Here is a 57,671-nt window from a genome sequence, read left to right as displayed (position 1 = left end):
TCAACTTCATCAACGCGGAGTTCGAGCGTCTGGGCCGTCCGCCGGTCGCGACCGACCTCGTGGTTGATACTCTGGCACTGGCAAGACGCAAGCATCCGATGGGTCCAAACTCGTTGGATGCGCTCTGCCGTCGATACGGCATCGACAATTCCCATCGAACCAAGCACGGCGCTTTGCTCGACTCCGAACTCCTTGCCGAGGTCTACATCGAAATGCTTGGTGGCCGCCAGGCGGCTTTCGGCTTGATGCCGGCAGAAGGTGGGCGTGCCGGTGCAACGCGCAGCAATGAGGAAGTCGAGATCATCGAGATCAGTTACGACCGTCCGCGGGTATTGCTGCCGCGGGTAAGCCAGGCGGAGATTGACGGGCACGCGGCATTGGTGGCGCGGCTCGGCCAGAAGGCGATCTGGGGCAAGTACAACTGATCCGATACGAAAAAGGCCCGGTCAACCCGGGCCTTTCCATGTGGTCTTATGTGCGCGCCGATCAGTTCGGTGCAGATACCTTCGCCCGGGACTGCTCTTCGGCAACGCGCTGGGCGAACATCTGGGCAAAATCGATCGGGTCGATCATCAGCGGCGGGAAACCGCCGTTGCGCGTTGCATCGGCGACGATCTGGCGGGCAAATGGGAAGAGAAGGCGCGGGCACTCGATGAAGAGGACCGGCAGCATGTGTTCCTGCGGAAAACCGGTGACGCGGAAGACGCCGCCATAGACAAGCTCGCAGGCGAACAGGACCTTGTCGCCATCCTTCGCTTCAGCGTTGAGCGCGAGCACGACATCGAAATCGGATTCCGAGAGCGGGTTGGCGTTGACGTTCACGTTGATGTTGATCGCCGGAGCCTTGTCGCGCGACTGCAGCGACCGCGGAGCGCCCGGATTCTCGAACGAGAGATCCTTGATGTACTGGGCAAGAATGTTGAGGGAAGGGGACTGCGATCCCTGATTTTCGTCTGCCATAGGGCGTTCCTCGCGGCTTGAATTGGTGAGGCCATCTAACATTTCGGCAAAGGCCTTACAACCCTTGCGCCGGACGGCCTCAAGCCCCGCTCAATCTTCGCGTCCGTCGCGCACGGAAGACCAGGGCGACTGGCGGTTCGGTTCGCGTTGATAGTCCTCCGTATCGAGATCGATGACGGTCGAACGGCCGGCATCTTTCTCAGTCGAAGACGTGTTCGAGCGGTAGGAGAAATGGCTTGCCCCTGCAAAGGTCACATGGTGTCGAACAAGTGACCACACGAATTCGCGAACGAAGGGAATGAACAGCAGGATTCCCAGAATGTCGGTGAGAAAGCCGGGAATGAGCAACAGGAAGGCGCCTACCACGATCATCGCGCCGTGGGTGATCTCGCGCGCGGGGCCCTTCTCATTGCGGCTCTCGGTCTGCAGGCGCCGGAGCACGCCCGCGCCCTGAATGCGCAGGAGCAGGAGGCCCGCCGCGCCGGAGAGGATGATGAGGGCAAGCGTCGCGAGGACGCCGATATATTTCCCGACGAAGACGAATGTGGCGATCTCCGCGAGGGGTAGAAGCAGCAGGACCGCCAAAGGTATGCGCATTGTTCTATTCTCCATTCGATCCGCTGTTCACGGACCCGTGCGTGCCACCGTTCAAAGAAAGCCGATTGGCTATTTGAATGATGATCATAGGCAGACTATATGGGTGTCACGAGCGGGAAATTAAACAAGGCCGGCAGATAGCTATGGGATCAAACGATTTTGTCACTCTCTTCTTTCTTGTCGCAGCAGTTCTGATCTTCCTGCAGCTGCGCAGCGTGCTCGGTCGTCGCACCGGCAACGAGAAGCCGCCGTTCGAACCCTATAGCCCGCGCGACCTCGCCAAGGGCCCCGGAAGCGAAGATGGCAAGGTCGTGACCCTGCCGCGCCGCGAGGATGCAGTGGCTGATGAACGCTTCGCCTCGATCGACGGTTTCGCCAAGCCCGGCACACCGCTCAACGACGCGCTGCGCGAAGTCGTCAAGCATGACCCGAACTTCAACCCGAAGGAATTCCTGAACGGCGCCCGGATGGCCTACGAGATGATCGTCATGGCTTTTGCCGATGGCGATCGCAAGACGCTCAAGAGCCTACTTTCGCGTGAGGTGCTGGAAGGCTTCGAAGCCGTCATCGCCGATCGCGAGTCTCGTGGCGAGGTGGTGAAGTCGACCTTTGTCGGCATCGAGAGGGCCGAGATCACCCAGGCTGCTGTGAAGGAGAACGAAGAACTGATCACGGTTCGCATCATCTGCCAGCTCATCACGGCGACCTATGATAAGGCTGGCGCCCTGATCGACGGCGACGCCGAACAGGTCTCCGAGGTGAACGATCTCTGGACCTTTGCTCGCGATGTCCGGTCGCGCGATCCGAACTGGAAGCTCGTCGCTACCGAATCCGAGGCGTAAGGGTCGAGAACATGGACTTTCGCTTCAAGCCGGTGGGCTTTGATGCGTTGCCGGGCTGGCGTGAAGACGATCCGTCGGCGCTCCTCGCGGCTCTCGCGAACTGTCGACGGCAGATCAGGGGCGTCAAACCCTATCGAACCGGATCGAGCGGCCTTTCCTCGGCAGATCTCCTGCCGCTTCTTGATGCCGCGGCCGTCGCCCATCCGGCAAGTGCTGCCGAAACGCGGGCCTTTTTTGAAGCCGAATGCCGGCCTTTCCTGATCGAGCAGTCGAACGGCAATCGTGGTTTCGTCACGGCGTTTTATGAACCCGAAGTCCTGGTGTCGGACCGGCCCGATGCCGAATTCTGCTTTCCCTTCTATCGTCGGCCTGACGATCTGGTCGATCTCGATGAGAGCAATCGCCCGGCCTGTCTGGATGTCAGCTACGCTTTCGGCCTGAGGACAGACCAGGGTATATCGGCCTATCCGGACCGTCGCGCGATCGATGAAGGCTATCTCGAGGGCAGGGGCCTGGAGATAGCCTGGGCCAGATCCAAGGTTGACGTCTTCTATGCACATGTCCAGGGCGCCGCCCGATTGCGCTATCCGGACGGAGGATTGAAGCGGATTACCTATGCCGCCAAGGCGGGTCATCCTTTTTCAGCGATCGGCAGGCTTCTGATTGACCGAGGAGAGATTACGCTAGACGAAGTATCGATGCAGACGATCCGGGCCTGGCTCGCCGCCCACCCGGAAAAGGTCGACGAGGTTCTCTGGCACAATCGCTCCTACATCTTCTTCCGCGAGGCGGAGGTCGAAGATATCTCGCTCGGGCCGATTGCCGCGGCGAAGGTGCCGCTGGTCGCTGGGAGGTCACTGGCGGTTGATCGGCTGATCCACAGCTTCGGCTACCCCTTCTTCATTCATTCCGAAAGCCTCACGCGGCTCGATCAGGGTCGGCCGTTTGCCCGGCTGATGCTCGCCCTCGATACGGGAACGGCAATCGTCGGACCGGCAAGGGGGGATATCTTCACCGGCTCCGGGGATGCCGCGGGTGAACGCGCCGGTGCTGTTCGCAATGCCGCTGATTTCTATATACTCGTGCCGAAGCAGGCGGCATTGAGGTTCGGCTAGTGGCGGGCAGCAGAAAACTCAGCACGGAAGATCGCATCCTCTGGGGCAAGGTCGCGCGTTCCACCCGGCCGATGCCCGGGCGACTTGAGGACCTTCTCGAATTCGAAGAGGATTTCGCCGAGCAGGCCACCGAACAGCCGATTGCAAAGGCTGATCTTGTTGCATCGCAGACCTCGGATGAAACGAATGGCCGCCAGAAGAAACCCGGTGGCGTACATCATCCGCTCGAAAAGCCGGTTAAGCGCAAACTCTCGCGGGGGCATCTGGCGCTGGAAGCGCGCATCGACCTGCACGGCCTGATCCAGAGCGAAGCCCATTCCATCCTTCTCGACTTCCTAATTCGGGCCCACGAAAGAGGCCTCCGCCATGTGCTGGTGATCACCGGCAAGGGAAGCTCCCTCGGAAGCGAAGGCGCCCTGAAGCGCGCGGTGCCGTTGTGGTTTTCCAAGGCGGAGTTCCGATATCTGATATCGAGCTACGAAGCGGCGGCGCGTCAGCATGGTGGCGATGGAGCGCTCTATGTTCGCCTGTCGCGCAGCGGGGGGGAGCGGCGATGACACCCTTCGGAGAGGCCTTGCGGCGCCTTCGTGAGCGGAAGGGTGTATCGCAGAAGGAGATGGCCGCGGCCATCGGCGTGTCACCTGCTTACCTCTCGGCACTTGAGCACGGACGCCGCGGAACGCCGAATTTCGATTTCCTCCAGCGTGTCGCGGGCTACTTCAACATCATCTGGGACGAGGCCGAAGAGCTCTTCATGGTGGCGGGCGCTTCGGACCCGAGGGTCGTTGTCGACACCTCCGGAATGCCGGCGGACTACACGGCCCTGGCAAATGAATTGGCCCGGAAGATTCGCCACCTTTCGCCGGACATGGTAAGGGATCTCCGGAACCTGCTCGAAGCGGCGGGAAAAACGGCCTGACGTGCCGAGAATGGCCGCATATCCACGGGATATCCGCATCCCGGCTTTGGAACTTGCCTCAAACCTCCTATAGTCCAAGCGCTTGAAGCCGCTGATTCGAAGATGCGGGTTTTTGAGATGATGACTGGAAAGATTGCTGAATGACCGACACGCCGATCAACGAAAATGGTGGCCCGGCCGAATATGGCGCCGATTCGATCAAGGTGCTCAAGGGCCTCGATGCGGTGCGCAAGCGTCCCGGCATGTATATCGGTGATACAGACGACGGTTCGGGTCTGCACCACATGGTCTACGAAGTCGTCGACAATGCGATCGACGAAGCGCTGGCAGGACACGCCGACATTGTAACCGTGACGCTGAATGCGGACGGTTCGGTAACCGTCACCGACAATGGACGCGGCATCCCGACGGACATCCATTCGGGCGAGGGTGTGTCGGCGGCCGAAGTCATCATGACCCAGTTGCATGCCGGTGGTAAGTTCGACCAGAACTCCTACAAGGTGTCTGGTGGTCTGCATGGCGTCGGCGTTTCTGTGGTCAACGCCCTTTCCACGAAGCTGAAGCTGAAGATCCGGCGTGCCGGCAAGATCCACGAAATGAGTTTTACCCACGGCGTCGCAGACGCGCCGTTGGTTGCCACCGGTGACTACGAAGGCCGCTCGGGTACGGAAGTCACGTTCCTGCCGAGCACGGAGACCTTTTCGCAGATCGAATTTGACTACGGAACGCTGGAGCATCGCCTTCGCGAACTCGCCTTCCTGAACTCAGGCGTTCGCATCCTCCTGACCGACAAACGCAAGTCGGACATTCGACAGGAAGAGTTGCTCTACGACGGTGGTCTCGAAGCCTTCGTCGCTTACCTCGATCGCGTGAAGAAGCCGCTTGTTGAGAAGCCGGTGGCGATCCGTGGGGAGAAGGACGGAATTACAGTCGAGGTCGCCATGTGGTGGAACGATAGCTACCACGAGAATGTGCTCTGCTTCACCAACAACATTCCCCAGCGCGATGGCGGTACCCACATGGCCGGTTTCCGCGCCGCGTTGACCCGCCAGATCACTTCCTATGCCGACACGTCCGGTATCACGAAGAAGGAAAAGGTGAGCCTCACCGGTGACGACTGCCGCGAAGGACTGACCGCGGTCCTGTCTGTAAAGGTGCCGGATCCCAAGTTCTCGTCGCAGACCAAGGACAAGCTTGTGTCCTCGGAAGTGCGGCCGGTTGTCGAAAGCCTGGTCAACGAAGCGCTCTCGACCTGGCTCGAAGAGCACCCGTCGGATGCCAAGGTCCTCGTCGGCAAGGTTGTAGAGGCCGCCGCCGCGCGTGAAGCCGCCCGCAAGGCGCGCGAGCTCACCCGCCGCAAGGGTGCGCTTGACATTGCGTCGCTGCCCGGCAAGCTCGCCGATTGTTCGGAACGTGATCCGGCGAAATCGGAACTATTCCTGGTCGAGGGTGACTCCGCAGGCGGATCCGCCAAGCAGGGACGCTCGCGTGAGAGCCAGGCGATCCTTCCGCTCCGAGGAAAGATCCTGAACGTGGAACGCGCACGCTTCGACAAGATGCTGTCGAGTCAGGAAATCGGCACCCTGATCACCGCGCTCGGTACCTCGATCGGCAAGGACGAATTCAACGCTGAGAAGCTGCGCTACCACAAGATCATCATCATGACCGATGCTGACGTCGACGGCGCACACATCCGGACCCTGCTCCTGACCTTCTTCTTCCGGCAGATGCCGGAGCTGATCGAACGGGGCCATATCTATATCGCCCAGCCGCCGCTCTATAAGGTCGCGCGCGGCAAGTCCGTTCAGTATCTGAAGAATGAGCAGGCGCTTGAGGATTACCTGATCAGCATGGGTCTGGAAGACACCACGCTGACCCTCGGCAATGGTGAAGTTCGTGCCGGCCAGGACCTGCGCGAAGTGATCCAGGATGCGTTGCGGCTACGCGCGCTGATCGACGGCCTCCATTCCCGATACAATCGCAATGTGATCGAGCAGGCTGCAATCTCCGGCGCTCTCAATCCGGAACTCACCGACAACCGTGAACGCGCAGAGGCGACGGCTGCCGACGTGGCCAAGCGTCTTGATCTCATTGCCGAGGAGACCGAGCGCGGCTGGACCGGACATGTGACCGACGAAGGGGGCCTGCGCTTTGAGCGAATGGTTCGTGGCGTCAAGGAAGTCGCAAGCCTCGACGTGGCGCTGATCGGCTCTGCCGATGCTCGCCACATCGACCAGCTCTCGGCCCGGCTGCACGACATCTATGGCGCGCCGCCAGTCTTGAAGCGCAAGGAGGAAAAGAGCGAGATCTCCGGCCCGCGCGCGCTTCTGAACTCGATCTTTGCAGCCGGTCGCAAGGGCCTGACCATGCAGCGTTACAAAGGCCTCGGAGAGATGAATGCCGAGCAGTTGTGGGAAACGACGCTCGATCCGAATGTCAGGTCTCTGCTGCAGGTGCGCGTCAACGATGCGACCGACGCCGATGGTCTGTTTACCCGCCTGATGGGCGACGAGGTCGAGCCTCGCCGCGAGTTCATTCAGGACAACGCGCTGAGCGTTGCGAACCTCGATATATGAGGTGAGCAGGTTGCGTGAATCCGGCTAAGGAGTGATTCACGTGAAACATTTGGTTAACTGCCGATAAATCAGCTTCGCGGGAAAGTTCCCGCGAAGGCGACATCCTGAAGTGCCTTGCGATTGCTCGGCACCTCACGGGCCTGCAGGTGCTCGGGCAACAGAGCCTTTTCCGCACGGCGGCCGATCGCAACCGCTGCCTCGGCCCTGAAACCCGCCGGGGCGCCAAGTTCCACGATTGCACGATCGAAGTCGACGCCACCCATCCCATGCGCGAGATAGCCCGAACGAACGGCTTGCAGCGCCAGCATCGCCCATGCGGCACCGGTATCGAAGCTGTGGCTACGGAAGGGTTTCGGTTCACTGCCATCGTCGCGACGGCTCAGCGTATCGGAGAAAAAGAAGACCAGGGCCGAAGCGGACTTCGCCCAGACCTGGTTGGACTCGGCGAGCAGTCCGAGGAACCGTCCCCAGTCCGGCGATGTGTTGAGAGCGTAGACAAACCGCCATGGCTGGTAATTGCTGGCCGAGGGCGCCCAGTGCGCGGCCTCAAGAAGGGTGAGTAATGCCTTCTCCTCCATTGCTTCTCCGGTGAAGGAACGTGGAGACCACCGATCAAGGAAGATCGAGTCGATATCATACTCGGATACGCGGTCGTTGCTTTTGGTCATGGAAGGATCTGCTCCGAAGGGGGGCTGCAAACGCCGGCTGGGAAATCACCGGCTTCGGTGACGTGGCGCAGAAGTACATATAGGGCTGGGCAGACCTTGCAAGGATACCGGCGCGGGAAAGTGGCGGCATCGCGGTCCGGCAATGCGTGGAACATTAACCAGCTTCGGACGCGGAACTTTTAACGCCTCGGTGCGATTGTGCGTATAGTTCGTATCGGACGTGGAGGATACGGGTGTTGCGCGCCTGTGACCCTACGACGAACATAGCAGTTTCTAATTAACCAAACTCTGCTAGTTTTGAGATTCGTCAGACGGCTCGGACTGCGGAAACGAAAAGGCAGCGGATTTCATGTTCTACCAGCTCTATGAAATGAACCATGCGGCAATGGCGCCTTTTCGGGCGACCGCTGACGCAATGCGGCTTGCCTATCGCAATCCGTTCAATCCGCTATCCCACACGGTTGTTGGCCGAACGCTCGCCGCGGGCTTTGAAGTCTTCGAACGCGTGACGCGCCGCTACGGCAAGCCGGAATTCGGTCTGCCCACCACGGTGGTCAACGGCCAGGCCGTAGCAGTCACCGAAGAGATCGTCTGGAAACGGCCGTTCTGCAACCTCATCCATTTTCACCGTGATCTGCCGGCGGGGCAGGGGACCGGTCCGCGCATCCTGATCGTCGCGCCGATGTCGGGTCACTATGCTACGCTGTTGCGGGGCACTGTCGAGGCGCTGCTGCCGAGTGCCGACGTCTACATCACCGACTGGATCGATGCCCGGATGGTGCCCGTCACGGACGGCAACTTTGATCTCGACGACTATATCGACTATGTCATCGAGATGGTTCACCACCTTGGCGCCGATACCAATCTGGTCGCGGTCTGCCAGCCCTCGGTGCCCGTACTCGCGGCCGTCGCCGTCATGGAAGCCAACAATGATCCGCTCGCGCCCGCATCGATGACCCTTATGGGCGGCCCGATCGACACCCGCATCAACCCGACGGCCGTCAACGAGCTAGCCCAGAACAAGCCGCTCGATTGGTTCAAAGACAACGTGATCATGAACGTGCCGTGGCCGCAGCCCGGTTTCATGCGCGCGGTGTATCCGGGCTTTCTTCAGTTATCCGGTTTTATGTCGATGAACCTCGACCGTCACATGATCGCGCACAAGGACTTCTACATGCACCTCGTCAAGAACGACGGGGACTCGGCCGAGAAGCATCGCGACTTCTACGATGAATATCTGGCGGTCATGGACCTGACCGCGGAGTTCTATCTCCAGACCGTCGACACCGTCTTCATCAAACATGCCTTGCCCAAGGGCGAGATGATGCACCGTGGCAAGCTGGTGAACACCAAGGCCATCCGAAACGTGGCGCTGCTCACCGTCGAAGGCGAGAATGACGACATCTCCGGTGTCGGCCAAACGCGTGCGGCACAGACGATCTGCTCGAACATTCCCGACGACAAGCGCATGCACTACCTGCAGCCGGACGTCGGGCACTACGGTGTGTTCAACGGCTCCCGATTCCGCAAGGAAATTGCCCCACGTATCGTCGCCTTTGCCACCCAGCATTCGGGGAGTGTGAAGACGGGTCCGGTCAAGCGCGTCATCAAGGGTGGAAAATCGACGTGACGGTCTCACGTTTTCCGTGAGGGTTTCAGTACATTAGCCGATTGCCGAAAGGCTCTCCTTGAAGGCGAGGGGAGCCTTTCCCACATCGATCCCCATCGGCCGGCATCCCGCCGCCGAAGAAAGCGAGGGCAATCGATGATGAACCAGTCAGCACTGCTTCGGCCGGATTGGACGCCGGCGACCGTTGCCTTGATGGTACTCGGCTTCATGGTGTTCTGGCCTCTGGGCTTGGCCATGCTGGCCTATATTCTGTTCGGTGATCGCTTCCGTGAGTTCAAGCGGAGCGCCAATCAGACTGCCGACGGCATGTTCGGCAAATGCCGCGCGAGCGGTTTTCGCAACGCCCATTTCTCCACCGGCAATGTGGCGTTCGACGACTGGCGCAAGGCCGAGATCGAACGCATCGAGGAAGAGCGCCGCAAGCTTGATGAGATGCGCGCCGACTTCGACCGTTATGTGCGGGAACTGCGTCGCGCCAAGGACCAGGAGGAGTTCGACCGCTTCATGCGCGATCGTTCCGCCGTCCGTCGCGAAGGTGATGATGCGGCATCGGGCGCCGCAGGCGTCTGAACGCCGAGCCTTGCGGCAAATGGGCCGGCACCCTGGCGTGCCGGCTTTTTCATGCGTTCCCCGGGCGAATCGGCTAAGACGAGACCATGTTTTCTTTCCTGCAGAAACCGGCGCGGACCAAGACCCCGACGACATCGAGCCGCGTGCTCGATGTGAGCGGTCGCGAAATGCCGCTGGTGGTCCGCAGCAACCCACGTGCGACCCGGATCACGCTCCGCATCGAACCGGGCGGCCGGGGCCTGAAGATGACGGTCCCGCCCGGCCTGAAGGACCGCGAGATCGCCGACTTCCTCGATCGTCATCGGGGCTGGCTGGAAAGCCGGCTTGCCAAGTTTTCGGCCGACAAGCATTTGGCCGACGGTGGCGAGATCCTGCTGCGCGGTGTCTCTTATCGGATCATCCACTCCGGTCAGTTGCGCGGCTTGACCGAAGCGATCGATTCTGAGGTCGGGCCGGTGTTGAGCGTCAGCGGCATGGAAGAACATTTGGGTCGGCGCATAGCGACATTCCTGAAAAAGGAGGCGCGGCGCGATTTAGAGGGTCTCGTTGCCGTTCATGCCAGAGCCGTCGGCAAGCCCGTGAAGTCGTTGACCCTGAAAGACACCCGTAGCCGCTGGGGTTCCTGTTCCTGGGATGGTGCATTGAGTTTCTCGTGGCGCATCGTCATGGCGCCGCCGCCGGTGATCGATTATCTCGCGGCCCACGAGGTAGCCCATCTACGCGAGATGAACCACGGCCCGGCTTTCTGGTCACTATGCCATGAACTGTGCCCGCACATGGAAACCGCCAAGGCCTGGCTCAAGCGTCACGGCACCCAGCTGCACGCCATCGATTTCGATTGAGACTTTGAGCCTCTCGAACCGGTGTTGTCGCAAATTGGCTCGACTCTTTTGCGTTTTCGTGCAACTTCCGCTGCCATGAGACCCGATATCAAGATCTGCGGATTGAAGACGCCGGAGGCGGTCGATCGTGCCGTCGAACGCGGCGCGACCCATGTCGGCTTCATTTTCTTCGGCAAGAGCCCGCGCAACATCGAGCCGGACCTGGCCGGCGTGCTGGCCGACCGGGCGAGGGGACGCGCGAAGATCGTCGCTGTCACCGTCGATGCCGACAATGACGATCTCGACGAGATCATCGCGCTTGTCAGGCCCGACATTCTGCAATTCCACGGCAAGGAAAGCCCTGAGCGCGTGCTGACCATCAAGGCCGTCACCGGCCTACCGGTCATGAAGGCATTTTCCATCCGCGAGCCCGATGACCTGAAGCGCATCGAGCCCTATATCGGTATAGCCGATCGGTTTCTGTTCGACGCCAAGCCGCCGGCAGGGTCGGATCTGCCGGGTGGTAACGGGGTGTCGTTCGACTGGCGCGTCCTGCGTACGCTTGACGCCGGTGTCGATTACATGCTTTCCGGTGGCCTCAACAAGGACAACATCGCCGATGCACTGATGGAGACCGGTGCCCGCGGTATTGACGTGTCGTCCGGCGTGGAGAGCGCACCGGGCGTCAAGGATCTGCACAAGATGGATGAGTTTTTCGCGGCGGTCGACCGAGCTTCGGTTCGCGAGCCGGTTTCAGGGAGCTGAGAGTGAACGAGACACCGAGACCCAATTCCTTCCGTGAAGGACCCGACGAAGACGGCCTGTTCGGGATTTTCGGCGGACGTTTCGTGGCAGAAACGCTTATGCCACTGATCCTTGACCTCCAGGCCGAGTGGGAAAAGGCAAAGACTGACCCCGAATTTCAGGCGGAGCTCGCCCATCTCAACACCCACTACACGGGTCGTCCCAGCCCGCTCTATTTCGCCGAGCGGCTGACCGAGGAGCTGGGGGGCGCGAAGATCTACTTCAAGCGCGACGAGCTCAACCATACCGGCAGCCACAAGATCAACAATTGCCTCGGCCAGATCCTGCTGGCCAAGCGCATGGGCAAGACCCGCATCATCGCGGAAACCGGCGCCGGCCAGCACGGCGTGGCGTCCGCGACCGTCGCCGCACGCTTCGGAATCCCTTGCGTTGTCTACATGGGCGCGACCGATGTCGAGCGCCAGGCGCCGAACGTCTTCCGCATGAAGCTTCTCGGCGCAGAGGTGAAGCCGGTGACTGCCGGTCACGGCACGCTGAAGGACGCCATGAACGAGGCGCTGCGTGACTGGGTCACCAATGTCGACGACACTTACTACATGATCGGCACTGCCGCCGGGCCGCACCCCTATCCGGAAATGGTGCGCGAATTCCAGTCGGTGATTGGTCGCGAGGCCCGTGAGCAGATGCTGGCCGCCGAAGGCCGCCTGCCGGACATGCTGGTGGCTGCGGTCGGCGGCGGCTCCAACGCCATCGGTCTCTTCCATCCCTTCCTCGATGACTCATCGGTCAAGATCGTCGGCGTCGAAGCTGGCGGCAAGGGCTTGGATGGCGAGGAACACTGCGCCTCGCTGACCGCCGGTTCGCCGGGTGTTCTCCACGGCAACCGCACCTATTTGCTGCAGGACGGTGACGGACAGATCAAGGAAGGCCACTCGATCTCGGCCGGTCTCGACTATCCCGGCATCGGTCCGGAGCATTCGTGGCTCAAGGACCAGGGCCGTGTCGAATACGTGCCGATCATGGACGACGAGGCGCTCGCTGCATTCCAGATGCTCACCCGCACGGAGGGCATCATCCCCGCGCTCGAGCCCAGCCATGCACTGGCCGAAGTGATCAAGCGCGCGCCGAAGATGGACAAGGACCAGATCATCGTCATGAACCTGTGCGGCCGCGGCGACAAGGACATCTTCACCGTCGGCAAGATTCTCGGAATGGGGCTCTGACATGACCGCTCGCATGGACAAGAAATTCGCCGAACTGAAAGCCGCGGGCCGGCCAGCGCTCGTCACCTATTTCATGGGGGGCGATCCGGACTACGAAACCTCGCTTGAGATCATGAAGGCGCTTCCCGGCGCTGGCGCCGACATCATCGAGCTTGGCGCACCCTTCTCCGATCCGATGGCCGATGGTCCCGCGATCCAGCTGGCAGGCCAGCGGGCGCTGAAGGGCGGCCAGACGATGAAGAAGACGCTGCAGATGGCACGCGAATTCCGCAAGGGGGATGACACGACCCCGATCGTCATCATGGGCTACTACAACCCTGTTTACGTCTATGGCGTCGAGCGTTTCCTCGACGATGCCCTGGAGGCCGGCATTGACGGCCTCATTATTGTCGATCTTCCCGCCGAAATGGATAGTGAATTGTGCATCCCGGCCCGCAAGCGCGACATCAACTTCATCCGTCTGACTACGCCAACGACGGATGACAAGCGCCTCCCCAAGGTGCTGACCAACACGTCTGGCTTCGTCTATTACGTGTCAATGACGGGGATCACCGGCTCGGCGCTGCCCGATCCGTCAAAGATTGCCGGTGCCGTTGACCGCATCAAGAGCAAGACCGATCTGCCGGTCTGCGTCGGCTTCGGCGTCAAGACGGCCGAGCATGCGCGTCTCATCGGCGCATCGGCCGATGGCGTCGTCGTTGGTACGGCGATCGTCAATCAGGTGGCAACGTCGCTCGACAAGGACGGCAAGGCGACAGCCGACACCGTTCAGTCGGTAGCCACCTTCGTCCGTGGCCTGTCGGCCGGCGTTCATGCCGCTCGCCTTGCCGCTGCCGAATAGTCTTCCCATATTGACTGGGACAGTCAGGAGTTAGTTAAGTGAACTGGATTACCAACTACGTGCGGCCGCGGATCAATTCCATGCTGGGCCGCCGCGAGGTTCCCGAGAATCTTTGGATCAAGTGCCCCGAAACCGGCGAGATGGTCTTTCACAAGGATCTCGAGGAAAACAAGTGGGTGATCCCGGCTTCGGGCTATCACATGAAGATGCCTGCGAAAGCACGCCTCGTCGACCTTTTCGACAATGGTCAGTACGAGGCCCTGTCGCAGCCGAAGGTGGCGCAGGATCCGCTGAAGTTCCGTGATTCGAAGAAATACGTCGACCGGCTGAAGGACAGCCGGTTGAAGACCGAGCAGGAAGACACGATCCTTTCCGGTGTCGGCACGGTCGAGGGCGTCAAGCTCGTCGCCGTCGTCCACGAATTCAACTTCATGGGCGGCTCGCTCGGCATTGCCGCCGGCGAGGCGATCGTGAAGGCGTTCGAACGGGCGATTGCTGAGAAGTGCCCGCTGGTCATGTTCCCGGCTTCCGGCGGCGCCCGCATGCAGGAAGGCATCCTTTCTTTGATGCAGTTGCCGCGCACCACCGTGGCCGTCAACATGCTGAAGGAGGCCGGTCTTCCCTACATCGTCGTCCTGACCAACCCGACCACCGGTGGCGTGACGGCATCCTATGCGATGCTGGGCGATCTGCACATCGCAGAACCGGGAGCCGAGATCTGCTTTGCCGGCAAGCGCGTCATCGAGCAGACCATCCGCGAAAAGCTTCCCGAGGGTTTCCAGACCTCGGAATACCTCCTGGAACATGGCATGATCGACATGGTGGTCAAGCGGCAAGAGATCCCGTCGCTTCTAGCGCGCGTCTTGAAAATCATGATGAAGCGTCCGGTCGGTGCCGGGGTTCCGGCTGCCAAGCCGGTCGTGGAGGCTGCCTCGGCCTGAGGCCGGGGGTTGCCTGTCGATCGAGGCGAAGAGCGGAATCAAGATCATGGCCGAGCCCGCCTTCAGCAAGGCAGAACAGGTAATCGACGAGCTCATGGGGCTTCACCCCAAGGGTTTCGATCTCTCTCTCAACCGTATCCGGCGACTGCTGGACGTTCTGGGCAATCCGCAGCTGCGGCTCCCCCCCGTCATCCACGTCGCTGGCACCAACGGCAAGGGCTCGGTGACAGCCTTCTGTCGCGCGTTGCTGGAGGCCCAGGGCCTCAGTGTGCACGTGCACACCTCGCCGCACCTGGTGAACTGGCATGAACGCTATCGCATTGGTGTCAAGGGAGGCCCAGGCAAGCTCGTCGAAGACGAGGTTCTCGCCGAGGTCTTGCGTCGGATCGCCGATGCCAATGGCGGACAACAGATCACCGTCTTCGAGATCCTGACGGCTGCCACCTTCCTTCTCTTTTCCGAGCACCCCGCCGACGTGGCGATCATCGAGGTCGGTCTCGGCGGTCGTTTCGACGCGACCAACGTCATCGACCATCCGGCTGTTTCGGTCATCATGCCGATCTCGCTCGACCACCAGCCTTATCTCGGTGACCGGGTCGAGCTGATCGCCGCCGAGAAGGCCGGGATCATGAAACGTGGCCATCCCGTCGTCATCGGCCAGCAGGAATATGAGTCCGCCCGGGACGTATTGATTGCCACAGCGGAGCGGCTTGGTTGCGCCCACACCGTGTTTGGCCAGGATTTCGGCGCCCACGAAGAATTCGGTCGACTTGTCTACCAGGACGAATTCGGCCTCATGGATCTGCCGGTGCCGCGTCTTCCAGGCCGGCATCAGTATGCCAATGCGGCGGCGGCGGTCCGCGCGGTCAAGGCCGCCGGTTTCGAGGTCACCAATGCGGTGGCTGAGAAGGCGATGAGCGGGGTGGAATGGCCGGGCCGTCTGCAGCGGCTGACGGAAGGCAAGCTGATGGATTTTGCCCCGGCTGGAGCGGAGATCTGGGTTGATGGTGGTCACAACCCCGGCGCCGGCGAGGTTATCGCCGAGGCAATGGCAGGGTTCGAGGAGCGCCAGTCGCGACCGCTCTATCTTGTCACCGGGATGATCAACACCAAGGATCCGGTCGGCTATTTCCGCGCTTTCGCCGATATTGCGCAGGACGTCTTCACCGTTCCGATCCGCGGTACCGACGCAGCGCTTGATCCGGTAGCCTTGGCTGAGGCAGCCTTCGATGCCGGACTGGTCGCAGCCCCCGTCTCGTCTGTTGCGGACGCGCTTAAAGAAATTTCCGAGCGTCTGGATCCGGACATGCCGGCGCCGCGCATCCTGATCGGCGGATCGCTCTATCTGGTTGGCAATGTGCTCTCAGACAACGGCACCCCGCCAAAATGAAAAAGCCGGGCTTGAGCCCGGCTTTTCCGTTTCAGTCGCAAGACCAATCAGGCGGCGCTGGAAATCCAGCTCGAAAGCGCCGTCTTCGGAGCAGCGCCAACCTTGATGTCGGCCACTTCGCCACCCTTGAACATGGCAAGGGTCGGGATCGACCGCACGCCGAACTTGGCGGCAATCTCCGGGTTTTCGTCGATGTTGACCTTCACGACCTTCACCTTGCCGGCGAGCTCAGTGGAGATTTCTTCAAGGCTCGGAGCGATCATCTTGCACGGACCGCACCATTCTGCCCAGAAATCGACGACGACCGGTTCAGCCGCCTCGAGAACTTCGCTCTGGAAATTGGAATTGTCGACTTTCACCGTAGCCATGGGCTGCTCCTTTGCCGGTATCGATTTGTAACTAGATATGTGATGTCTCGCGGCATCTTTTCAATATGCGGTATCTCACGATGTCTTGAGCGCAGCAAGCGATTGTGACAGCGACGCCTCGTCGAGGCTGAGAACCGCACCCGTCTCGGTGTAAACGAGCAGGCAATCGAAATGGCAGCCGGGATAGAGAGGACGCAGAATTTCCCGATAGATGGCGAGCTGCGCCCTGTGCGAGACGGGCGCATCGGCGGCATTTCGCGGCGGACTTCGGTTGGTCTTGTAGTCGACCAGAACGACTCTGTCCTTCAGCACGGCCATCCGGTCGATACGACCTGAAACCGCTCGTTCCTCGTCATTGAGGACGAAAGTCCCCATCACCGAGACCTCTGCTTGCGCATGGCCGGTAAACACGCCTTCAAGGTCGGGATGCTCGAGCACCGCCATCACCGTTTGCACCAGTATGTTGCGTTCTCCCGCGGGCCAGAATCGGGCGGCGCGTGCTGCATAGCGCCAAGCGGCCGCCTCACGATCGGGCTGCGGAAGGGACGGCAGCATCTGCAGCATCCGGTGGATCAGTCGTCCCTTCTGCAGTGCGATGCCTGCGGACGGCTGGTCGGAAAACAGCGGGGACGTCACCAGTGCGTCATCCGCTTCGTCGATGATGATCGCGCCGGCGCTTGAGGGACTTAGCGGACGCGGCAGGCCGCTGGTCGCTGGCAGCGGTCGGAGCAGAGCCTCCGGCAACCGGTCGTCGGGCAGATTGGTCGGGCTTTCGGCCTGTGTGTCGAACGCCTTTTCCGGCGCAGCCAATCGCCACGAAAGGCCGTTCCATGATCCGTCCGGTCCGGCGAATTCGACCTCCTTGCATCGGCGCGGATCGGCACTGAGCGCGTCGGCGATCATGCGATGCCAGACGTCTCCCGGCTCCTGAACGCCGCGATAGCCGCAAATCACCAGTCGGTCAGCGGCGCGGGTCATCGCGACGTAGAGCAGGCGTCGATATTCTTCCTCGGCGAGTTGCTTGCGGCGCTCGACATCCGCATCGGTCAGCGCGTTTGCGAGCCCCTTGCCCGGCACCCAGATCGGCAAGGGCGGTATGCCACCGCCGGTCTCGATCATGCGAAACTTGGCGAGGTGACTGTGATTGAAGGCCGTTCCGCCACCGTCGACGAGGAAGACGATAGGCGCCTCCAGGCCTTTCGACGCGTGCACGGTCATGATCCGCACTTCGTCCCGATCCTTGTCCTGCTCGCGCTTCACTTCGGGCGCCTCGGTCTCCAGCGTCGACACGAAGGCCCGAAGACCCGGCATGCCGGCCGTCTCGAAGGCCAGTGCGAAGCTCAGGAACTCGTCGAGAATATCGCTGACCTCCGTGCCGAGCCGCGCGAGATAGGCGCGGCGTCCGCCATAAACGCCGAGCACGCGGGCGTAGAAATCGTGAACCGGGAGCGTTCGCGAAAGCGATATGAAGCCGTCAAGTCGCCGTTTCGTCCGCTCCCAGCGGGAAGGGTCTTCTTCGGCGGGCTGGGCGAGACGGAGCCAGAGGCTGGTTCCCGCCGGCCTGAGCGCTGCCAGGTCGAAGAGATCATCCTCGCTGTGGTTGAAGAGCGGACTCTTGAGAAGAGCCGCAAGCGACAGGTCATCGGCCTGAAGCAGGCAGAACCGGCCGAGTGCCAGGAGATCCTGGACCGCGATATGCGAGGTGAGCTTGAGCCGGTCGGCTCCGGCAACGGGAATGTTGTTGCGCCGCTTCAGTGCACGGGTGAGCGCGTTGACAAAGTTGTCACGCTTGCGCACCAGCACCAGGATATCACCGGGCCGGATCGGGCGGTGGACGCCTTTCTCGACGATAGTCTCCTTGCCAATCAAGCCTTCGACGGCATGGGCAATACGCCGGGCGAGGACGGCGGACGGAGCGCTTTCCGGCGTCGCATCGAAGGGAGCGGTCCAGTCCTCTGTCTTTTCCGCGGGCTCCGGCGCGATCATTTCCCAGAGATCGACGGTGCCGGGATGACCGATACGGTTCGACATGTGCACTATGTCGGCACCTGCGGCGCTGAGGCCACGGGCGTTGTCCGGGGCCTGGAAGACTTGGTCGACGGCAGTCAGGACCGTTTCCGTCGAGCGGAAGGAGAGCGGCAGGCGCAGGGAGCTGAACGCCTCGCCGCTGCGCTCCACCTCGCTTCTGGTGGCCGCGGCCTCCTCTGCGAAACGTTCCGGGCGAGCGCCCTGGAACGAGTAGATCGACTGCTTCTCGTCGCCGACAGCAAAAAAGGTGCGCGTCAATGTGCGCGCGCTGTCTCCCGAGAAGAACTCCTCGCGCAGCGAGCGGATGACGGACCACTGGATTGGGCTGGTGTCTTGCGCCTCGTCGACGAGAATGTGGTCGATACCCTGGTCGAGCTTGTAATGCACCCATGGGCCGACATCGCTTCGGATCAGAAGCTCGGCGGTGCGGGCGATCAGATCCTCGAAATCGAGTTGACTGCGCTTCTTCTTCAGATCCTCGTAGTCGGCATCCAGTCGTTCGGCAAGCGTCAGCGCGGCCATCGTCGCGTTGAACATTCTCAGGACGCGCAGTCGGTCCCGGCATGCGACGACATGGTCGCGTGCAAGGGTGACGGCATCGCGAAGGTCGGGTGCCACCTTGGTCATTGCCGCCGCGATCAGAGAGACATCTGCCTTCGGCGTTTCAGCCTTGGTGAGAAAGCTCTCCTCCAGGAGGGCCATGCGCCGCAGCGGATCACGCTCCCGGCTGGCGCGGCCAAGTGCCTCCGCGGTAGCCTTGACCTTCTCGCCACCCTTTTCCCGGGCGAGATCGAGATAATGGTGAAGCACCGACCCCTCGAGACCCGGCAGTGGCCAGCAACTCGCGGCCAGGCTCTCTTCCGTTTCGTCTGTCGAGAGACCAAATCCCTTGCGAAGCGCAAGATCAATGCTGCCGCCGCCGGCGCGCGCGGTCCTGGAAAACTCCCGAACGGCATGCCGGTTGGCGATGAGATCGCCAAGCAAGGCCTCCAGACCGCTTTCATCTCCAATGCTGAGCACCAGAGAGAAGGCGTTAGCAAGGGCGGCATCGTCCTCGGACGAACTCGCCGTCAGGAGCGAGCGGCGCGCTTCGGCGAGCACCGCATAGGCGGCCCGGTCATCGAGGACATTGAAATGCCCCGCGACATTGGCCTCCAGCGGGAACTGGTGCAGCAGCGCCTCGCAGAAAGCATGGATGGTCTGGATCTTCAGGCCGCCGGGTGTCTCCAGCGCCTTGGCGAAGAGCCGCCTTGCTTGCGCGAGCTTGAGCTGGTCCGGCCTTGTCGTCTCGATTTCGTAGAGGCGTTCTGTCAGTGCCTCGTCCGAGAGTGTGGCCCATTCGGCGAGCCGCGAGAAGACGCGATTCGACATCTCGGATGCTGCCGCCTTCGTATAGGTGAGGCAGAGTATCGATGAGGGTCGGGCACCGGCCAAGAGCAGCCTGATCACCCGCTGGGTGAGCACATGGGTCTTGCCGGAACCGGCATTGGCCGACACCCAGGCCGAATTCCGGGGATCGGATGCCGTTGCCTGCTGTAACGTCGTCCAATCCCGCCAGATTGCGGGATCGTTGCCGGAAGGAAGGGAAGTCAGATCGTCATTCGTCACCGGAGGCTTCCTCCGTCTCGGCTGTCGACCACTCCGCAACACGGGCGAGATGATCGTATTCGCCACCGAAGTCGTTCTGCTGCGCCGGCATCAGGCGTGAGACATAGCCGCGCGTTCCACTCCTCAGAGCCTCGACGAACTTTGCGAGTTCATCGACAGATTGGTCGGCAAGGTCGGTGGCTGATTTCTTGTTGTCGCCACGACCGGTGAGTTCGTTGTTCACCTGGTCGATACGCAAGGTTTCGGTGGGCTTGAGGCGCACATAGAGCAAGTTCTCGGGCGTCAGGGGACCCGCATCGCGAAAGGCGCCAGCTCGGAGTGCCGCCGCTTCGAGCGCGAGCTGCGGATCGAGCAGGCTCCGTGCCTGGGCACTGCTGGGGTTCAGCCCCGTCTTGTAGTCGATGATGTCCGCAAAGCCCCCGCCTTTCACGTCGATGCGGTCAGCGACGCCGGTGAGTTTGATGCCATTCAACAATTCGATTGCGCCACGGGCTTCGGTCAAGGTTTTGCGGATCTCGGGTCGGCGCTGACGCTCCCATTCGACAAAGGCTCGGCCGACCGCCGCGAACCGCTGCCGCCAAACGATGTCGATATGGGTCGGAAGGCGTTCCTGATCGAAGAGCTCGTTTGTGATGCGCTGCATCGCTTCTTCGGCTTGCGGCAGGGCAGGATCGTGGCCCTCGCTGACGAAGCGCTCGATGATCCTGTGATAAAGCGTCCCGCGCTCCGCAGTGCCTGGATCCTCGTTGAAGCCGTCGACGGGATCGAGCTTGAGGATACGGCGCGCATAGAGCGAATAGGGATCACGCCGGAAACGCCCAACCTCGCTGAAGGAAAACTGCGTCGGTTGCAGGTCTGCAGGCGGTTTTGGTGCCGGACGCTGGGCGGCAAGCTGATTGTCTCCCCGGTCGATCAGGCTCGCATAATGGCGGTACACGTCTCCACGCGCCTTGAGCTCCTTTTCGAACGGCTTCCCGCCAAGCGCGAGCAGGCGTTGCAGCCAGCGCGACGCCACCGTGGGTGCCGAGCCCTGGCGCAAGGCCCGGGAGTAGACGAGGTGCCGGGTGCCGCTGGCCATCTCAAAATCATGGGCCAACTGGCCGATCCGCCGTTCCGGCGGCTCCAGGCCCATCTCGGCTTTCATCAGGCGCGACAGGAAAGGGTTGTTAGTGGTCTGCCCTGGCCACGACCCTTCGTTCATGCCGCCGATCACTGTCATGTCAACGCTTTGCAGACGGGCCTCGAGCGTGCCGAAGACGAAGACGCGCGGATGACGCATCGCTTTCGGCTTGACCGCGTCGCTGGCGGTCAGGGCGCCGAAGATGTCGATCCATTGGGGTCCATCCGCCTCGATATGCCCGTCGGCGGACATGATCTCGCCGAGCTTGCCGGCCAGCGTTTCACCGGCCTCGTCGGACCAGAGCGCCGAGAGATCGCCGCGTTCGTCCGCGCAGCAGGCTTCGAGCACTCGTCCGGTCCGTTCGGCCCACTGGCTGATCGACAGCTTGTCGGTGAGCACGCGCCCATCCGCGATGCGGACCAGGACCGAAACCAGCGGCTCGACGGCCCGCGAAATGCGGACCGCGAGATCGCGTGCCGCCTTGATCGCCTCCGGATCCAGCGAAAGGCGCCATTGTGGTGCATGCCTGTCGGTCTCATGCTCGGCGAGCCGACGATCGAAAAGTGCCGACAGCATGGCGAGATCAACCGGTTCGATACCACCGCGAAGCGCGATCGTTTCGAGTGCATCGGCTGCTGCTCGGTAGCTAGGTTCTGGAAGGCCGAACCGCGCGAGCGGATGCTTCAACACTGAAACCAGAGCAACCGGATCACCGGGCCGAAGCGTCGCCTCAAGCATCAGTTGGGCGAGGATGCCCTGCTGCGTGGCGCTGAAAGGCGTGCCGGCAGAGTCGTCCGCGACAATGCCGAACCGGGCAAGCTCGGCTGTGACGCGCCGGGCCAGCGCGCGGTCCGGAGTGATCAGCGCAACGCGGCTCTCGCCCCCGTCGGCACCGGGCTTTTCCAGCGCGAGGCGAAGGGCGATCGAGATCGCGGTAGCCTCTTCCCGTTCATTGGCCGCCTCGATCAACGACACGTCTGAAAACGCTTCTGTGAAGCGCTGGTCTCCGAAGGCGCTGCGCCAGGCCTGCCACGCATCCGTTGCACCGGCCGGCGCGAGCGCGCGCGACAGGATTTCGGCCCGATCAGCGAGATCATCCTCAGCCAGACCCAGCGCTTCGACCTCCTCGCGGTCGACCTGCATGCGTTCGAGCAGGCGGAAAAGTCCGTATTGCGGATGGCCGCGCCCCGCGGGGTCAGCCGGGCGGCCGGTTTCCGGTTCGATTCCCAGCCTCGACCAGTCCTCGGCCGGCATGGTCTTGTCGAGCCCGGGCAGCACCACGACGCCCTGCCGTTTGGCCGCGATTGCCGCGATGAGTTCGGCCGCGGCCGGAATGGAACCCGTCGAGCCGGCGACGATCACCGGGTGGTCCTCCTCGAGCCGTCCGAGGCGCTGGGCTTCGGCCTGGAGCACCGCGTCGCGGTGCCGGGAGGGGGAAGAACGCATGAGTTCCTCGAGGCGAGCCGGCCAGAACGCGGTCGCAATCTGCAGGAATTCGAGTGTCAGTTGCCACCACGACGCGAACTCGCGCGCGTCGAGCTTGGAAAGATCGGCCCAGTCGCGTCCTTCCGTTTCCACGGCGTCGATCAGCTCGGCGAGCGATCGCGCCAGCCAGATTGCGTCTGCGGGGCTCGCCGGGGCCACCAGCGGCGTGTCGGCGTGAATGCTGCGGACGATGGCCGGCAGCTGGTTGCGCCAGGCAAGGATCAGCCGCGCAAGCTCCAGAAGCATGACGGTGCCGCCGATCGGGGGCGCGAGATCGAGGAGCGCAGGAGCATCAGCTTCGAAGAAACCGTTGTCGTCCTCTGTCTCGCCGAGGGGGCGAATAACCGGAAGGATTGCCGATTGTCCGCCGAGTAGGTCGACGAAGGCCGATCTGAGGACACGGGCGGCACGACGCGTGGGAACGAGGATCGTCACCTTCGCCAGCGACAGAGGGTCAGAGGCGTCGTAACGGTAGTCCGGAGCAAGCGTCCCGTCGAGAAGAGCCTTGGCCAGAACCTTGAGGAAGGGCAGCCCCGCAGGGATAGTCAGAACACGCGGTGACCTCGCCCGACTCACCGTTCAAGCTCCGCTGCCGTGGCGTCGATCGCGGCTTCCGCCTCTTCGATCGCCTGCGGCGTGCCGACGGTCATCCAATGGCCGTTGAGCAGCGTGCCATAAAGTCGCCCATCGGCGATCGCGCGGTCGAAATAGATGTTGAGGTTGAATGCATCCTGAGGCGCATCGTCAAAAAGCTGCGGCATCAACGCGATCGCCCCGGCATAGACGACGGGATTCGGATCACCGGGCTGGTAGCGCCTAAGGCGCCCGTCGGGCGCCATCGAGAAATCCTTCTTGCCGTTGTGGCCGGTCGTTCGATCGAGGGGCACGCAGAGCAGTGCCATGTCCATGCGGGACGGGTCGAAGAAATCGGCGAGCAAGGTCAGATTGGGTTTCCCGAGTGCCTGGTCGCCAATCCAGAACAGGTCGGCATTCATGACGAAGGCGGGCGACCGATCGAGAAGCTTCAGCCCCTTGACGAGGCCGCCGCCGGAATTCATGAGGGCGTCACGCTCGTCCGAAATCAGGATTTCTATCCCGCCATAGCCGCTAAGATGCTCGATCATCTGGTCGGCAAAATGATGGACATTGACGACGGCACGTTCGACGCCGGCCACCACCAGCGCGTCGAGCACGTAGTCGATCATCGGCTTGCCCGCGACCCGGACAAGCGGCTTCGGCATCGTGTTGGTGATCGGCCGCATCCGGGTGCCGAGCCCGGCTGCGAGCACCATCGCGTTGGTGATCTTCATCGTGCCTGCGGAAGTGATTCGCTCTCGCCGATTCCAACCCGGGCGCACCAATCGCGCAAGGGGGCGAGTGCTTCATGCTCGAAAGCCACCGACAGGTGCCAAAGCGTGCGCGGCATGTGCTTCATGTAGCCGGGTTTATGGTCGCGCGTCATTAACCGCACCCAGAGCCCGTTGAGCTTGCAGGCGCGCTGGGCGGACATGATGGCCCAGGCCTTGAGGAAGCTCGCCTCATTGAAATCGCTTTCCGACCGTCGGATCGACAGGTAGTCGGCCATCAGTTGATCGACGAGATCGCGCTCGACGGTTACGCGGGCATCCTGCACCACCGAGACGAGATCGTAAGCCGACGGCCCGATCATTGCGTCCTGGAAGTCGATAAGGCCGATCCGGTCGATGCCTTGCCTGTCGCCGCGCCAGATGATGTTCGGCGAGTGGAAGTCGCGCAGGACAAGGGTCTTTTCGGCGTTGGCGAGCTGATCGATCAATGCGTCCCAGATCGCCAGATATTCGGCGCGCTCTGCAGCCGTTGCCGGCTCGCCGTTGCGTTTCCAGGGCAGGTGCCAGTCGATGAGCAGCTCGGCTTCCATCTTCATCGCCGTGCGATCGTAGTCCGGAACATGGTGCACGCCGCCGGTCGGCAGCGAGATGTCCCGCTCGAAAGGTGTCGCATGAAGGGCTGCGAGGCATGCGACGCTCGCTCGATAGCGTTCGGCGATCGGGCGTCCGCTTTCGTCCAACACCGTCTCCGGACCGAGATCCTCGATCAGCAGGAGTCCGGCTTCGCAGTCGCTTTCAAAGATTTCCGGTGCGGCAAAGCCACGTGCACGAAGGGCCAGGTCGATGGCGACGAAGGGATAGACGTCCTCCGCAAGATGCACGATCTGGGAATAGGGCTTTCCATCGCGTATCGGGGGGCCGTCGGGCTGTCTCGGCGCATCCATAAGGATCCGTCGCGCGCCACTATCCGTGGGATAGATGTACTCGTAGGCACGGGTCGAAGCGTCGCCCGTCAGGTGACGCCGGTGCGCGCCGGCATAGCCACGGCTGTCGAGGAACCTGCGGATCGAAAGCACCCGTTCGATCCGGGCTATCTTGGTGGCCGAAGCGGTGATCGAAATTGAACGCCCACCGGCAGGATCGAAGGCGAAGCTGATGTCGATCAGTGTCTGCGGAAGGCAGTCACTGGCCTTGTCCGGCCACTCCACTAGGCAGACACCGTTTTCCAGCGCATCCATGAAGCCGATCTCCTCGAGTTCGGCCGGATCGGAGAGCCGATAGAGGTCGAAATGAGCGACAGGAAGGCGCAGGTCATAGTTCTGGACAAGCGTGAAGGTCGGACTCGGTACTTCGAGATAGTCGTCGTCGGCTAGCGCGCGAAGCAGCGCGCGCGACAGGGTCGACTTGCCGGCGCCGAGGTCGCCGCGAAGCGCCAGGCAGTCGCCCGGCTTCACCACCAGGGCTAGTTCCTCGCCCAGGCGGATCGTGTCGGCTTCGTTCTGGAGGGTAAGGTTCAGGCTGGTATTCGTGTCGGTCATTCGGCTGCGGCGATGGCTTGCTGCGGTGCGGCGGACGGAATGCGGCAGGCCACGGTCGTGCCGCGACCCGGTTCGCTGTCGATCGTGACAGTGCCGTTGTGCAGGTTGACGAAGCTTTCCACGATCGAGAGGCCGAGACCCGCGCCGCTGCGTTTTCCGCCCTTGCCGTTGGTTGAGAAGCGGTTGAAGACCGTTTCCAGCATGTCCTTTGTCATCCCGCATCCGTTGTCATGGACGGAGAAGACGAAATCGGTGCCTTCACGCCAGCAGCGCATGTCGATCGACGAACCTTCGGGTGCAAAATTCACGGCATTGGTCAGGATCTTGATGAGGATCTGCTTGAGGCGCTGCTGGTCGGCAACGATATGGCCGAGGTGCGCCGAGGCCGCTATTTCCAGGGCGACATTGCCCTCCTGCAGGCGATCGGTCATCTGCATGGAGATGTCATCGAGCAGGTCGTTGAGATCGATATCGGAGTAGTCGAGCCGCATGATGCCGGCATCAACCGTCGCGAGATCGAGGATGTCGTTGACGATCGTCAGCAGCACCGAAGACGAGGTCGAAATATGATCGACATACTCCGCCTGCCGGTCGTTGAGCGGGCCGATGGCCGGGGTCTTCAACAGGTCGGTGAAGCCGATAATGTTGGTCAGAGGCGAGCGAAGTTCATACGAGACGTGCTGGACGAAGTCATTTTTCAACTCGTCCGCCTTGCGCAGCGCTTCGTTCTTTTCCTTGAGCGCCCGCTCGGCCCGGACGCTATCGGTCATGTTGACGAAGGTCAGCATGGTCTGCGCGTTCGGCAGCGGCGTCACGGCATAATCGAGGACGAGTCCGGAATAGAGCTCCAAGGTGCCCTGGCTTGAGGGACGTTCGTCCTCGAAGCTCGTGATGATCTTGGCGAAGGACTTCCAGCCGTCTGCGCCGTCATAGGAGGGAGCGCATGCAGTCTCGATGGCGCGGATATGGGTTCCATGCTTCGCATCGGCTTCGGTCACGCCCCAGAGCGCGCGGAAGGCCGGATTGGAGAGCTGGATGCGGCCATCGGGGCCGAAAACGGCCACGCCTTCCGAAAGATGATCGATCGTCTCGCCCTGGACCCGCAGCAGCGTGTTGTAGCGGGTTTCGAGATCAACCTGTTCCGTCAGGTTCTCGAAGACCCAGGTGGCGCCGCCCTGAGGATGGGCAGAAGCAATGACGCGCAGAGTCTGGCCGTTCGGTAGATGCCAGAGGTCAGTCTGGGTTTCCAGCGAGCGGTAGACTGAAAGGGTATTTTCCTTCCACGCCTTCCAGCTCAGCTGTTCCGGCAGCTTGTGGGCCGACCGCAGCCGGTCGAGCACTTCGCCGTTGTCAGGACGGGAATCGAGAAATCCCGGTTCGAGTTCCCAGAGTTGGGCAAAGGACTGGTTGTAGAACTGCAGGCGGCGTTCGCCGTCGAAGATTGCGACGGGAGTTGCAAGATGATCGAGCGTTTCCGCGTGGCTCTTTAGCGTGCGGGCGAGTTCCTCGCGCAAGGCTTCTTCACCGCTCACGTCGATCGCCATGCCGCAGGAGCCGGAGGCCTCCCGAATGTCGACGACGTCGAAAAAGGTGCGATTGCCGCGCACGGCGGTCGATACCACGTCATGGAACGGCGATTCCGGCGTGGTGCCGGCCTTGATCTTCTCGCGGGTCAGGCTGGTGAGGATCTCGCGTCCCTCGCGCACGGCCTGATCCGGCGAGCCTGCCTCGACGGCTTCGCTGTAGGCATGGTTGACCCATGTGAGCCGTCCCTCGGCATCGCGGCGCCAGACCGGCTGCTCGATGGAATCGAGCAATGATTCGAAAGTGGCGATTGAATTGCGGAGGCGATTTCGCTCGATCTTGAGCTCTGCGAGCTCGGCGCGGAGATTGTTGAGGGCGACAAAACGGGTAAAGGCACGCCCACCGGACAGGCGTCCCTGGACCTCGATCACTTCGTTGCGCTGCGTTTCGACGATCACATCGAAACTCACGGCCTTGAAACGCAGGGTCTCGATCGCTTTTTCCAACTCGCTGGCCGATGCGGGCTTCAACCAGCGGCCGAAAGCGAGAAACTCCCCATCCGACTGCGGAGCACCGGTTTCGGCCGGCAATTGCCCCAGGAATTCCGGCTTGCTGCTCTGACCGTCCCAGATGACGATCCGCCGATTTTTGTCGGCGATGAGCGCTTGGTAGCGCGAGATCCGCTGATTGGCGTCGGAGAGCGCTGCGCGCATCTCGTTGCCCTCCGCTTCGAGACGGCCACGTTGACGGATGAGCCAGCCAGCCGACAGCAGGATGGCGGAAAGGACACCGACCACCAGCGCGTAGCCGGTCATGTCCGCCGACGTGAAGAGGCGTTCCGCCGGAACAACGACCGCTTCGGCCTGAGCCATTCCCTGGGCGGATAACCCGGCGAGGACCGTACCGCTCATGCATGTGGTCCACAGTCGCGGCAGACGACCGCCGACCAGACCGCTGCGCCGGACTGACTTCTCGGCGGCCAATTTTTTCGCGTGATCCTGACGCCCCTGCCGCGGAGCCTTAAGATCACCCGTTGCCGTTTCCCACTCCAGCGGGCCACTATTTTTTACCGACATCCTCGGTCTGTCTCCGTCCTATGTGCCGCATCGTCGACAAGACATCCCATTCCGTGGGCGCACCTGATGGCGGGCCACGAATCAAGTTCTAAAACAATACTGCCTTAGGGAATCCCCGGGAAGGGTCGGGTCCAAAAAAGAAGCCGCGGCCTTTGTCAAGGCCGCGGCTACTAGGTTTTGTAGATATCCAGAAGAATATCAATAGCGGTAGTGGTCTGCCTTGAACGGACCCTGCGGCGTGACGCCGATATAGGCAGCCTGTTCTTCCGAGAGCTCGGTGAGCTTAACGCCGAGCTTTTCGAGATGCAGGCGAGCAACCTTTTCATCGAGGTGCTTCGGCAGGACATAGACTTCGTTCTTGTACTGGCCGGGCTTTGTGTAGAGCTCGATCTGAGCCAGAACCTGGTTGGTGAACGAGGCCGACATTACGAAGGACGGGTGGCCGGTCGCATTGCCGAGGTTGAGCAGGCGGCCTTCCGAAAGCAGGATCATGCGGTTCCCGCCTGCGAACTCGATCATGTCGACCTGCGGCTTGACGTTGGTCCACTTCAGGTTACGCAGCGCGGCAACCTGGATCTCGTTGTCGAAGTGACCGATGTTGCCCACGATGGCCATGTCCTTCATCGCGCGCATGTGCTCGATGCGGATGACATCCTTGTTGCCGGTGGTGGTGATGAAGATGTCGGCAGAGGAAACGACGTCCTCGAGCGTGACGACCTCGAAACCGTCCATGGCGGCCTGAAGCGCGCAGATCGGGTCGACCTCCGTGACCTTCACGCGGGCGCCCGCACCGCGCAGCGAAGCGGCGGAACCTTTGCCGACGTCGCCATAGCCGCAGACGACGGCGACCTTGCCGGCCATCATCACATCCGTGCCGCGGCGAATACCGTCGACGAGCGATTCCTTGCAGCCGTACTTGTTGTCGAACTTCGACTTGGTGACCGAGTCGTTGACGTTGATGGCCGGGAAGGGGAGCAGGCCCTTCTTGGAAAGCTCATAGAGACGATGCACGCCGGTCGTGGTCTCTTCGGTCACGCCCTTGATTGCGTCGCGCTGCTTGGTGAACCAGCCCGGCGATGCGGCAAGACGCTTCTTGATCTGGGCGAACAGGATCTCTTCCTCTTCGGAACCCGGATTGGACAGCACGTTCTCGCCGGCTTCGGCGCGGGCACCAAGGAGAATGTACATGGTGGCGTCGCCGCCATCGTCGAGGATCATGTTGGACACGCCGCCGTCGGTCCACTGGAAGATCTTGTCCGTGTATTCCCAATACTGGATCAGGCTCTCACCCTTGATCGCAAAGACGGGAATGCCGGCGGCCGCGATCGCGGCGGCTGCGTGATCCTGCGTCGAGAAGATGTTGCACGATGCCCAGCGCACTTCGGCGCCGAGCGCGACCAGCGTCTCGATCAGGACGGCGGTCTGGATCGTCATGTGCAGCGAGCCGGTGATGCGGGCGCCCTTCAGCGGCTGAGCGGCGCCGAATTCGGCACGGCAGGACATCAGGCCCGGCATTTCGGTTTCGGCAATGGCAATTTCCTTGCGGCCGAAATCGGCAAGGCCAATGTCCGCGACGATGTAGTCGTTTTGAGTGCTCATGGAATTCTCCCGGCTAGGATGATGATAGCGCAATATCGGGTTCCGGATCGGATGCGAGACAAGCGCCATTGATGACCCCTCTGCAAAAGACGGGTTTCTGATCCGGATCTAGCAGGGATCGTTATGGATGGCAAGAAGACATAAAGAAGTCCTTATGTCTTTATATGTTTGTTTCGGATCAGATCTCTTCGCCGAATTTGTCGCCCACGAGCGCTTCAAGTGCCTGAAGTACGTCGTCAGCCTGCCTTCCGGATGCGCTGACGTGAATTGTGCAGCCAGGGCTCGCCGCCAGCATCATCAGTCCCATGATCGATGTGCCGCCCACGGTCGTCCCATCCTTTGTCACGTGAACCATCGCATCATAGCCGCTGACCGTCTGCACGAACTTCGCGGATGCACGAGCGTGAAGGCCGCGTTTGTTGATGATCAGCAGTTCCCGGGAATTCGACATGGAGGGACTTTCGAGACGGTCACTTGCCGCTGAGCACGCGGCTGGCAACATTGATATATTTCCGCCCGGCGTCGGACGCGTCGACAAGGGCTTTCTCCATGTCGTTTTCTCCGCGAACGCCTGCGAGTTTGATCAGCATCGGCAGGTTCACGCCGGCGATCACCTCGATGCGACCGGTGTTCATCACGGAGATGGCGAGATTGGACGGTGTACCGCCGAACATGTCGGTCAGAATGATGACGCCGTGACCGTCATCGGCACGCATGACGGCGTCGAGAATATCCTGTCGACGCTGATCCATGTCGTCATCGGGACCGATACAGACGGTTTCGATGAATTTCTGCGGTCCGACGACATGTTCCACTGCATGCTGAAATTCTTCAGCCAGCTTGCCATGAGTGACAAGCACAAGTCCGATCATTCTTCTACTGCCCCTTTGGCTGCGCGAACTGTTGGCGGAAATAACGCAACGCAGCAATTTCGTCCATGAGTGGGACGCCATCTTGGCGATGAAAATCCGAAGTTCAAGCGCAAACTAAGTTGAATGTGCCTATATCAGAGGCACCTCGGTGCCGATCAAGGCATTTATAAAGGCAAAAGGCAAGCGCACATCGGTGGGGAGGTGAATTGCCGGCAGGGTAGTGTCGCGGCAGAGCGCCACCCGTGCATTTTCAGGGGGCAGCCGGTCGGCTGTTTCCCGGTTGATCGGCAGCACGGCATAGGAGAGCACGGTGCGGGGAATACTGAGGAAGCGGCCGATGCCCGCATGCCGCAGTTCGATAAGGTCCTTGATCGGGTTCGGACGCGTCGCCACCACGCAGTCGCCGTATCGACTGATCAGAACCCGGTCGTCAGAGACGAGCGCCGCGAACTGGCCTGCCGAACGCGCCTCGCAGAGGCAGTCGAAGGCCAGGATCGACTTTCCGGATCCCGAAGGACCGAGGAAGATCAAGCCGGTCTTTCCGACGACAATTGCTGTTCCATGGACATTGGTAGGCGCGCCGCTCAAGATGCGGCCTCGACCGGCAGGGCCAGGATGAAGCGGGCGCCGAGCCTCCGGCCGGTGCCCGCTTCGAAGACGTTCTCGGCCCTCAGCGTGCCGCCATGCGCTTCGGCGATCTGCCGACTGATGGACAGCCCCAGGCCCGAGTTCTGGCCGAAACCTTCGCCTTCCGGCCGGTCGGTATAGAATCGCTCGAAGATCCGGTCGATGTCTTCCGCCTGGATCCCTGGACCGTTGTCCTCCACCTGGACGAGGCAGCGGCTCTTGGTCCGCGACAGCCTGACGGTAATCTTGCCACCAATTTCCGGCACGAAGGAGCGCGCGTTCTCGATCAGGTTGGTGATGATCTGGCCAAGTCGCAAGTCGTGGCCGTTGACGACAAAACGCGCCTTGGTGCCCGGCTTCTGGTCGATCACGTATTCGAGTTCGACCGGCTTCTTGGTGCTGCGGATCTGGCGCGATACCTCGACAAGGCTGGACAGCAGCACCTCCAGGTCGACCGGTTTGGCATCGCTTCGCGCGAGTTCTGCATCGAGACGGGAAGCGTCCGAGATGTCGCTGATCAGTCGGTCGAGGCGGCGAACGTCGTGCTGGATGACATCCATGAGCCGCTGCCGGGACTGGTCGTTCTTCGCGAGTGGCAGGGTCTCGACGGCGCTGCGCAGCGAGGTGAGAGGGTTCTTGAGTTCATGGCTGACATCCGCCGCAAAGCTTTCGATCGCATCGATCCGGTCGTAAAGCGCGGTGGTCATTTCGCGGAGCGCAACGGACAGGTTGCCGATCTCATCCTGGCGCGCGGAAAAGTCCGGAATCTCCTCGCGTTCCTTTGCCCCACGCCGAACGCGGATGGCCGCCGCTGCCAGGCGTCGCAGCGGGTTGGCGATGGTGGAGGACAAAAGGAGCGAAACGACGATATTGACGAGCGTCGCGACGCCGAAGACGCGCAGGATCGCGAGGCGTTCCGCATGGACGATCTTGTCGATGTCGCCCGCCTGCGTGGAGAGCAGCAGCACGCCCAGGACGGCGCGGAAGCGCTGGACTGGTACCGCGACCGAAACGATGAGCTCGCTTTGGTCGGTCACGCGCACGACTGCGCCGCGCACGCCGGTCAGCGCATTCATGACTTCCGGATAGATCGATCCGTCGCCACCCGGTGCTTCCTTGTAGACAGGCAGGTTCGAGGGCTGGAGGATGGTGTTGAAGATGCGCGCGACCCAGTCGGTGATGCCCGAGTTCTCGTTTTCCACTGGAGGCAGATCGAAACGGAGCACCTGGCCGCGTGAATAGAGGTGGCGCGAATCGAGCAGCAGGTTGGCGTCTGCGTCGAACAGTCGGGCACGCGTGCGGGTCGGCGAAATCAGCCGGCGCAACACCGGAGCGACGCGTTCCGGATTGATGGGGAACTCGAGGTCCTCGTCGTTCGGAACCGGCGTGATGCTCTGGCCCGCCTGCAATTCGAGAAGCTTCTGCGGGTCGATGGTGATCGAATTGGTGTCGACCGACGCCGAAGCGGAAATAGCCCCGGCGATGATCTCGCCTTGGGTGAGCAGGCTTTCCACGCGGGCATCGATCAGCCCCTCGCGGAACTGGTTGAGATACATGATCCCGCCGACCAGCACGATCAGCGCCGCAAGGTTGAAGAAGACGATCCGCCGCGTCAGACTGGAGAACAGTGCGTGGCCGAAGATCCGGCGCACCAGCGTGAAGGGGTGTACCGGGAAACGGCGCTGTTCGCTCAGGCTGTCCAGTTCGTCGATAGTTCCGTCGGTAACTTGCTTGACCAAGCTCAACCCTTTTGCCGGACCGGGTTTATCCCGGCCATGGCGGCGTTCACGCTGCTTCGCGGAAGCGGTAGCCCACTCCATAGAGTGTTTCAATCATGTCGAAGTCGGTATCGACCATCTTGAACTTCTTGCGCAGGCGCTTGATGTGGCTGTCGATTGTGCGGTCGTCGACATAGACCTGCTCGTCATAGGCCGCATCCATCAGCGCGTCGCGGCTCTTTACGACCCCCGGACGCTGCGCCAGCGACTGCAGGATCAGGAATTCGGTGACGGTCAGCGTGACCGGGTCACCCTTCCATGTGCAGGTATGGCGTTCCTGGTCCATGACTAGCTGTCCACGCTCGAGCGTGCGGGCCTGCTGTTCGGCGCCGGCCTTGGCGGGGCCGCCGGCGGCAAGGCTCTCGCGGCTCGCGGCACGCCGCAGGATCGCCTTCACCCGTTCGACCAGGAGGCGTTGCGAGAACGGCTTGGTGATGAAGTCATCCGCGCCCATCTTGAGGCCGAACAGTTCGTCGATCTCTTCATCCTTTGACGTGAGGAAGATGACCGGCAAATCCGACTTCTGACGCAGTCGGCGCAGGAGTTCCATCCCGTCCATGCGGGGCATCTTGATGTCGAAGATGGCGAGTTGCGGCGGTCGTGCGAGCAGTCCGTCCAGCGCCGAGACGCCGTCGGTATAGGTCTCGACCTTGTATCCTTCCGCTTCGAGCGCAATCGACACCGAAGTGAGAATATTGCGGTCGTCGTCTACGAGCGCGATCGTCTGCATGGTGTTGGTCTCCGTCATCATTAAGCGCTGCTCCTGGTAAAGTTCCCAGCCCAGGGTGTGGCGACATTGAGCATGCGCTTATTGGGGATAAAGGTGGAACAAATTGTGGCAAAGATAAAGGGGGCGTTGCCGAGAGGGGCCTCAGCAGCGCCTCTGGACAGGTCGATCGCGCCTTTGTAAACCGATTTAAAAATGCATATTTCGATTTAAATCGATTAATTATTTGATATTATTGATTATTTTTGCTCAAGCTTCTTGCGTTTTGAAAACCCGGACACTAGGTTCCCGGAAATTCACCGTCACTTTGTATTAACTAGAGGATGCGCGCTCATGGAGGAGCTTGGTGTAAATAATCCCCTCGTAGGGGTAGCAGCGATCGGATTGGGTGATGCGGCTCGCGTCTACTACAACGTCCGTGAGCGCGACCTCTATGAAGAGGCGATTCGCCGCAACGAAGCCGTACTGACCGCCGATGGCGCGCTCTGTGCGGTAACCGGTCAGCACACCGGTCGCTCGGCCAAGGACAAGTTCATCGTCCGAGACAGCCATACCGATGGCCACATCTGGTGGGACAACAACAAGCCGATGTCTCCGGAGCATTTCGGTGTTCTGCACAAGGACATGCTGGCCCATGCCGCCGGCAAGGAACTCTTCGTGCAGGATCTGATCGGCGGCGCAGACAAGGAAAACCAGCTCCCGACCCGCGTCGTGACCGAGCTCGCCTGGCACTCGCTGTTCATCCGCAACCTGCTGATCCGCCCGGAGCGTTCGACTCTGGTCGAATTCCAGCCGAAGCTGACCATCATCAACCTGCCGAGCTTCCGCGCTGACCCGGCCCGTCACGGCTGCCGAACCGAAACGGTCATCGCCTGCGACTTCACCAACGGTATCGTCCTCATCGGTGGCACGTCGTATGCTGGCGAAATGAAAAAGTCGGTGTTCACCGCACTGAACTACCTGTTGCCGCCGAAGGGTGTCATGCCAATGCATTGCTCGGCCAATGTCGGTCCGGCGGGCGACTCGGCCGTCTTCTTCGGCCTCTCTGGCACCGGCAAGACCACGCTTTCCGCAGATCCGAGCCGCACGCTGATCGGTGACGACGAGCACGGCTGGGGCGAAGACGGCATCTTCAACTTCGAAGGCGGCTGCTACGCCAAGACGATCCGTCTGTCGGCCGAAGCCGAACCGGAAATCTATGCCACGACCAAGCGTTTCGGTACGGTTCTCGAGAACGTCGTGCTTGACGAGGCCGGCGTGCCGGACTTCAACGACGCGTCGCTCACGGAAAATACCCGTTGCGCCTATCCGCTGCATTTCATTCCGAACGCATCGGAAACCGGCCGTGCAGGTCACCCGAAGACGATTATCATGCTGACCGCCGATGCCTTCGGTGTTCTGCCGCCGATCGCCCGCCTTACTCCGGAACAGGCCATGTACCACTTCCTGTCGGGTTACACGGCAAAGGTTGCCGGCACTGAAAAGGGTGTTACCGAACCGGAAGCAACCTTCTCGACCTGCTTCGGTGCTCCGTTCATGCCGCGTCATCCGGCGGAGTACGGCAATCTGCTCCGCGACCTGATCGCCAAGCACAATGTCGACTGCTGGCTGGTCAACACCGGCTGGACCAGTGGCGCTTATGGCATCGGTCACCGCATGCCGATCAAGGCCACCCGCGCTTTGCTCGCCGGTGCGTTGAACGGTGAACTGAAGAAGGCGGAAACCCGCATCGACCCGAACTTCGGCTTTGCCGTACCGGTCGCGGTCGATGGGGTCGACACGAAGATCCTTGATCCGCGTTCGACCTGGTCGGATGCGTCGGAGTACGATGCACAGGCCAAGAAGCTGGTGGCCATGTTCATCACCAACTTCGCCAAGTTCGAGGACCACGTCGACCACACGGTGCGCGCTGCCGCTCCGAGTGCCAATATTGCGGCCGAATAACGACGCCGCGAAAGCCACAGAGAAAACCCGGCGGATCGCTCCGCCGGGTTTTTTGTTTTCCCTGACGTTCGGATATGAAAGAGAACTCACGGAGACAGACCATGGCCAGCGATCCACTTTACATCAACGACCGCATCACCATTGCTGGCTGGGAGCTGACGGAGCAATTCGTTCTGGCAGGCGGGCCGGGCGGTCAGAACGTCAACAAGGTGGCGACCGCGGTCCAGTTGTTCTTCAACATCGCCGGCTCACCGGCCCTCACTGATCGCATCAGGCAGAATGCCCTGAAACTTGCCGGGCGCCGGGTCTCGAAGGAGGGTATCCTCATGATCGAGGCCAGCCGTTTTCGCAGCCAGGACCGCAATCGCGAGGACGCCCGGGAGCGTCTGAAGGAACTGATCCTGGCTGCTGCCGCTCCGCCGCCGCCGCCGCGCAAGAAGACAAAGCCAACCAAGGGTTCCGTCGAACGCCGGCTCAAGGAGAAGTCGGGACGGTCGGAAGTCAAGAAGATGCGTGGGCGTCCGGGAGGCGATCAATAGGCCAGGTGCGACCTAATATAGCACGACATATTTTAGATAATTGCTTGTGCTTTGGTGTGGAGTGGCTTCATCTTGAGCCTCACACAGCGGAAAGGAAAGTCTCATGGGTCTGTTCAGCTTTATCAAGAGTGCCGGAAAGAAACTCGGTATCGGAGCCGACGATGAGGCGCCGGACGCCGAAGCCGTGAAGAAGGAACTCGCCTCGCATGATCTCGGCACCGACAAAGTCGATGTCGCGGTCGTCGACGACAAGGTCGTGTTGACGGGCGTCGTCAAGGACCAGTCGGCCTTCGAGAAGGCCGTCATCGCGGTCGGCAACACGCTCGGCATTTCCAAGGTCGAGGCCGGCGAGCTGAAGATTGCCGATACGCCGTCCGCGGCTCCTGTCGCGGCCAAGGAGCCGGTCTTCTACACGGTCAAGAAGGGCGACAACCTCTGGAAGATCGCTGAAGCTCACTACGGCAAGGATAAAGGTGCAAAACACACCGTGATCTTCGAGGCGAACAAGCCTATGCTGACCCATCCCGACAAGATCTACCCGGGTCAGGTCCTGCGCATTCCGGATCTTGCCTGACCGGACGGTAAAGGAGACGGCCGCCGGCCCCGCATATGCCCGAAAGAGCCAAGCGCAACCTGCCGGAAGGTCTTCGTTGTCTTCCGGGCCTCATCGATCGGAAAGACCAGGAGGAACTGGTCGCCACGATCCGCGCGATCGTGGCGGAAGCGCCGCTCTTCGTGCCCGTAATGCCCGGCACTGGAAAGGAAATGTCGGTTCGCATGACCAATTGCGGATCGCTCGGCTGGGTGACCGACCGTGAACGCGGTTATCGATACCAATCCACCCATCCGGTGACTGGAAAGCCGTGGCCGGCCATTCCACAAACCTTGCTCGGGATCTGGGAAAAGGTTTCAGGCTATGACAAGCCGCCGGAGGCCTGTCTCGTCAACTTCTATGACGACGACGCCCGAATGGGACTTCATCAGGATCGCGACGAAAAGGACTTCGCCGCGCCGGTCGTTTCGATTTCGCTCGGCAACTCCTGTCTTTTCCGCGTCGGAGGGACTGACCGCAAGGATCCGACCATGTCGCTGAAGCTCTCGAGCGGCGACGTGTTCGTGATCGGCGGGCAGGGGCGCCTGTGTTTCCACGGCGTAGACCGGATCTACCCGGCGACTTCGACTTTGCTGAAGAATGGCGGCCGTATCAATCTGACACTGCGTCGCGTCAACCCGTGACCGGCCGGGCCCGCGGACATATAGCGCGCTATTTAATCAAATGCCGGCTATACATCGCCTACAGTTTTCTGAGCGCAACCTGCTCGACCAGGTGATTGTCACCCTTGCGCAGGATCAGATCGGCGCGCGGACGCGTCGGCAGGATGTTTTCGCGCAGGTTCTTCAGATTGATGTTGGCCCAAAGGTCCTCGGCGATGGTAAGCGCATCTTCCTCGCTGATCGACGCATAGCGATTGAAGTAGGAGCTGGGATCGCGGAATGCCGTCTGGCGAAGCTTCATGAAGCGGTCGACATACCAGCGATGGATCAGCGCCTCGTCCGCATCGATGTAGATCGAGAAATCGAAGAAATCCGAAACGATCGGAACGATTTTGCCATCTGCCGGCAGATCACGCGACTGCAGGACGTTGATGCCTTCGAAGATCAGGATGTCCGGGCGGTCGACTACCTTGAATTCGTTCGGCAGCACGTCATAGGTGAGGTGCGAGTAGGCGGGCGCCTTGACGTTCGGCAATCCGGCCTTGATGGCGGACAGGAAGCGCAGCAGCGCCCCGATGTCGTAACTCTCCGGAAAGCCCTTTCTGTTGAGCATTTTGTGACGAACGAGATGGGCATTCGGGTAGAGAAAGCCGTCCGTGGTGACGAGATCGACCTTGGGGCTCGACGGCCAGCGCGCCAGGAGTTCCTTCAGAATACGAGCGGTCGTCGACTTGCCGACCGCCACCGAACCCGCGATGCCGATGACGAAAGGCGTCTTGGCAAGGCCGGCTGTCCTGAGAAAGTGGTTGCGTTGCTCGAACAGCAGCTGGGATGATTCCACGTGCGCCGAGAGCAGGCGCGACAGGGAAAGATAGATGCGGCGGACCTCGTCGAGATCGATCGGGTCGTCGATCGAGCGCAGCCGGCGCAGTTCGTCCTCGGTCAGCGTCAGCGGGGTGTCAGCGCGGAAATGCGACCATTCCTCGGAATTGAAGAACAGATAGGGCGAGTATCCATTTGCCTGGAAATGGTCGAGTGCCTCTGGCGTGTCGGATTCCCGCGTCGCTGTGGTCATGGATCCTGCCGGCTGGCCTTCTCTTTGAGGCCTGTCTGGGCTGTACGCCGTTGAAGCTCGTCTAGCACCGCTTTTAGCGGGATGTCGGCGATTTTCAATACGACCAACAGGTGATAGAGCACGTCCGCGCTCTCGTAGACGAGGTTTTCGCGGTCGTTGCCTATGGCGGCAATCACGGTTTCGACCGCTTCCTCGCCGAGCTTCTTGGCCGCCTTCGGCTGTCCGCCGGCCACCAGCTTTGCAGTCCAGGACTCGTCCGGGCGGGCCTTGGCACGCTCGGCAACGATCTGCTCGAGATCGAAGAGTGAGAAATCGCTCATTGCGGCGCCTTTCGCTGGCTCAATCGAGGCGCATGGCGATGCCATGCTGTGCCATGTAGTGCTTGGCCTCGGCGATCGAATAGGTGCCGAAGTGGAAGATCGAGGCTGCAAGCACCGCTGTCGCATGACCCTCTGTGATCCCGGCAACCAGATCATCAAGATTGCCGACCCCACCGGAAGCAATCACGGGAACACGGACGCTGTCGGCGATGGTGCGGGTGAGCGCGATGTCATAGCCGCTCTTCGTTCCGTCGCGGTCCATCGAGGTGACCAGCAGTTCGCCCGCGCCTCGTGCCACCACCTTGGCAGCAAACTCGACGGCGTCGATGCCGGTCGGCTGGCGTCCGCCATGGGTGAATATCTCCCAGCGATCAGCCTCGCCGGCGCTGGAAACCTTCTTGGCGTCGATCGACACCACGATGCACTGGTCGCCGAACTTGTCGGCCGCTTCGGCGACGAAATCGGGATCCCTCACGGCCGCGGAATTGATCGAAACCTTGTCGGCCCCGCAGAGCAGCAGCTTGCGGATGTCGGCGACGCTGCGAACCCCACCACCCACGGTGAGCGGCATGAAGCAATGATCGGCGGTCTGGGCGACGACCTCGAAGATCGTTTCGCGATTGTCGGAAGACGCGGTGATGTCGAGGAAGCACAACTCGTCGGCACCGGCGGCATCATAGGCCTTGGCGGCCTCCACCGGATCGCCGGCGTCGATCAGGTCGACGAAGTTGACGCCCTTGACGACGCGGCCGTCCTTGACGTCCAGGCACGGAATGACACGGGCTTTCAGCGTCATGGTCTCACCTCGTTCAGGTACGGGCGGCGCGGATCAGCGCCAGGGCTTCGGAGGGGTCGATGCGGCCGTCATAGAGGGCGCGCCCGGAGATCGCGCCTTCGAGCTTTGCTGCATCCGGTTCCAGCATCCGGCGGATGTCGTCCATAGAGGCAAGCCCGCCCGAGGCGATCACCGGAATGGAAACGGCATCGGCCAGCGAAAGCGTCGATTCCCAGTTGATGCCTGTCAGGATGCCGTCACGATCGATGTCGGTGTAAATGATTGCCGCAACGCCTGCGCCCTCGAACTTCTTTGCGAGCTCGATGACGCCGAGTTCGGACGCCTCCGCCCAGCCCTCGACCGCGACCTTGCCGCCCTTGGCGTCGATCCCGACCGCGATCTTGCCGGGAAAAGCCTTGCAGGCCTCGATCACGAGTCCTGGATCGCGCACCGCAATCGTGCCGAGGATCACCCGGGAAAGACCGCGTTGCAGCCAGTTATCGATATGCTCGAGGCTGCGGATGCCGCCGCCGAGTTGCACCGGGTTCTTCGTGGCTTTCAGGATGGCGTCGACGGCGGCGCCATTGACGCTTTCACCGGCAAAGGCGCCGTTGAGATCGACCACGTGGAGCCATTCGAAGCCCTGGTCCTCGAAGGCCTTGGCCTGGGCGGCGGGATCGGTGTTGTAGACGGTCGCCTGGTCCATGTCGCCCAGCTTGAGCCGCACGCATTGGCCGTCCTTGAGATCGATGGCGGGAAAGAGGATCATGCGGAAATACCCCAAACTCGAGGAAACTTACGGTTGCCAGGAAAGGAAGTTGGCGATCAGCTTGAGGCCGAGCGCCTGGCTCTTTTCCGGATGGAACTGCGCGCCGGCGACATTGTCGCGGCCGACGAACGCCGTCATTGGGCCGCCGTAATCGGTGGTGGCGATCACGTCTTCCGCGTTTTCCGCGGCCAGGTGGTAGGAGTGCACGAAGTAGGCGTGCAGACCGTCAGGTCCGGTCTTTATGCCCTCGAAAAGCGGGTGCGGTCGGTGAAGGTCCAGGGTGTTCCAGCCGATTTGGGGGATCTTCAGCGACGGATCGTTAGGCGTCATCTCGACCACGTCGCCCTTGATCCAGCCGAAGCCGGGAGTGATCGCCTTTTCCAGCCCGCGGCTCGACATCAGTTGCATGCCGACGCAGATCCCGAGAAATGGCCGCGCCCTCGTTTCGACCGCCTCGACGATCGCCTCATGCATTCCCGAAACGGCGGCGAGGCCATTGCGGCAGTCGGCATAAGCGCCAACCCCTGGCAGAACGACCCGGTCGGCGGTCGCCACGCGATCGGCCTTGTCGGTCAGTTCGATTACAGTGTCGATACCGCTTTCTCGTGCGGCCCGTTCGAAGGCCTTGGTCGCCGAGCGGAGATTTCCGGAACCATAGTCGATGATCGCCACGCGCATCGTGGAACGTCCTTTTCTCAAACGCGACGCAGAGGGCAGCGGCCTCGACGCATCGCAAAGCTAAGATCACACCGGTCTTGCCGCCATCGGGCGGCCCGGTCTCAGACGAGGGTGCCCTTGGTCGAGGGAACGCGGCTTGCCTGGCGCGGGTCGATTTCGACCGCGCTGCGCAGGGCACGCGCCACCGCCTTGAAGCAGGTTTCGGCGATATGGTGATTGTTCGCGCCGTAATGATTGAGCACATGCAGGGTTATCCCGGCATTCTGGGCGAGTGCCTGGAAGAATTCGCGGACCAGTTCGGTGTCGAATGTCCCGATCTTCGGTGCGCTGAAGGCGACGTTCCAGACGAGGAAAGGCCGGCCCGACACGTCGATCGCCGCCTTGGTCATCGTCTCGTCCATAGCGAGATCGATCGAAGCGTAGCGGGTGATGCCGCGGCGGTTGCCGAGCGCCTTGGATATCGCCTGGCCGATCGCGATGCCGGTATCCTCGACCGTGTGATGATCGTCGATATGCAGGTCGCCCTTGACGTCGATTTCCATGTCGATGAGCGAATGTCGGCTGAGCTGATCCAGCATGTGGTCGAAAAAGCCGACGCCCGTTGAAATCTTCGCGGCGCCGGTGCCGTCGAGATTGACGGATACCGAAACGGAGGTTTCGTTGGTCTTGCGCGAAATGCTTCCCGCGCGCTGGATCGTCGTTTCGCCCATCAGGGTCTGCTCCATGCCTTGATCAGGGGGTTCCTTATCAGGCGGTCCGGTAAATATCCAGCAAAAGCAGGCCTGCTTTGCCGCATTGCGTCATGAGATTGCATTCGCCGCGCGCCAACTTACATAGGATCCAACGGCGCGCCAAAGCGCATCCAATCGAAAGCCCGTGTCGCGGGCCAACAGGTGCCTCAATGACGACGATTATTACAGTACGCAAGGGCGGAAAGGTCATCATGGCCGGTGACGGACAGGTGAGCCTCGGCCAGACCGTGATGAAGGGCAATGCCCGCAAGGTCCGCCGTATCGGCAAGGGCGACGTGATCACAGGCTTCGCCGGCGCGACCGCGGATGCCTTCACGCTGCTCGAGCGGCTCGAAAAGAAGCTGGAACAGTATCCGGGCCAGCTGATGCGTGCGGCCGTCGAACTTGCCAAGGACTGGCGTACCGACAAGTACCTGCGCAATCTCGAAGCCATGATGCTCGTGGCGGACAAATCGATTACGCTCGCGATCACCGGCAACGGCGATGTGCTCGAACCGGAGCACGGAACCATGGCGATCGGCTCCGGCGGCAACTATGCCTTTGCGGCGGCACGGGCTTTGATGGACAGCGACAAGTCGGCGGAAGAAATCGCCCGGCAGGCCATGGCGATCGCCGCCGAGATCTGCGTCTATACGAATGACAACATCGTCGTCGAGACACTCGACAGCGAGAACTGAGCCCCTTCCTGGACCTGACTGGAACAACCGCTATGACGACCTTTTCTCCCCGCGAGATCGTTTCCGAACTCGACCGTTTCATTATCGGGCAGCACGAAGCAAAGCGCGCCGTGGCCATCGCGTTGCGCAACCGGTGGCGGCGCCAGCAGCTCGACGAGAGCCTTCGTGACGAGGTGATGCCGAAGAACATTCTGATGATCGGCCCGACCGGTGTCGGCAAGACCGAAATTTCGCGTCGCCTGGCGAAGCTCGCTGGTGCTCCCTTCATCAAGGTGGAGGCGACCAAGTTCACCGAGGTCGGCTATGTCGGCCGCGACGTCGAGCAGATCATCCGCGATCTGGTCGAGGTAGGCATCGGCTTGGTGCGCGAAAAGAAGCGTGCCGAGGTTCAGGCCAAGGCCCATGCCGGCGCCGAGGAACGCGTGCTCGATGCGCTTGTCGGTTCCACGGCCTCGCCCGCGACCCGTGACAGCTTCCGCAAGAAGCTTCGGGACGGCCTGCTGGATGACAAGGAGATCGACATCGAGATCGCCGACAGCGGCAATGGAATGCCGGGTTTCGAGATCCCGGGCGTTCCTGGCGGCAATGTCGGCATCCTCAACCTGTCGGAAATGTTCGGCAAGGCCATGGGCGGTCGGACCAAGAAGGTGCGCACCACCGTCAAGGCCTCCTATGCCGACCTGATCCGCGACGAGTCTGACAAGCTGATCGACAATGAGGTGATCCAGCGCGAGGCGGTGCGTTCGGTCGAGAACGACGGCATCGTGTTCCTCGACGAAATCGACAAGATTGCCGCGCGCGATGGCGGCGTGGGTGCCGGCGTCTCCCGTGAGGGCGTCCAGCGCGATCTGCTGCCGCTGGTCGAAGGGACCACGGTTTCGACGAAGTATGGTCCGGTGAAAACGGATCATGTCCTCTTTATCGCATCCGGCGCTTTCCATGTCTCGAAGCCGTCCGACCTCTTGCCCGAATTGCAGGGCCGTCTGCCGATCCGCGTCGAACTGAAGCCGCTCACCAAGGAAGACTTCCGACGGATCCTGACGGAGACCGAAGCAAGCCTGATCCGGCAATACAAGGCGCTGATGGCAACCGAGGAACTTGACCTCGAATTCACCGAGGACGCAATCGATGCGTTGGCAGACGTTGCGGTCAAGCTCAACACCTCGGTCGAGAACATCGGCGCCCGCCGCCTCCAGACGGTGATGGAGCGCGTGCTGGATGACATCTCGTTCAACGCTCCCGACCGGGGCGGTTCGGCCGTCATGATCGATTCCGACTATGTGCGCGAGCATGTCGGGGGAATCGCCGCCGACGCCGACCTATCGCGCTATATTCTGTGACCGAGACCTAAAAAAGCGCGCATTTGCTGCTGGAATGCCGCGCTTGTGACGGAAAGCGAGGTCGACAAGGGCGGCCTCGCTTCTGTATGCATTGCGCCCATAAGGCAAAGTCGAAGTTCAGATCTGGGGACACAGGTATCGTGCGGTCTTTTACTCGGGCATTCATCTTCGCGCTCGTCATGCTCGCTCCGGTCGGAGCCGATGCAGGATCGGTGCGCATCGTTCCCGAGGGCAACCGCCATGCCGAACAGCCACCGATTCCCGGTGCGTCGGTCCGCCGGACCAAGGCAGGAAAGACGACGTTCGACCTGAAGTTCGAAAAGGTACGCGATCTCCTCGCGACCGACGAACGCCTGCGTTCCAAGATCAGGAAGACGGCATCGGCATACGGGATCGACCCGATCCACATGGTCGGCGCTATCGTCGGCGAGCACACTTTTAACGTCGACGCCTATGACAGTCTGCAGAGCTACTACGTGAAAGCGGCGTCCTATGCAGGCAGCAGCTTCCGCTTCGCCTATGAAGGCGAGGATATTGCTGATTTTGTCACGCGCCCGGAGTTCTCCGAATGCGCCGGGATCGATGATTCCTATCTGCTCTGGTCCTGTCGTGAAGATGTCTGGCAGAAGACGTTCCGCGGTCATACCGTTGGCGGCAAGTCCTACCCGAACAACCGGTTCAGTGCGGTGTTCTTCCAGCCCTTCTATGCCGGCCAGACCTTCGGCCTCGGCCAGATTAATCCTCTGACCGCCCTGATGCTGACCGATCTGGTGCATGACCGGTCCGGTTACGAGAAACTCGACGTGACCGACGCGGCAGGCGTTTACAAGGCCATCATGGAACCCGATGTCTCGCTTGCCTACATGGCGGCCGCGCTGCGCAAGGCGATTGATGACTATCGTTCGATTGCCGGCATGGACATTTCCGGAAATCCCGGATTGACCGCCACCCTGTTCAATGTCGGGAATTCGCGCGAGCGTGCCCAGGCCTTGGCCCGGCGCAATGCCGGCGGTGGCTCGACCTGGCCGGAAGAGAACTATTACGGATGGTTGATCAACGACCGTCTGGACGAACTCAAGGGCCTGCTCTGACGAAGGTTCGCACAGAGCGGCCGCCGCGGGAGCGGAGACATGGCAGCTGTCGACGGTCTTGATCGCTTTGAACCCCCGGCGCCGGTGCCACGCACGGTGCCGCCGTCGCGCCTTGAGATCATCAGGACCGTTCTGCGCAATCCGCTCGAACTTTGGGGCGAGCCCTCCTACACCTTGCCCTGGATCGAGACACGTTTCTTTGGCCGCACGACGCTGATCGTCAATGATCCGGAGCTCATTCGCCATGTGCTCGTGGAAAACTCGACGAACTATCCGATGGACGAGATCCGCCAGCTCGTCCTGCGTCCGATCCTTCGCGACGGACTGCTGACCGCGGAAGGCGATGTCTGGAAGCGTTCCCGCAAGGCGATGGCTCCGGTCTTTACGCCGCGGCACGCGCGTGGATTTGCCCGGCAGATGCTCGAGCAGAGCGAGGCGTTCGCGGCCCGATACGAGACTACCGATCCCGATGGACTGGTTCGTGACATCTCGGTCGACATGACGGAACTCACCTACTTGATCCTCGCCGAGACACTTTTCTCCGGTGAGATCGTTGCGGACAATGGTGACATCGCCGGCGATGTCGAAGCACTCCTTCATCACATGGGTCGTATCGATGTGCTCGATCTCTTGAGAGCGCCGCGCTGGTTGCCGCGCTTGAGTCGTATCAGAGGGTACCGCGTGCTGCGCAAGTTCCGCTCCGTGGTCCGCAAGACCATGGATGCCAGAAGATCCGCCATGACGGATACCCGGGCGAATTTGCCGCGCGACTTCCTGACATTGTTGCTAGACATCGAAGGGCCGCAGGGTCTCACCTCCGCCGAGATAGAGGACAACATCCTCACTTTCATCGGCGCCGGTCACGAGACGACCGCGCGGGCCTTGTCATGGACGCTTTATTGCGTCGCCCACAGCCCCGCCGTTCGTGACGGCATGGAGGCCGAGATCGATGACGTCCTCGCGGCGGGTGCTGACCCGGTCGAATGGATCGATCGGATGCCTTTGGTCCGCGCGGCTTTCGAGGAAGCCTTGCGCCTCTATCCGCCCGCTCCGTCCATCAACCGGCAGGCGTTCGCCGACGATCGTTTCGTGGCGTCCAACGGAAAGACCATCGATATCCGCAAGGGAACGACCGTTCTCATCATGCCCTGGACGCTGCATCGCCACGCACTTCATTGGGAAAATCCGCGGGCCTTCGATCCGTCGCGCTTCCTGCCGGAGAATCGTGAGCGGATCGGCCGGTTTCAGTATCTGCCCTTTGGCGCCGGGCCGCGTGTCTGTATCGGCGCGACCTTTGCGCTCCAGGAGGCCGTGATCGCGCTTGCCGTTCTGATGCGGCGTTTTCGTTTCTCGGTGACGAACGAAACTCGGCCATGGCCGGTGCAGAAGCTGACCACCCAGCCGGGTGGCGGCCTTCCGATGCGGGTTCGTCCACGGGGTGTTGCGACACCACAATAATTGCCGTTTGTCAGCTAGTGTGCTCACGACATCCCGTGCGATAAGCTCTTCCGAACACTTCCTCTTTCCAGAAATTCCGAGGCTGCCGCGTGACACTTCATTACCTGCTGGGCATCGATACCGGTGGCACTTATACGGATGCCGTGCTCTACAGCGAAACGGCAGGTATTCTTGCCAAGGCCAAGGCTCTGACGACGCGGCATGACCTTTCCGTCGGCATCGGTGAGGCGTTGGAAAACGTGCTTGAGTCGTCCGGCATCACCGCAGAAGCAATCAGTCTCGTCTCCCTTTCCACCACGCTTGCCACCAACGCGCTCGTGGAGGGGCAGGGCGGACGTGCCGGTCTGGTCATGATCGGTTTCGGACCGGACGACCTGAAGCGGGACGGGCTTGCCGAAGCCGTCGGCACCGACCCCGTCATCTATCTGCCCGGCGGCCACGACGTACACGGCAACGAGACACCGCTCGATCTTGGCGCGCTCGAAGAGGCTTTGCCGCTGCTGCAACAGGGTGTCTCTTCCTTCGCAGTTGCCGGTTACTTCGCGGTTCGCAATCCGGCCCATGAAATCCGTGTCCGTGATTTCCTTCGCGAAAACTGCCACCTGCCGGTGACCTGTAGCCACGAATTGTCGTCCAAGCTGGGCGGTCCGCGCCGGGCGCTCACCACGCTGCTCAATGCGCGCCTAGTCTCGATGATCGACCGGCTGGTCGGCGCCTGCGAGGATTTCCTGCGTCGCCGGGGCATCGATGCGCCGCTGATGGTGGTGCGGGGGGACGGCGCGCTGATCTCCGCGGCGGAGGCGAGGCTGAGGCCGATCGAGACGATCCTGTCTGGGCCGGCAGCAAGCCTAGTCGGCGCCCGGCATCTCACCGGTCTCGATGATGCCGTGGTCTCCGACATTGGCGGCACGACAACGGACGTGGCGATCATGGAGAAGGGACGCCCGCGGCTCGATGCCGAGGGGGCCGTCGTCGGCGGCTATCGCACGATGGTCGAGGCTGTCGCGATGCGCACCTATGGGCTCGGGGGCGACTCGGAAGTCCGGATCAACGATCGCGGTCTCGTGGCGCGCATGGAGCTAGGGCCGCGCCGTCTGGTTCCGCTGAGCCTCGCAGCGGCCCTGCATGGGGTGCAGGTTACCGAGATACTCGAGCGCCAGTTGCGCGCAACTCATGTCGGGCGCCATGACAGTCGTCTGGCAATCAGGACCGGTGTCCCCGATCACTTGGCGGCTGGCCTGCAGCCACAGGAGGCAGCGCTCTTCGCGCGCATCAGCAACGTGCCGGTGGCGCTCGAGCAGCTGTTGACCTCCACGCCGCAAAAGGCAACGCTCGACAGGCTCGTGGCGCGCGGCCTCGTTCACATCTGCGGCGTGACCCCATCGGATGCGATGCATGTGCTGGGCCGACAGGGCCAGTGGAACCGCGACGCGGCGGAGTTAGGACTGCGGCTCGCCATGCGCCAGAAAGACGGCACCGGTCAGCCGATTGCAGGCTCACCCGAGGAGCTTGCCGAGCGCATCGTCGCTCGCCTGACGCGCCAGTCGTCGGAAGTGATCCTTGCCGCGTGCCTGGCCGAGGACGGTATCGGCGACATCGATCCGTCCCGCTCGACGCTGATCGATCGCGCTTTGCGCCGGGAACGGGGTATCGTGCAATTCGGACTCTCGCTCGATCGCGCCTTGATCGGCCTTGGCGCATCCGCGCCTGTCTATTATCCGGCAATCGGCGAAATGCTCGCAGTTCCTTGCAAGGTGCCTGGCGACGCCGATGTGGCCAATGCGATCGGTGCCGTCGTCGGTCGCATCCGCTCCACGGTGACGGTGTTTGTGACAGTGCCCGAAGAGGGTGTCTTCGTGGTTTCCGGAGCCGGGGAGAACATGCGTTTCTCGGACGAGGAAAAGGCCTTCGCCACGGCGCGGCGGCGCGCGACGGAGGCCGCCCTGGCCCATGCCCGAGACAGCGGTGCGGACGATGCAGCCGTCTCCGTGGTCGAGGAAATCGACGCCCCGCAGATCGAGGGCAATCGCAAGCTGGTCGAGGCGCGTTTCATAGCCACTGCCAGCGGCAGACCGCGGATGGTGCACGACTGACCTTTTCCAATTCGTGAAAAATCTTTGTAATTTGTGCTCGATTGACAATGAATGAGAACGGATCATTGTCGCAACATCGAAATACAGCTGGAATTTGCGAGGAAAAATACAATGAGCCGGATCGAACTGCACGGGCTTTCAATCGACCGGGAGCTGCACAGTTTCCTGATCGAACAGGCCATTCCGGGGACCGGCGTGAACGCCGACGCCTTTTTCTCGGGCTTTTCGGCAATCGTCCACGATCTCGCGCCGAAGAACCGCGCGCTTCTCGCAAAGCGAGACGACCTTCAGGCCCGGATCGATGCCTGGTATCGCGAGAACGGCGCACCGGTTGATATGGACGTCTACGAGGCCTTCCTGCGGGAGATCGGTTACCTCCTTCCCGAAGGCGGCGAGGTCAAGGTTTCGACCTCGAATGTCGACGCCGAGATCGCCGAGATCGCCGGCCCGCAGCTCGTCGTTCCCGTCATGAATGCGCGCTATGCCTTGAACGCCGCCAACGCCCGCTGGGGATCGCTTTATGACGCCCTTTACGGCACGGACGCGATTTCCGAAGCGGATGGTGCCGAAAAGGGCAAGGGCTACAATCCGGTGCGGGGCGCGAAGGTCATCGCCTGGGGCCGCAAGCTTCTCGACGACTCGGCACCGCTCGCTGCGGGCAGCTGGAGCGACGTGGCAGCTCTGGCGGTCAAGTCCGGCGCTCTGTTCGTCACGCTTTCGGACGATGCCGTGACCGGGCTTTCCGATCCTGCGCAGCTTGCCGGTTATCGCGGCGGTGCCGACAGGCCGGAAGCCCTGCTGCTTCGCCGCAACGGCCTGCACATCGAGGTCGTGATCGACGCTGACGGCATGATCGGCAAGACGGATCCGGCAGGGATCAACGACCTCTGGCTCGAATCGGCGATCACCACGATCATGGACTGCGAGGATTCGGTTGCGGCGGTGGATGCCGAGGACAAGGTCGTCGTCTATGGAAACTGGCTCGGCCTGATGAAGGGTGACCTGACCGAAGAGGTCAGCAAGGGTGGCAAGACCTTCACACGTGCGCTGAACGCCGACAAGACGTTCAGCGCACCGGATGGTGGTTCGCTCGTCCTGCACGGCCGTTCGCTGATGCTGGTCCGCAACGTCGGCCACCTGATGACCAACCCGGCGATCCTGGATCGCGACGGCAATGAGATCCCGGAAGGCATCATGGATGCCGCGGTCACCGCGTTGATCGCTTTGCACGACATCGGTCCCAACGGCCGCCGGGCCAATTCCCGCAAGGGGTCGCTCTATGTCGTCAAGCCGAAGATGCATGGACCGGAAGAGGTCGCCTTCGCCTGCGAGATCTTTGCCCGTGTCGAGGCCCTCATCGGCATGGCCCCCAACACCATCAAGATGGGCATCATGGACGAGGAGCGTCGCACCACCGTCAACCTGAAGGAATGCATCCGTGCAGCGAAGGAACGCGTGGTGTTCATCAACACCGGCTTCCTCGACCGCACCGGCGACGAGATCCACACCTCGATGGAAGCCGGCCCGATGATTCGCAAGGGCGATATGAAGCAGGCCGCCTGGATCGCCGCCTACGAAAACTGGAATGTTGATATCGGCCTCGAATGCGGCCTTTCCGGCCACGCGCAGATCGGCAAGGGCATGTGGGCCATGCCCGACCTCATGGCCGCTATGCTCGAGCAGAAGATCGCTCACCCGAAGGCGGGCGCCAACACGGCCTGGGTGCCGTCGCCGACTGCGGCAACCTTGCATGCCACGCACTATCATCGCGTCAATGTCACTGAGGTTCAGGCCGGCCTGAAGAAGCGTGCGCGGGCCAGCCTGCGGGATATTCTCTCGGTTCCGGTCGCGCCGCGACCGAACTGGACGCCGGAGGAGATCCAGCGCGAACTCGACAACAATGCGCAAGGCATTCTTGGCTATGTCGTGCGCTGGGTCGATCAGGGCGTTGGTTGCTCGAAGGTTCCTGACATCAACAATGTCGGCCTGATGGAAGATCGCGCGACCTTGCGCATCTCCGCCCAGCACATGGCGAACTGGCTGCACCACGGCGTCGTCACCGAAGCCCAAATCCTCGAAACCATGAAGCGCATGGCCGAAGTCGTCGACCGTCAGAATGCCGATGATGCGGCTTACCGGCCCATGGCCCGGGATTTCAATGGTTCGATCGCCTTCCAGGCGGCTCTGGATCTGGTTCTGAAAGGTCGCGAACAGCCGAACGGCTATACCGAGCCGGTCCTTCATCGTCGCCGGCGCGAACTGAAGACCAGTTTGACGGCCTGAGCGAAACGGAAGGACAACGAAAAAAGCCGCCGGATCACTCCGGCGGCTTTCTTGTCTCGTTTCCCGAGAGACCTTACTGGATGACCACGACCTTGGCGTTCTTGCCCGGGCGGACGCGGTTATAGAGATCGATCACGTCCTGGTTCATCAGGCGGATGCAGCCCGAGGAGGCGGCGGTGCCGATGGAAGCCCATTCCGGGGTGCCGTGCAGGCGAAACAGCGTATCCTGGCCCTTTTCGTTGAAGAGGTACATGGCGCGCGCGCCCAGCGGATTGCGGATGCTCGGCCCCATGCCTTCTTCGACATACTTGGCCACTTCCGGCTTGCGGGCAGCCATTTCCTTCGGCGGATGCCAGGTCGGCCACGCCTGTTTCCAGGCGATATAGGCGGTACCGGACCATGCAAAGCCCTGTTTGCCGACGCCGATACCGTAACGCACCGCCTTGCCGTTCGGCAGTATATAATAAAGGAAACGTTCGCGGGTGTTCACGACAACCGTGCCGGCCTTTTCCGACGTCTGATAGGAGACGATCTGGCGGTGGAACTTCTTGTCGAGCTTGTTGATCGGGATCGCCGGAAGCGCGTAGCCGGCATCGGTCACGCTGCCGTAGGAATCCGTGAAGATCTTGGCCGTGGTCTCGGCTTCGGCAGTCTTCGTTTCGGTCGTGGTGGTGCAACCTGTCAGGGCGATCGTCGCGACGAGGCCGAACACAGTCAATGCATTGCGAAGGTGCATGGGAAACTCGTGTCTGTGGGCTAGGAGATGGTTCTCTCGACCATCTTTGATTATGGTTTATTTTTGATTAAACTCGGCTTTGCAAGTAGCGGGCAAAGGCTGAATGTCTTCGGCGCTGCAAAATGACTCCGCATTGTTTTTTTGCAACATGCGAACGGGTCGGTTTGGACAATATTCATGACGATTCTTTCGATCGCCGTAAACAATCCGTTAATCGACGGGCGTCAGTCCGATCGCGCCATGCTGGTGCGGCGCGGGGTGCAGATCCTGTTGCACGATATGCGTCTCGCCTTGCTTCCCGAACTGGCGCTCTCCAACGGCAGACGTGCCGACCTCGTGGGTTTGTCGGAGAAGGGCGAGATCTGGATCATCGAGATCAAGTCGTCGATCGAGGACTTTCGCGTCGATCGGAAATGGCCGGACTACCGGGCCTATTGTGACCGTCTGTTCTTTGCCACCCACCCGGAGGTGCCGCTGGATATCTTCCCCGAGGATTGCGGGCTGTTGTTGTCGGACGGTTACGGCGCCCATCTGGTGCGCGAGGCCCCCGAGCATCGTCTGGCCCCGGCGACTCGCAAGGCCGTGACGCTCGACTTCTCGCGGGCGGCTGCTCAGCGCCTGATGCTGGCCGAATGGGCTGCCCGCTCGCCGGGTCGCGACTAGGCTTATTTCGGGGCGCGCTTTGCCAGGATGCGCTGGAGTGTGCGCCGGTGCATGTTGAGACGGCGGGCCGTCTCGGAAACATTGCGCTCGCAGCTTTCATAGACCCGCTGGATATGCTCCCAGCGCACCCGGTCAGCCGACATCGGGTTTTCCGGGACGACCGCCTTTTCGCCCGGACGCTGCGTCAGCGCGAGGAAGATCTCGTCGGCATCTGCGGGTTTTGCCAGATAGTCCAGTGCGCCGAGTTTTACCGCCGTGACGGCCGTCGCGATGTTGCCGTAACCGGTAAGCACGATCACCCGCGTATCCGTTCGGTGCTGGCGGATGGCCTCAATGACGTCGAGGCCGTTGCCGTCGCCGAGTCTCAGGTCAACCACCGCAAACTTTGGTGGTACGGCCTTGGCCTTTGCGATCCCTTCGGCCACCGAGGCAGCCGTCTCTACCGTAAAGCCGCGGCTTTCCATGGCACGCGCCAGACGGCGCAGGAACGGGACGTCGTCGTCGACGATCAGGAGATTGGGGTCCGCGCCGATTGCCTCGTCCCCGCCCTTCTGCGCGCGGTCGGACATCTTCGGATCGGATGGAGATATGTCGGTCATGGCCAGGCATCCCAGCAGTATATCGAAAGGTCGCAAGTCGTTATGGCCACTAATGGCCGATGGGTAAAGTCATTTCAGGCCGGATTGCTCTCCATCCGATTGCGCGGCCAGATGATCTCGACGCGGGCGCCCGGCGTCTCAGGCCCGCGATTTTCGAAGCGCAGCCGTGCGCCGGAGCGTTCGAGCAGCGTCTTGGCGATAAACAGGCCGAGCCCCAGGCCACCTGCCTTGTCGTCCCGTTGACGGCTCGTCACATAGGGTTCACCGATCCTCTGCATCACGTCGGGCGAATAGCCCACCCCGTCGTCCTCGATCGTCACGACCACCCGCGAGGCATCGTGCTCGACCGTGACGACAACCTTCTCGCGGGCAAAATCGACTGCGTTCTCGATCAGGTTGCCGAGCCCGTAGAGGATACCGGCATTGCGCACCCCGACCGGTTCCCTGGCTCGGTCGGATTTCTCCACGAGTTCCAGCTTGATGCCGAATTCGCGATGGGGTGCCAGCACCTCCTCGATCAGCGAGGACAGCGGCAGACGGCGCATATGCGCCTCGCTCTCCGAGGGCAGTGTCGCGATCCTCTTCAGGATGTCGCGGCAGCGTTCGCTCTGGCTGCGCAGCAACTGGACGTCTTCGCCGAAGCGCTCGTCCTGGCCAAGTTCGCGCTCCATCTCCTTGGCGACGAGGCTGATCGTCGCCAAAGGAGTGCCCAACTCATGGGCGGCCGCGGCAGCCAGGCCGTCGAGCTGGGAGAGATGTTTCTCGCGTTGCAGCACAAGTTCGGTCGCCGAGAGAGCGTCGGCCAGCAGCGTCGCCTCTTGCGAAACCCGATAGGCGTAGAAGGCGGCGAAGGCCATCATCGAGGTAATGGCGACCCAGACGCCCACCTGCATGATCGGCTGCAGGAAGGGCGCATCGCCGCCGTACCACGGCAGAGGGTAGGGCGAGAAGGCCAGCGCTGAAACGAAGAGGACTGCAATGATGAAGAGCGCGACCGCGTGCCGCAGCGGCTGAGAGGCAAAGGAGATGATGACTGGCACGCAGATCAGCGGTGCAAATGGGTTGGCCAGTCCGCCGGTGATGTAGAGCAGGGCTGCGAGCTGCAGAAGGTCTAGGCTGAGGACGGCGAAGGCGGCGAGCGGCTCCAGTCGATAAGTCGGCGGAAAGCTTGCTGACAACACGAAGTTGGCGACCGCCAGGGCACCGATCAGAGCCGCGCAGGTCGTGAAGGGCACGGGGAACTCGAGCCAGAAGTCGACCAGGATGACCGTCAGGCTCTGTCCGGCCACGGCCAGCCATCTGAGCCAGACCAGCGTCTGCAGCCGCAGGCGTCGGCTCGAGGGTCCGAACTGGAGCGTTGCATCCGGCGTGGTGATCATCTGCGGCCTCTCGGTCTTTCTGTTGTTGCGTCACGTCCCGCGCGGCTTTGCGCGGGTGGTGGGCATGGCGTCGGCCGGATTGTCAGGCCAGGGATGCTTCGGATAGCGGCCGCGCATGTCGGCGCGCACATCTTTCCAGGAACCTGCCCAGAAGCCCGGCAGGTCCCTCGTCGTCTGAATGGGCCGATGGGCCGGCGAGGTCAACTCCAGGACGAGCGGCAGTTTGCCGCCACCGATCGCCGGGTGGGACTTGAGACCGAAGAGTTCCTGAACCCGGATAGAGAGAACCGGCTCGGCGCCGTCGTAGCGAATCGGATGGTTCTGTCCCGTCGGCGCTGTAAAATGCGTCGGGGCGAGGCGATCGAGTTCGCGCTGCAGCCCATGGGGAAGAAGAGCGGCCAATCCATCGGAAAGCGATGCAGCAGTGACGTCGTCGATGCTGCGCACGGTATGCTGGAACGGCGTGAACCAGGTGTCGAGTGACGCGATGAGCGCCTCGTCTGACATATCCGGCCAGGGATCTCCGATCGTGCGGTTGAGGAAACCGATGCGTTGTCGCAGCTGTTCCGCCGTCTTCGAGAAGGGCAGGCAGGTCAGCCCGAGTTGGCGCACGCCCTCGACCAGTGCCTCGGCCGACTGGGGTCCGGTCGGTCTGGCAAGTGGTGTCTCGTCGAGCACGATGGCCCCGAGCCGCGTGACGCGCCGGGCGCGCACCTGGCGGCTCGAAGCGTCGAAAAAGCACTCCTCCTGGCGCTGGATGGCCTCGGGCAGCAGGCATTCGATATCACTGCGACTGACTTCCGCGGCGGCAAGGACGCGCCCCTGGGCGGCCCGTCCGGTCAGGTCGGCGATCACCAGCATGTCGGCGCCTGCGAGCCTTTCGGTTTCCGGTATTTCGGCGCCGCGGCCATTGGCCATCACGAAGCGTCCCCGTGCCCCGCGACGCATCGCTATACGGTCGGGATAGGCATGAAGCAGCAACGGGCCGGCACCCATCGGGTTTTCGGCTCCTTTCGCGGCGCCGGCACTAAGCGCGAGCCGTTCGGCCAGCCTGCGTGCCGAGACGGCCCGCTCGCCGCCTTCCTGGCGAAAGCGCCGCAGCCGCTCCTCTATGTCGATGCCGGTTCCGCCCAGCCCCTGTTCGGTAAGCAGTACGGCAAGCTCCGCAGCCTGTCTGCCGGCGCCGGCACCCGATCCCGACAGCACCATGGCGCCGAGACGGACGGGAAGGCCGAGGTCGCGGATCTTTCGTCCGCTGGTCGTCATCGCGCCGGCGGCGTCCAAGGCGCCGATCAATTGAAGCAGGGCTTTGGCTTCGTTCCAGGCGACCTTGGGCGGCGGATCGATGAAGGAGAGGGATGCAGGATCGAGCACCCCCCAATGGGCCATGTCGAGCACGAGGTTCGACAGGTCACCCGCTAGGATTTCCGGGGGGGTGAAGGCCGGAAGTGCCGCCGTCTGGCCGGAATGCCAGAGCCTGATCGCAATTCCCGGTTCCGTGCGTCCGGCCCGTCCCGCCCGCTGGTCGGCCGATGCGCGGGAGACCTTTACCGTTTCCAGACGGGTAATACCGGTCGAGGGCTCGAACACCGGCAACCGCTGCAGGCCGCTGTCGATCACCACGCGAACACCGTCGATCGTGATCGAGGTTTCGGCGATGGACGTGGCAAGCACGATCTTGCGGTATCCATCAGGCGCGGGACGGATAGCCGCGTCCTGCTCCTTCTGGCCGAGATTGCCGTAGAGCGGCGCGATCAGCGTCGTCTGGTCGAAACGCCCGTCGAGCCGTTCTGCCACCCGCTTGATCTCGGCCTGGCCGGGCAGGAAGGCGAGGATCGAACCGCTCTCTGTCCTATGCGCCTCGACGATGGCCGCGGTGACCGCATCCTCGATCCGCTCGCCGCCGGGCCGGTCGCGATAGCGGATGTCGACCGGGAAGCTCCGGCCTTCGCTACGGACTACGGGCGCATAGACAAGCAGGGCAGCGATGCGCTCGATATCTAGGGTCGCGGACATCACCAGCAACCTGAGATCCGGCCGCAGCGCTGACTGGGTGTCGAGCGCCAGCGCCAGCCCGAAATCGGCGTCAAGCGAGCGTTCGTGAAATTCGTCGAACAGCACGGCCGCGACACCGGAAAGTTCCGGGTCATCAAGGATCATGCGGGCAAACACACCCTCGGTCACGACCTCGATGCGTGTGCGACCCGAAATCCGATTGTCGAGCCGCATGCGATAGCCCACGGTCTCCCCGACCGTCTCCCCGAGCAGGTTCGCCATACGGCTCGCGGCAGCGCGTGCGGCAAGCCGGCGGGGCTCGAGCAGGATGATCCTGCCGTCGCCGCGCCAGGTCTGGTCGAGCAGGTGAATCGGCACGATCGTCGTCTTGCCGGCGCCCGGAGGCGCCGACAGGATCGCCCGGTTCGCATTCGCGAGCGCCGCCGTCAACGCTGGCAGGCTCTCGGTGACCGGAAGGAAGGGCAGGGCTCTCGCCATCAGGCCTCCTGGCGCGCGAACGGCTCCATCGCTGTTTCGTAGGCGAGAATGGCGCCGGCGAGATCCTCGAGTGCGGCCCCGACGGACTTGAAGAGCGTGATCTCCTCGGCGCTGGTCCTGCCCGCGTGGCGCGCGACGGCGAGATCGAAGAGGTCGGCCCTGATGTCGGCCTCGGTAATAACGCCGGCCTTCAGGGGTTGAAGGATGTCGCCCGCCTCGCTCATCGCGCCGGCGCGGGTGTCGACGAACACGCTGGCGCGGCGCACGGCCTCGTCATCGCTTTCGCGCATGGTCGGCTTGAAGGCGCCGATCAGGTCGAGGTGGGCTCCGGGCTTCAGCCATGCCCCATGGACGAGCGGCTCATGGGAGAGCGTCGCGCAGGATATGATGTCGGCAGTGCGGACCGCGCTTTCGAGGTCGGTACGGACGGAAACCGCGAACCCGAGCGCGCGAGCATCCTCGGCGGTCTTTTGCGCATTGGCCGGGTTACGACCCCAGATCGAGATACGGCCGATCGGCCGGACCGCGGAATGCGCCTGGATGAGGTTGAGCGACAGGCGGCCGGTTCCGACGACCAGCAGGTCGGACGCGTCTTCGCGCGCCAGATACCGGGCCGCGAGCGCCGAGGTGGCCGCGGTTCGCCGCGCCGTCAGCTCGCCGCCGTCCACGACCGCGAGCATCCTGCCGGTCTTTCCCGATGACAGGATGTAGCTTCCGAAGATGGTGGGCAGGCCGCGCAAATGGTTGTCGGGGAATACCGAGACCAGCTTCACCCCTATATAGTCGCCCGGAACCCAGGCCGGCATCAGAAGCAGGGTCGCATCCGCCTCGCCGGGAACGGCGACATCGTGATGGTGACGGACCGGCATCACGCAGCTGCTGCGGAACATCCGTTCGATCGCATCAATGAGTTCGCCCCACTTCAGGGCCTGGGCGGTTTCGCCTTCGTGCAGGACGAGCATGTTGTTCTCCGTGTCGGTTTGGCGCCGACACTAGCAACTGCGCTGCCCCGTTCAAGCGAGAATCCGGCGTGGCGTCTGCGGAAGTGTGGCCCGGTACACGGGGATATGTCGTCTGTGCAGAATGGTGGTCAGAGCCGACGCCGCTGCCGTCCGTCTTTTGACCCTCATTCTGTCACCCTTTTGCCAAATGACTGGAATTTCCATTTCTTATCAATGGTTTGTTTGATTTTTGGATTTTTTACGACGGACGTTGTTGACATCTTTGTGGGGGTGGATCTATAACCCCGCTCACTGACGAGGGCGGCGGCGCTGCTG

The 57,671-nt window shown here is 61.9% G+C and carries 51 protein-coding genes (1 of these 51 running past the window's edge); 25 read left to right on the top strand and 26 right to left on the bottom strand.

Going from position 1 to position 57,671, the window contains the following annotated elements:
* A protein-coding gene (gene dnaQ, locus ACX93L_RS16725; protein WP_459405876.1) for a DNA polymerase III subunit epsilon crosses the window boundary here: on the top strand, positions 1-425 show its 3' portion. Its footprint begins 283 nt before the window's first position; only the last 425 of its 708 coding nucleotides appear in the window; its start codon lies off the left edge, out of view; its stop codon occupies positions 423-425.
* A gap of 61 nt (positions 426-486) precedes the next feature.
* Here the strand turns inward: dnaQ and secB are convergent, their stop codons facing one another.
* Both secB and ACX93L_RS16715 read right to left on the bottom strand, forming a co-directional pair.
* On the bottom strand, positions 487-960 hold the full coding sequence (gene secB, locus ACX93L_RS16720; protein WP_169593121.1) for a protein-export chaperone SecB: 474 nt from the start codon (positions 958-960) through the stop codon (positions 487-489).
* A gap of 90 nt (positions 961-1,050) precedes the next feature.
* A complete protein-coding gene (locus ACX93L_RS16715) occupies positions 1,051-1,557 on the bottom strand; it encodes an FxsA family protein (RefSeq protein ID WP_459405875.1) in 507 nt (168 codons plus the stop codon).
* A gap of 143 nt (positions 1,558-1,700) precedes the next feature.
* Here ACX93L_RS16715 and ACX93L_RS16710 point away from each other — a divergent pair, with 143 nt between their 5' ends.
* The 5 genes from ACX93L_RS16710 (at position 1,701) to gyrB (ending at position 7,009) form a co-directional block, all read left to right on the top strand.
* The gene (locus tag ACX93L_RS16710; protein ID WP_459405874.1) at positions 1,701-2,399 is read left to right on the top strand and encodes a Tim44/TimA family putative adaptor protein; all 699 of its coding nucleotides are present in this window, start codon (positions 1,701-1,703) and stop codon (positions 2,397-2,399) included.
* Positions 2,400-2,410: 11 nt separating this feature from the next.
* Complete coding sequence (gene mltA, locus ACX93L_RS16705; RefSeq protein WP_459405873.1) at positions 2,411-3,514, top strand: murein transglycosylase A; 1,104 nt, start codon at positions 2,411-2,413, stop codon at positions 3,512-3,514.
* The gene (locus ACX93L_RS16700) at positions 3,514-4,071 is read left to right on the top strand and encodes a Smr/MutS family protein (RefSeq protein ID WP_459405872.1); all 558 of its coding nucleotides are present in this window, start codon (positions 3,514-3,516) and stop codon (positions 4,069-4,071) included. Before mltA ends, ACX93L_RS16700 begins: the two co-directional genes overlap by 1 nt.
* Positions 4,068-4,433: a helix-turn-helix domain-containing protein gene (locus ACX93L_RS16695; protein ID WP_169593110.1), complete on the top strand. Its 366-nt coding sequence runs from the start codon at positions 4,068-4,070 to the stop codon at positions 4,431-4,433. Before ACX93L_RS16700 ends, ACX93L_RS16695 begins: the two co-directional genes overlap by 4 nt.
* A 140-nt stretch (positions 4,434-4,573) precedes the next feature.
* Complete coding sequence (gyrB, locus tag ACX93L_RS16690) at positions 4,574-7,009, top strand: DNA topoisomerase (ATP-hydrolyzing) subunit B (RefSeq protein WP_459405871.1); 2,436 nt, start codon at positions 4,574-4,576, stop codon at positions 7,007-7,009.
* A gap of 68 nt (positions 7,010-7,077) precedes the next feature.
* Here the strand turns inward: gyrB and ACX93L_RS16685 are convergent, their stop codons facing one another.
* On the bottom strand, positions 7,078-7,677 hold the full coding sequence (locus ACX93L_RS16685) for a nitroreductase family protein (RefSeq protein WP_459405870.1): 600 nt from the start codon (positions 7,675-7,677) through the stop codon (positions 7,078-7,080).
* Positions 7,678-8,026: 349 nt separating this feature from the next.
* Here ACX93L_RS16685 and ACX93L_RS16680 point away from each other — a divergent pair, with 349 nt between their 5' ends.
* The 8 genes from ACX93L_RS16680 (at position 8,027) to ACX93L_RS16645 (ending at position 15,858) form a co-directional block, all read left to right on the top strand.
* Complete coding sequence (locus ACX93L_RS16680; RefSeq protein ID WP_459405869.1) at positions 8,027-9,307, top strand: polyhydroxyalkanoate depolymerase; 1,281 nt, start codon at positions 8,027-8,029, stop codon at positions 9,305-9,307.
* A gap of 138 nt (positions 9,308-9,445) precedes the next feature.
* Positions 9,446-9,877, top strand: a complete 432-nt coding sequence (locus ACX93L_RS16675) for a DUF2852 domain-containing protein (RefSeq protein ID WP_459406241.1) — start codon at positions 9,446-9,448, stop codon at positions 9,875-9,877.
* Between the two features lie 86 nt (positions 9,878-9,963).
* Complete coding sequence (locus ACX93L_RS16670; RefSeq protein WP_459405868.1) at positions 9,964-10,719, top strand: M48 family metallopeptidase; 756 nt, start codon at positions 9,964-9,966, stop codon at positions 10,717-10,719.
* 75 nt (positions 10,720-10,794) lie between these two features.
* Positions 10,795-11,463: a phosphoribosylanthranilate isomerase gene (locus ACX93L_RS16665; protein WP_459405867.1), complete on the top strand. Its 669-nt coding sequence runs from the start codon at positions 10,795-10,797 to the stop codon at positions 11,461-11,463.
* 2 nt (positions 11,464-11,465) lie between these two features.
* A complete protein-coding gene (gene trpB, locus ACX93L_RS16660) occupies positions 11,466-12,686 on the top strand; it encodes a tryptophan synthase subunit beta (RefSeq protein ID WP_459405866.1) in 1,221 nt (406 codons plus the stop codon).
* A gap of 1 nt (position 12,687) precedes the next feature.
* Entirely contained in the window at positions 12,688-13,527 is an 840-nt protein-coding gene (gene trpA / locus ACX93L_RS16655) for a tryptophan synthase subunit alpha (RefSeq protein WP_169593090.1), read from the top strand.
* Between the two features lie 38 nt (positions 13,528-13,565).
* Positions 13,566-14,468: an acetyl-CoA carboxylase, carboxyltransferase subunit beta gene (accD, locus tag ACX93L_RS16650; protein WP_459405865.1), complete on the top strand. Its 903-nt coding sequence runs from the start codon at positions 13,566-13,568 to the stop codon at positions 14,466-14,468.
* Between the two features lie 94 nt (positions 14,469-14,562).
* Positions 14,563-15,858 (top strand): bifunctional folylpolyglutamate synthase/dihydrofolate synthase, encoded by a 1,296-nt coding sequence (locus ACX93L_RS16645; protein WP_459406240.1) that lies wholly within the window; start codon positions 14,563-14,565, stop codon positions 15,856-15,858.
* Positions 15,859-15,905: 47 nt separating this feature from the next.
* On the opposite strand, the gene trxA is transcribed toward ACX93L_RS16645, so the two are convergent.
* The 12 genes from trxA to ACX93L_RS16585 form a co-directional block, all read right to left on the bottom strand.
* Positions 15,906-16,226, bottom strand: coding sequence for a thioredoxin (gene trxA, locus ACX93L_RS16640; protein WP_169593085.1), 321 nt, complete (start codon positions 16,224-16,226; stop codon positions 15,906-15,908).
* 75 nt (positions 16,227-16,301) lie between these two features.
* Entirely contained in the window at positions 16,302-19,862 is a 3,561-nt protein-coding gene (gene addA / locus ACX93L_RS16635; RefSeq protein WP_459405864.1) for a double-strand break repair helicase AddA, read from the bottom strand.
* The gene (addB, locus tag ACX93L_RS16630) at positions 19,852-23,043 is read right to left on the bottom strand and encodes a double-strand break repair protein AddB (protein ID WP_459405863.1); all 3,192 of its coding nucleotides are present in this window, start codon (positions 23,041-23,043) and stop codon (positions 19,852-19,854) included. Before addB ends, addA begins: the two co-directional genes overlap by 11 nt.
* Positions 23,040-23,777: a nucleotidyltransferase family protein gene (locus ACX93L_RS16625; protein WP_459405862.1), complete on the bottom strand. Its 738-nt coding sequence runs from the start codon at positions 23,775-23,777 to the stop codon at positions 23,040-23,042. The genes addB and ACX93L_RS16625 overlap by 4 nt, the downstream gene beginning before the upstream one ends.
* Entirely contained in the window at positions 23,774-25,312 is a 1,539-nt protein-coding gene (gene tsaE, locus ACX93L_RS16620) for a tRNA (adenosine(37)-N6)-threonylcarbamoyltransferase complex ATPase subunit type 1 TsaE (protein ID WP_459405861.1), read from the bottom strand. Before tsaE ends, ACX93L_RS16625 begins: the two co-directional genes overlap by 4 nt.
* A complete protein-coding gene (locus tag ACX93L_RS16615; protein WP_459405860.1) occupies positions 25,309-27,747 on the bottom strand; it encodes a sensor histidine kinase in 2,439 nt (812 codons plus the stop codon). The genes tsaE and ACX93L_RS16615 overlap by 4 nt, the downstream gene beginning before the upstream one ends.
* A 363-nt stretch (positions 27,748-28,110) precedes the next feature.
* On the bottom strand, positions 28,111-29,511 hold the full coding sequence (gene ahcY, locus ACX93L_RS16610) for an adenosylhomocysteinase (RefSeq protein ID WP_459405859.1): 1,401 nt from the start codon (positions 29,509-29,511) through the stop codon (positions 28,111-28,113).
* Between the two features lie 178 nt (positions 29,512-29,689).
* Positions 29,690-29,962, bottom strand: coding sequence for an HPr family phosphocarrier protein (locus ACX93L_RS16605; RefSeq protein WP_459405858.1), 273 nt, complete (start codon positions 29,960-29,962; stop codon positions 29,690-29,692).
* A gap of 19 nt (positions 29,963-29,981) precedes the next feature.
* Complete coding sequence (locus tag ACX93L_RS16600; protein ID WP_169593064.1) at positions 29,982-30,383, bottom strand: PTS sugar transporter subunit IIA; 402 nt, start codon at positions 30,381-30,383, stop codon at positions 29,982-29,984.
* A 129-nt stretch (positions 30,384-30,512) separates the two neighbouring features.
* Positions 30,513-30,914, bottom strand: a complete 402-nt coding sequence (locus ACX93L_RS16595) for an HPr kinase/phosphorylase (protein ID WP_459405857.1) — start codon at positions 30,912-30,914, stop codon at positions 30,513-30,515.
* Between the two features lie 53 nt (positions 30,915-30,967).
* On the bottom strand, positions 30,968-32,749 hold the full coding sequence (locus tag ACX93L_RS16590) for a stimulus-sensing domain-containing protein (RefSeq protein WP_459405856.1): 1,782 nt from the start codon (positions 32,747-32,749) through the stop codon (positions 30,968-30,970).
* Between the two features lie 46 nt (positions 32,750-32,795).
* Positions 32,796-33,518, bottom strand: coding sequence for a response regulator transcription factor (locus ACX93L_RS16585; protein WP_205927887.1), 723 nt, complete (start codon positions 33,516-33,518; stop codon positions 32,796-32,798).
* A gap of 330 nt (positions 33,519-33,848) precedes the next feature.
* Here ACX93L_RS16585 and ACX93L_RS16580 point away from each other — a divergent pair, with 330 nt between their 5' ends.
* The 4 genes from ACX93L_RS16580 to ACX93L_RS16565 all read left to right on the top strand — a co-directional run bounded on the left by ACX93L_RS16580 (position 33,849) and on the right by ACX93L_RS16565 (position 37,234).
* On the top strand, positions 33,849-35,459 hold the full coding sequence (locus ACX93L_RS16580) for a phosphoenolpyruvate carboxykinase (RefSeq protein ID WP_459405855.1): 1,611 nt from the start codon (positions 33,849-33,851) through the stop codon (positions 35,457-35,459).
* Positions 35,460-35,560: 101 nt separating this feature from the next.
* Entirely contained in the window at positions 35,561-35,998 is a 438-nt protein-coding gene (arfB, locus tag ACX93L_RS16575; RefSeq protein WP_459405854.1) for an alternative ribosome rescue aminoacyl-tRNA hydrolase ArfB, read from the top strand.
* Positions 35,999-36,101: 103 nt separating this feature from the next.
* Positions 36,102-36,572, top strand: a complete 471-nt coding sequence (gene lysM / locus ACX93L_RS16570; protein ID WP_459405853.1) for a peptidoglycan-binding protein LysM — start codon at positions 36,102-36,104, stop codon at positions 36,570-36,572.
* A 35-nt stretch (positions 36,573-36,607) separates the two neighbouring features.
* Positions 36,608-37,234: an alpha-ketoglutarate-dependent dioxygenase AlkB family protein gene (locus ACX93L_RS16565; RefSeq protein WP_459405852.1), complete on the top strand. Its 627-nt coding sequence runs from the start codon at positions 36,608-36,610 to the stop codon at positions 37,232-37,234.
* 58 nt (positions 37,235-37,292) lie between these two features.
* Here ACX93L_RS16565 and coaA read toward each other — a convergent pair whose 3' ends face one another.
* From coaA to hisB, 6 genes are all read right to left on the bottom strand, one after another.
* Positions 37,293-38,288, bottom strand: a complete 996-nt coding sequence (gene coaA, locus ACX93L_RS16560) for a type I pantothenate kinase (protein ID WP_459405851.1) — start codon at positions 38,286-38,288, stop codon at positions 37,293-37,295.
* Positions 38,285-38,608 (bottom strand): phosphoribosyl-ATP diphosphatase, encoded by a 324-nt coding sequence (locus ACX93L_RS16555; RefSeq protein WP_459405850.1) that lies wholly within the window; start codon positions 38,606-38,608, stop codon positions 38,285-38,287. The genes coaA and ACX93L_RS16555 overlap by 4 nt, the downstream gene beginning before the upstream one ends.
* Positions 38,609-38,627: 19 nt before the next feature.
* A complete protein-coding gene (hisF, locus tag ACX93L_RS16550; protein ID WP_459405849.1) occupies positions 38,628-39,404 on the bottom strand; it encodes an imidazole glycerol phosphate synthase subunit HisF in 777 nt (258 codons plus the stop codon).
* A 13-nt stretch (positions 39,405-39,417) separates the two neighbouring features.
* Entirely contained in the window at positions 39,418-40,152 is a 735-nt protein-coding gene (hisA, locus tag ACX93L_RS16545) for a 1-(5-phosphoribosyl)-5-[(5-phosphoribosylamino)methylideneamino]imidazole-4-carboxamide isomerase (protein ID WP_459405848.1), read from the bottom strand.
* A gap of 27 nt (positions 40,153-40,179) precedes the next feature.
* Complete coding sequence (gene hisH / locus ACX93L_RS16540; protein WP_459405847.1) at positions 40,180-40,830, bottom strand: imidazole glycerol phosphate synthase subunit HisH; 651 nt, start codon at positions 40,828-40,830, stop codon at positions 40,180-40,182.
* Positions 40,831-40,931: 101 nt separating this feature from the next.
* Positions 40,932-41,540: an imidazoleglycerol-phosphate dehydratase HisB gene (gene hisB / locus ACX93L_RS16535; RefSeq protein WP_459406239.1), complete on the bottom strand. Its 609-nt coding sequence runs from the start codon at positions 41,538-41,540 to the stop codon at positions 40,932-40,934.
* A 191-nt stretch (positions 41,541-41,731) separates the two neighbouring features.
* Between hisB and hslV the strand changes: the two genes are divergently transcribed.
* From hslV to ACX93L_RS16505, 6 genes are all read left to right on the top strand, one after another.
* Complete coding sequence (hslV, locus tag ACX93L_RS16530; RefSeq protein WP_169593033.1) at positions 41,732-42,259, top strand: ATP-dependent protease subunit HslV; 528 nt, start codon at positions 41,732-41,734, stop codon at positions 42,257-42,259.
* A gap of 32 nt (positions 42,260-42,291) precedes the next feature.
* Entirely contained in the window at positions 42,292-43,599 is a 1,308-nt protein-coding gene (hslU, locus tag ACX93L_RS16525; protein ID WP_459405846.1) for an ATP-dependent protease ATPase subunit HslU, read from the top strand.
* A 179-nt stretch (positions 43,600-43,778) separates the two neighbouring features.
* Positions 43,779-44,690 (top strand): DUF1402 family protein, encoded by a 912-nt coding sequence (locus tag ACX93L_RS16520; RefSeq protein WP_459406238.1) that lies wholly within the window; start codon positions 43,779-43,781, stop codon positions 44,688-44,690.
* A gap of 39 nt (positions 44,691-44,729) precedes the next feature.
* On the top strand, positions 44,730-46,148 hold the full coding sequence (locus ACX93L_RS16515) for a cytochrome P450 (RefSeq protein WP_459405845.1): 1,419 nt from the start codon (positions 44,730-44,732) through the stop codon (positions 46,146-46,148).
* Positions 46,149-46,237: 89 nt separating this feature from the next.
* The gene (locus ACX93L_RS16510; RefSeq protein WP_459405844.1) at positions 46,238-48,241 is read left to right on the top strand and encodes a hydantoinase/oxoprolinase N-terminal domain-containing protein; all 2,004 of its coding nucleotides are present in this window, start codon (positions 46,238-46,240) and stop codon (positions 48,239-48,241) included.
* A gap of 111 nt (positions 48,242-48,352) precedes the next feature.
* A complete protein-coding gene (locus ACX93L_RS16505; protein WP_459405843.1) occupies positions 48,353-50,524 on the top strand; it encodes a malate synthase G in 2,172 nt (723 codons plus the stop codon).
* A 73-nt stretch (positions 50,525-50,597) separates the two neighbouring features.
* On the opposite strand, the gene ACX93L_RS16500 is transcribed toward ACX93L_RS16505, so the two are convergent.
* Positions 50,598-51,260 (bottom strand): L,D-transpeptidase, encoded by a 663-nt coding sequence (locus tag ACX93L_RS16500; protein ID WP_169593017.1) that lies wholly within the window; start codon positions 51,258-51,260, stop codon positions 50,598-50,600.
* A 177-nt stretch (positions 51,261-51,437) separates the two neighbouring features.
* On the opposite strand from ACX93L_RS16500, the gene ACX93L_RS16495 reads away from it, so the two are divergent.
* Positions 51,438-51,923: an MmcB family DNA repair protein gene (locus ACX93L_RS16495; RefSeq protein WP_459405842.1), complete on the top strand. Its 486-nt coding sequence runs from the start codon at positions 51,438-51,440 to the stop codon at positions 51,921-51,923.
* 2 nt (positions 51,924-51,925) lie between these two features.
* Here the strand turns inward: ACX93L_RS16495 and ACX93L_RS16490 are convergent, their stop codons facing one another.
* From ACX93L_RS16490 to lhpI, 4 genes are all read right to left on the bottom strand, one after another.
* Positions 51,926-52,492, bottom strand: a complete 567-nt coding sequence (locus ACX93L_RS16490) for an ActR/PrrA/RegA family redox response regulator transcription factor (protein WP_459406237.1) — start codon at positions 52,490-52,492, stop codon at positions 51,926-51,928.
* 104 nt (positions 52,493-52,596) lie between these two features.
* Complete coding sequence (locus tag ACX93L_RS16485; protein ID WP_459405841.1) at positions 52,597-53,901, bottom strand: ActS/PrrB/RegB family redox-sensitive histidine kinase; 1,305 nt, start codon at positions 53,899-53,901, stop codon at positions 52,597-52,599.
* Positions 53,902-53,931: 30 nt separating this feature from the next.
* Complete coding sequence (gene hrpB / locus ACX93L_RS16480) at positions 53,932-56,394, bottom strand: ATP-dependent helicase HrpB (protein WP_459405840.1); 2,463 nt, start codon at positions 56,392-56,394, stop codon at positions 53,932-53,934.
* On the bottom strand, positions 56,394-57,356 hold the full coding sequence (gene lhpI, locus ACX93L_RS16475) for a bifunctional Delta(1)-pyrroline-2-carboxylate/Delta(1)-piperideine-2-carboxylate reductase (protein ID WP_459405839.1): 963 nt from the start codon (positions 57,354-57,356) through the stop codon (positions 56,394-56,396). Before lhpI ends, hrpB begins: the two co-directional genes overlap by 1 nt.
* Between the last annotated feature and the right edge of the window lie 315 nt (positions 57,357-57,671).

This window comes from Rhizobium sp. CAU 1783, from assembly GCF_054551725.1.
The sequence above is the reverse complement of the archived record's forward strand: the minus strand, read 5'-3'. Positions and strand labels throughout refer to the sequence as shown.

Excerpts from the sequence above, each read along its gene's own strand:
- secB (WP_169593121.1), bottom strand. The coding sequence starts at position 960 with ATGGCAGACGAAAATCAGGGATCGCAGTCCCCTTCCCTCAACATTCTT.
- ACX93L_RS16715 (WP_459405875.1), bottom strand. The coding sequence starts at position 1,557 with ATGCGCATACCTTTGGCGGTCCTGCTGCTTCTACCCCTCGCGGAGATC.
- ACX93L_RS16710 (WP_459405874.1), top strand. The coding sequence starts at position 1,701 with ATGGGATCAAACGATTTTGTCACTCTCTTCTTTCTTGTCGCAGCAGTT.
- mltA (WP_459405873.1), top strand. The coding sequence starts at position 2,411 with ATGGACTTTCGCTTCAAGCCGGTGGGCTTTGATGCGTTGCCGGGCTGG.
- ACX93L_RS16695 (WP_169593110.1), top strand. The coding sequence starts at position 4,068 with ATGACACCCTTCGGAGAGGCCTTGCGGCGCCTTCGTGAGCGGAAGGGT.
- gyrB (WP_459405871.1), top strand. The coding sequence starts at position 4,574 with ATGACCGACACGCCGATCAACGAAAATGGTGGCCCGGCCGAATATGGC.
- ACX93L_RS16685 (WP_459405870.1), bottom strand. The coding sequence starts at position 7,677 with ATGACCAAAAGCAACGACCGCGTATCCGAGTATGATATCGACTCGATC.
- ACX93L_RS16680 (WP_459405869.1), top strand. The coding sequence starts at position 8,027 with ATGTTCTACCAGCTCTATGAAATGAACCATGCGGCAATGGCGCCTTTT.
- ACX93L_RS16675 (WP_459406241.1), top strand. The coding sequence starts at position 9,446 with ATGAACCAGTCAGCACTGCTTCGGCCGGATTGGACGCCGGCGACCGTT.
- ACX93L_RS16670 (WP_459405868.1), top strand. The coding sequence starts at position 9,964 with ATGTTTTCTTTCCTGCAGAAACCGGCGCGGACCAAGACCCCGACGACA.
- ACX93L_RS16665 (WP_459405867.1), top strand. The coding sequence starts at position 10,795 with ATGAGACCCGATATCAAGATCTGCGGATTGAAGACGCCGGAGGCGGTC.
- trpA (WP_169593090.1), top strand. The coding sequence starts at position 12,688 with ATGACCGCTCGCATGGACAAGAAATTCGCCGAACTGAAAGCCGCGGGC.
- ACX93L_RS16645 (WP_459406240.1), top strand. The coding sequence starts at position 14,563 with ATGGGGCTTCACCCCAAGGGTTTCGATCTCTCTCTCAACCGTATCCGG.
- trxA (WP_169593085.1), bottom strand. The coding sequence starts at position 16,226 with ATGGCTACGGTGAAAGTCGACAATTCCAATTTCCAGAGCGAAGTTCTC.
- ACX93L_RS16625 (WP_459405862.1), bottom strand. The coding sequence starts at position 23,777 with ATGAAGATCACCAACGCGATGGTGCTCGCAGCCGGGCTCGGCACCCGG.
- tsaE (WP_459405861.1), bottom strand. The coding sequence starts at position 25,312 with ATGACCGACACGAATACCAGCCTGAACCTTACCCTCCAGAACGAAGCC.
- ACX93L_RS16615 (WP_459405860.1), bottom strand. The coding sequence starts at position 27,747 with ATGAGCGGTACGGTCCTCGCCGGGTTATCCGCCCAGGGAATGGCTCAG.
- ahcY (WP_459405859.1), bottom strand. The coding sequence starts at position 29,511 with ATGAGCACTCAAAACGACTACATCGTCGCGGACATTGGCCTTGCCGAT.
- ACX93L_RS16605 (WP_459405858.1), bottom strand. The coding sequence starts at position 29,962 with ATGTCGAATTCCCGGGAACTGCTGATCATCAACAAACGCGGCCTTCAC.
- ACX93L_RS16600 (WP_169593064.1), bottom strand. The coding sequence starts at position 30,383 with ATGATCGGACTTGTGCTTGTCACTCATGGCAAGCTGGCTGAAGAATTT.
- ACX93L_RS16585 (WP_205927887.1), bottom strand. The coding sequence starts at position 33,518 with ATGCAGACGATCGCGCTCGTAGACGACGACCGCAATATTCTCACTTCG.
- ACX93L_RS16580 (WP_459405855.1), top strand. The coding sequence starts at position 33,849 with ATGGAGGAGCTTGGTGTAAATAATCCCCTCGTAGGGGTAGCAGCGATC.
- arfB (WP_459405854.1), top strand. The coding sequence starts at position 35,561 with ATGGCCAGCGATCCACTTTACATCAACGACCGCATCACCATTGCTGGC.
- lysM (WP_459405853.1), top strand. The coding sequence starts at position 36,102 with ATGGGTCTGTTCAGCTTTATCAAGAGTGCCGGAAAGAAACTCGGTATC.
- ACX93L_RS16565 (WP_459405852.1), top strand. The coding sequence starts at position 36,608 with ATGCCCGAAAGAGCCAAGCGCAACCTGCCGGAAGGTCTTCGTTGTCTT.
- coaA (WP_459405851.1), bottom strand. The coding sequence starts at position 38,288 with ATGACCACAGCGACGCGGGAATCCGACACGCCAGAGGCACTCGACCAT.
- ACX93L_RS16555 (WP_459405850.1), bottom strand. The coding sequence starts at position 38,608 with ATGAGCGATTTCTCACTCTTCGATCTCGAGCAGATCGTTGCCGAGCGT.
- hisF (WP_459405849.1), bottom strand. The coding sequence starts at position 39,404 with ATGACGCTGAAAGCCCGTGTCATTCCGTGCCTGGACGTCAAGGACGGC.
- hisA (WP_459405848.1), bottom strand. The coding sequence starts at position 40,152 with ATGATCCTCTTTCCCGCCATCGATCTCAAGGACGGCCAATGCGTGCGG.
- hisH (WP_459405847.1), bottom strand. The coding sequence starts at position 40,830 with ATGCGCGTGGCGATCATCGACTATGGTTCCGGAAATCTCCGCTCGGCG.
- hisB (WP_459406239.1), bottom strand. The coding sequence starts at position 41,540 with ATGGGCGAAACGACGATCCAGCGCGCGGGAAGCATTTCGCGCAAGACC.
- hslV (WP_169593033.1), top strand. The coding sequence starts at position 41,732 with ATGACGACGATTATTACAGTACGCAAGGGCGGAAAGGTCATCATGGCC.
- hslU (WP_459405846.1), top strand. The coding sequence starts at position 42,292 with ATGACGACCTTTTCTCCCCGCGAGATCGTTTCCGAACTCGACCGTTTC.
- ACX93L_RS16520 (WP_459406238.1), top strand. The coding sequence starts at position 43,779 with ATGCTCGCTCCGGTCGGAGCCGATGCAGGATCGGTGCGCATCGTTCCC.
- ACX93L_RS16515 (WP_459405845.1), top strand. The coding sequence starts at position 44,730 with ATGGCAGCTGTCGACGGTCTTGATCGCTTTGAACCCCCGGCGCCGGTG.
- ACX93L_RS16505 (WP_459405843.1), top strand. The coding sequence starts at position 48,353 with ATGAGCCGGATCGAACTGCACGGGCTTTCAATCGACCGGGAGCTGCAC.
- ACX93L_RS16500 (WP_169593017.1), bottom strand. The coding sequence starts at position 51,260 with ATGCACCTTCGCAATGCATTGACTGTGTTCGGCCTCGTCGCGACGATC.
- ACX93L_RS16495 (WP_459405842.1), top strand. The coding sequence starts at position 51,438 with ATGACGATTCTTTCGATCGCCGTAAACAATCCGTTAATCGACGGGCGT.
- ACX93L_RS16490 (WP_459406237.1), bottom strand. The coding sequence starts at position 52,492 with ATGTCCGACCGCGCGCAGAAGGGCGGGGACGAGGCAATCGGCGCGGAC.
- ACX93L_RS16485 (WP_459405841.1), bottom strand. The coding sequence starts at position 53,901 with ATGATCACCACGCCGGATGCAACGCTCCAGTTCGGACCCTCGAGCCGA.
- hrpB (WP_459405840.1), bottom strand. The coding sequence starts at position 56,394 with ATGGCGAGAGCCCTGCCCTTCCTTCCGGTCACCGAGAGCCTGCCAGCG.
- lhpI (WP_459405839.1), bottom strand. The coding sequence starts at position 57,356 with ATGCTCGTCCTGCACGAAGGCGAAACCGCCCAGGCCCTGAAGTGGGGC.